55 protein-coding genes and 2 pseudogenes (1 of these 57 only partly in view) are annotated in these 57,671 nt (G+C 32.3%); 46 read left to right on the top strand and 11 right to left on the bottom strand.

Annotated features, from left to right (window positions below; genetic code table 11):
- From ABJ955_RS13095 to ABJ955_RS13085, 3 genes are all read left to right on the top strand, one after another.
- Window positions 1-97, top strand: the final stretch of a protein-coding gene (locus tag ABJ955_RS13095; RefSeq protein ID WP_347375083.1) for an MFS transporter. The gene continues 893 nt to the left of window position 1, outside the view; the window shows 97 of its 990 coding nt (coding positions 894-990); its start codon lies off the left edge, out of view; the stop codon is at window positions 95-97.
- Between the two features lie 162 nt (window positions 98-259).
- Window positions 260-1,012 carry a DUF4405 domain-containing protein gene (locus ABJ955_RS13090; protein WP_347375082.1) on the top strand — a complete coding sequence of 251 codons (753 nt, stop codon included), beginning with the start codon at window positions 260-262 and terminating at the stop codon, window positions 1,010-1,012.
- Between the two features lie 4 nt (window positions 1,013-1,016).
- Window positions 1,017-1,742 (top strand): SIP domain-containing protein, encoded by a 726-nt coding sequence (locus ABJ955_RS13085; RefSeq protein WP_347375081.1) that lies wholly within the window; start codon window positions 1,017-1,019, stop codon window positions 1,740-1,742.
- Between the two features lie 256 nt (window positions 1,743-1,998).
- Here ABJ955_RS13085 and ABJ955_RS13080 read toward each other — a convergent pair whose 3' ends face one another.
- Both ABJ955_RS13080 and ABJ955_RS13075 read right to left on the bottom strand, forming a co-directional pair.
- Window positions 1,999-2,784 (bottom strand): ABC transporter permease, encoded by a 786-nt coding sequence (locus ABJ955_RS13080; protein ID WP_347375080.1) that lies wholly within the window; start codon window positions 2,782-2,784, stop codon window positions 1,999-2,001.
- A gap of 4 nt (window positions 2,785-2,788) precedes the next feature.
- A complete protein-coding gene (locus ABJ955_RS13075; protein ID WP_347375079.1) occupies window positions 2,789-3,706 on the bottom strand; it encodes an ABC transporter ATP-binding protein in 918 nt (305 codons plus the stop codon).
- 315 nt (window positions 3,707-4,021) lie between these two features.
- Here ABJ955_RS13075 and ABJ955_RS13070 point away from each other — a divergent pair, with 315 nt between their 5' ends.
- The 3 genes from ABJ955_RS13070 (at window position 4,022) to ABJ955_RS13060 (ending at window position 7,333) form a co-directional block, all read left to right on the top strand.
- Entirely contained in the window at window positions 4,022-5,026 is a 1,005-nt protein-coding gene (locus ABJ955_RS13070; RefSeq protein WP_347375078.1) for a hypothetical protein, read from the top strand.
- 185 nt (window positions 5,027-5,211) lie between these two features.
- The gene (locus tag ABJ955_RS13065) at window positions 5,212-6,093 is read left to right on the top strand and encodes a hypothetical protein (RefSeq protein WP_347375077.1); all 882 of its coding nucleotides are present in this window, start codon (window positions 5,212-5,214) and stop codon (window positions 6,091-6,093) included.
- Window positions 6,094-6,289: 196 nt separating this feature from the next.
- Window positions 6,290-7,333 (top strand): DUF4932 domain-containing protein, encoded by a 1,044-nt coding sequence (locus ABJ955_RS13060; RefSeq protein WP_347375076.1) that lies wholly within the window; start codon window positions 6,290-6,292, stop codon window positions 7,331-7,333.
- A 388-nt stretch (window positions 7,334-7,721) separates the two neighbouring features.
- On the opposite strand, the gene ABJ955_RS13055 is transcribed toward ABJ955_RS13060, so the two are convergent.
- Window positions 7,722-8,459, bottom strand: coding sequence for a transposase (locus ABJ955_RS13055; protein ID WP_347375075.1), 738 nt, complete (start codon window positions 8,457-8,459; stop codon window positions 7,722-7,724).
- Between the two features lie 48 nt (window positions 8,460-8,507).
- Between ABJ955_RS13055 and ABJ955_RS13050 the strand changes: the two genes are divergently transcribed.
- The 12 genes from ABJ955_RS13050 (at window position 8,508) to ABJ955_RS12995 (ending at window position 20,628) form a co-directional block, all read left to right on the top strand.
- Window positions 8,508-9,089 carry a Crp/Fnr family transcriptional regulator gene (locus ABJ955_RS13050; protein WP_347375074.1) on the top strand — a complete coding sequence of 194 codons (582 nt, stop codon included), beginning with the start codon at window positions 8,508-8,510 and terminating at the stop codon, window positions 9,087-9,089.
- Between the two features lie 55 nt (window positions 9,090-9,144).
- Window positions 9,145-9,483, top strand: coding sequence for a hypothetical protein (locus ABJ955_RS13045; RefSeq protein ID WP_347375073.1), 339 nt, complete (start codon window positions 9,145-9,147; stop codon window positions 9,481-9,483).
- A gap of 4 nt (window positions 9,484-9,487) precedes the next feature.
- On the top strand, window positions 9,488-10,066 hold the full coding sequence (locus ABJ955_RS13040; protein ID WP_347375072.1) for an NAD(P)H-dependent oxidoreductase: 579 nt from the start codon (window positions 9,488-9,490) through the stop codon (window positions 10,064-10,066).
- Window positions 10,067-10,611: 545 nt separating this feature from the next.
- Window positions 10,612-11,385 (top strand): AraC family transcriptional regulator, encoded by a 774-nt coding sequence (locus ABJ955_RS13035; protein WP_347375071.1) that lies wholly within the window; start codon window positions 10,612-10,614, stop codon window positions 11,383-11,385.
- 63 nt (window positions 11,386-11,448) lie between these two features.
- Complete coding sequence (locus ABJ955_RS13030) at window positions 11,449-12,885, top strand: S41 family peptidase (RefSeq protein WP_347375070.1); 1,437 nt, start codon at window positions 11,449-11,451, stop codon at window positions 12,883-12,885.
- Window positions 12,886-13,065: 180 nt separating this feature from the next.
- The gene (map, locus tag ABJ955_RS13025) at window positions 13,066-13,830 is read left to right on the top strand and encodes a type I methionyl aminopeptidase (RefSeq protein ID WP_347375069.1); all 765 of its coding nucleotides are present in this window, start codon (window positions 13,066-13,068) and stop codon (window positions 13,828-13,830) included.
- A gap of 465 nt (window positions 13,831-14,295) precedes the next feature.
- Window positions 14,296-14,877, top strand: coding sequence for a cyclic nucleotide-binding domain-containing protein (locus ABJ955_RS13020; protein WP_347375068.1), 582 nt, complete (start codon window positions 14,296-14,298; stop codon window positions 14,875-14,877).
- A gap of 205 nt (window positions 14,878-15,082) precedes the next feature.
- On the top strand, window positions 15,083-15,475 hold the full coding sequence (locus ABJ955_RS13015; RefSeq protein ID WP_347375067.1) for a DUF6326 family protein: 393 nt from the start codon (window positions 15,083-15,085) through the stop codon (window positions 15,473-15,475).
- Window positions 15,476-15,757: 282 nt separating this feature from the next.
- Complete coding sequence (locus tag ABJ955_RS13010; protein WP_347375066.1) at window positions 15,758-16,855, top strand: serine hydrolase; 1,098 nt, start codon at window positions 15,758-15,760, stop codon at window positions 16,853-16,855.
- A gap of 83 nt (window positions 16,856-16,938) precedes the next feature.
- Window positions 16,939-18,258, top strand: coding sequence for a S41 family peptidase (locus tag ABJ955_RS13005; RefSeq protein WP_347375065.1), 1,320 nt, complete (start codon window positions 16,939-16,941; stop codon window positions 18,256-18,258).
- A 174-nt stretch (window positions 18,259-18,432) separates the two neighbouring features.
- Window positions 18,433-19,272 carry a hypothetical protein gene (locus ABJ955_RS13000; protein ID WP_347375064.1) on the top strand — a complete coding sequence of 280 codons (840 nt, stop codon included), beginning with the start codon at window positions 18,433-18,435 and terminating at the stop codon, window positions 19,270-19,272.
- Window positions 19,273-19,428: 156 nt separating this feature from the next.
- On the top strand, window positions 19,429-20,628 hold the full coding sequence (locus tag ABJ955_RS12995; RefSeq protein ID WP_347375063.1) for a M23 family metallopeptidase: 1,200 nt from the start codon (window positions 19,429-19,431) through the stop codon (window positions 20,626-20,628).
- 816 nt (window positions 20,629-21,444) lie between these two features.
- On the opposite strand, the gene ABJ955_RS12990 is transcribed toward ABJ955_RS12995, so the two are convergent.
- Entirely contained in the window at window positions 21,445-22,125 is a 681-nt protein-coding gene (locus ABJ955_RS12990) for a Crp/Fnr family transcriptional regulator (protein ID WP_347375062.1), read from the bottom strand.
- A gap of 135 nt (window positions 22,126-22,260) precedes the next feature.
- Here ABJ955_RS12990 and pckA point away from each other — a divergent pair, with 135 nt between their 5' ends.
- The 3 genes from pckA to ABJ955_RS12975 all read left to right on the top strand — a co-directional run bounded on the left by pckA (window position 22,261) and on the right by ABJ955_RS12975 (window position 24,866).
- Window positions 22,261-23,862, top strand: coding sequence for a phosphoenolpyruvate carboxykinase (ATP) (gene pckA, locus ABJ955_RS12985; RefSeq protein WP_347375061.1), 1,602 nt, complete (start codon window positions 22,261-22,263; stop codon window positions 23,860-23,862).
- Between the two features lie 223 nt (window positions 23,863-24,085).
- Entirely contained in the window at window positions 24,086-24,466 is a 381-nt protein-coding gene (gene gcvH, locus ABJ955_RS12980; protein WP_347375060.1) for a glycine cleavage system protein GcvH, read from the top strand.
- Between the two features lie 28 nt (window positions 24,467-24,494).
- A complete protein-coding gene (locus tag ABJ955_RS12975) occupies window positions 24,495-24,866 on the top strand; it encodes a glycine cleavage system protein H (protein ID WP_347375059.1) in 372 nt (123 codons plus the stop codon).
- Between the two features lie 121 nt (window positions 24,867-24,987).
- Here ABJ955_RS12975 and ABJ955_RS12970 read toward each other — a convergent pair whose 3' ends face one another.
- Window positions 24,988-26,637: a SulP family inorganic anion transporter gene (locus tag ABJ955_RS12970; protein ID WP_347375058.1), complete on the bottom strand. Its 1,650-nt coding sequence runs from the start codon at window positions 26,635-26,637 to the stop codon at window positions 24,988-24,990.
- A 51-nt stretch (window positions 26,638-26,688) separates the two neighbouring features.
- The gene (locus ABJ955_RS12965) at window positions 26,689-27,066 is read right to left on the bottom strand and encodes a DUF983 domain-containing protein (RefSeq protein ID WP_347375057.1); all 378 of its coding nucleotides are present in this window, start codon (window positions 27,064-27,066) and stop codon (window positions 26,689-26,691) included.
- Between the two features lie 154 nt (window positions 27,067-27,220).
- Between ABJ955_RS12965 and ABJ955_RS12960 the strand changes: the two genes are divergently transcribed.
- Window positions 27,221-27,913: a Crp/Fnr family transcriptional regulator gene (locus ABJ955_RS12960; protein ID WP_347375056.1), complete on the top strand. Its 693-nt coding sequence runs from the start codon at window positions 27,221-27,223 to the stop codon at window positions 27,911-27,913.
- Window positions 27,914-28,972: 1,059 nt separating this feature from the next.
- Window positions 28,973-29,506 carry a thioesterase family protein gene (locus ABJ955_RS12955; RefSeq protein ID WP_347375055.1) on the top strand — a complete coding sequence of 178 codons (534 nt, stop codon included), beginning with the start codon at window positions 28,973-28,975 and terminating at the stop codon, window positions 29,504-29,506.
- A gap of 324 nt (window positions 29,507-29,830) precedes the next feature.
- Here ABJ955_RS12955 and ABJ955_RS12950 read toward each other — a convergent pair whose 3' ends face one another.
- On the bottom strand, window positions 29,831-30,796 hold the full coding sequence (locus ABJ955_RS12950; RefSeq protein WP_347375054.1) for a helix-turn-helix domain-containing protein: 966 nt from the start codon (window positions 30,794-30,796) through the stop codon (window positions 29,831-29,833).
- A 119-nt stretch (window positions 30,797-30,915) separates the two neighbouring features.
- Between ABJ955_RS12950 and ABJ955_RS12945 the strand changes: the two genes are divergently transcribed.
- The 23 genes and pseudogenes from ABJ955_RS12945 to ABJ955_RS12835 all read left to right on the top strand — a co-directional run bounded on the left by ABJ955_RS12945 (window position 30,916) and on the right by ABJ955_RS12835 (window position 52,181).
- Complete coding sequence (locus tag ABJ955_RS12945) at window positions 30,916-31,500, top strand: hypothetical protein (RefSeq protein ID WP_347375053.1); 585 nt, start codon at window positions 30,916-30,918, stop codon at window positions 31,498-31,500.
- A 48-nt stretch (window positions 31,501-31,548) separates the two neighbouring features.
- On the top strand, window positions 31,549-31,959 hold the full coding sequence (locus ABJ955_RS12940) for a hypothetical protein (RefSeq protein ID WP_347375052.1): 411 nt from the start codon (window positions 31,549-31,551) through the stop codon (window positions 31,957-31,959).
- Between the two features lie 302 nt (window positions 31,960-32,261).
- Window positions 32,262-33,299 carry a dienelactone hydrolase family protein gene (locus ABJ955_RS12935; RefSeq protein WP_347375051.1) on the top strand — a complete coding sequence of 346 codons (1,038 nt, stop codon included), beginning with the start codon at window positions 32,262-32,264 and terminating at the stop codon, window positions 33,297-33,299.
- A 337-nt stretch (window positions 33,300-33,636) separates the two neighbouring features.
- The gene (locus ABJ955_RS12930; protein WP_347375050.1) at window positions 33,637-34,257 is read left to right on the top strand and encodes a class I SAM-dependent methyltransferase; all 621 of its coding nucleotides are present in this window, start codon (window positions 33,637-33,639) and stop codon (window positions 34,255-34,257) included.
- 1,023 nt (window positions 34,258-35,280) lie between these two features.
- Window positions 35,281-35,817, top strand: coding sequence for a sigma-70 family RNA polymerase sigma factor (locus tag ABJ955_RS12925; RefSeq protein ID WP_347375049.1), 537 nt, complete (start codon window positions 35,281-35,283; stop codon window positions 35,815-35,817).
- A 94-nt stretch (window positions 35,818-35,911) separates the two neighbouring features.
- A complete protein-coding gene (locus tag ABJ955_RS12920) occupies window positions 35,912-36,514 on the top strand; it encodes a YceI family protein (RefSeq protein ID WP_347375048.1) in 603 nt (200 codons plus the stop codon).
- Window positions 36,515-36,541: 27 nt separating this feature from the next.
- Window positions 36,542-36,997, top strand: coding sequence for a DUF6789 family protein (locus ABJ955_RS12915; RefSeq protein ID WP_347375047.1), 456 nt, complete (start codon window positions 36,542-36,544; stop codon window positions 36,995-36,997).
- Window positions 36,998-37,477: 480 nt separating this feature from the next.
- Window positions 37,478-38,041 (top strand): Crp/Fnr family transcriptional regulator, encoded by a 564-nt coding sequence (locus ABJ955_RS12910; RefSeq protein WP_347375046.1) that lies wholly within the window; start codon window positions 37,478-37,480, stop codon window positions 38,039-38,041.
- Between the two features lie 146 nt (window positions 38,042-38,187).
- On the top strand, window positions 38,188-39,009 hold the full coding sequence (locus ABJ955_RS12905) for a type 1 glutamine amidotransferase domain-containing protein (RefSeq protein ID WP_347375045.1): 822 nt from the start codon (window positions 38,188-38,190) through the stop codon (window positions 39,007-39,009).
- Entirely contained in the window at window positions 39,010-39,402 is a 393-nt protein-coding gene (locus ABJ955_RS12900; protein WP_347375044.1) for an ACT domain-containing protein, read from the top strand. It begins immediately after the preceding gene.
- Between the two features lie 359 nt (window positions 39,403-39,761).
- Complete coding sequence (locus tag ABJ955_RS12895; RefSeq protein ID WP_347375043.1) at window positions 39,762-41,225, top strand: DKNYY domain-containing protein; 1,464 nt, start codon at window positions 39,762-39,764, stop codon at window positions 41,223-41,225.
- A 146-nt stretch (window positions 41,226-41,371) separates the two neighbouring features.
- On the top strand, window positions 41,372-42,130 hold the full coding sequence (locus ABJ955_RS12890; protein WP_347375042.1) for a hypothetical protein: 759 nt from the start codon (window positions 41,372-41,374) through the stop codon (window positions 42,128-42,130).
- A 174-nt stretch (window positions 42,131-42,304) separates the two neighbouring features.
- Window positions 42,305-43,189 (top strand): LysR family transcriptional regulator, encoded by an 885-nt coding sequence (locus tag ABJ955_RS12885; RefSeq protein WP_347375041.1) that lies wholly within the window; start codon window positions 42,305-42,307, stop codon window positions 43,187-43,189.
- Between the two features lie 76 nt (window positions 43,190-43,265).
- A complete protein-coding gene (locus ABJ955_RS12880; protein ID WP_347375040.1) occupies window positions 43,266-44,186 on the top strand; it encodes a putative sulfate exporter family transporter in 921 nt (306 codons plus the stop codon).
- Window positions 44,187-44,518: 332 nt separating this feature from the next.
- Window positions 44,519-45,199, top strand: coding sequence for a M15 family metallopeptidase (locus tag ABJ955_RS12875; protein ID WP_347375039.1), 681 nt, complete (start codon window positions 44,519-44,521; stop codon window positions 45,197-45,199).
- Between the two features lie 130 nt (window positions 45,200-45,329).
- On the top strand, window positions 45,330-45,992 hold the full coding sequence (locus ABJ955_RS12870; RefSeq protein WP_347375038.1) for a hypothetical protein: 663 nt from the start codon (window positions 45,330-45,332) through the stop codon (window positions 45,990-45,992).
- 163 nt (window positions 45,993-46,155) lie between these two features.
- Entirely contained in the window at window positions 46,156-46,638 is a 483-nt protein-coding gene (locus tag ABJ955_RS12865; RefSeq protein ID WP_347375037.1) for a GNAT family N-acetyltransferase, read from the top strand.
- 641 nt (window positions 46,639-47,279) lie between these two features.
- Window positions 47,280-47,654 carry a GreA/GreB family elongation factor gene (locus ABJ955_RS12860; RefSeq protein WP_347375036.1) on the top strand — a complete coding sequence of 125 codons (375 nt, stop codon included), beginning with the start codon at window positions 47,280-47,282 and terminating at the stop codon, window positions 47,652-47,654.
- A gap of 763 nt (window positions 47,655-48,417) precedes the next feature.
- Window positions 48,418-49,692, top strand: coding sequence for a chloride channel protein (locus ABJ955_RS12855; protein WP_347375035.1), 1,275 nt, complete (start codon window positions 48,418-48,420; stop codon window positions 49,690-49,692).
- 250 nt (window positions 49,693-49,942) lie between these two features.
- Window positions 49,943-50,575, top strand: coding sequence for a T9SS type A sorting domain-containing protein (locus ABJ955_RS12850; protein ID WP_347375034.1), 633 nt, complete (start codon window positions 49,943-49,945; stop codon window positions 50,573-50,575).
- 290 nt (window positions 50,576-50,865) lie between these two features.
- Window positions 50,866-51,423: a DUF1572 family protein gene (locus ABJ955_RS12845; protein ID WP_347375033.1), complete on the top strand. Its 558-nt coding sequence runs from the start codon at window positions 50,866-50,868 to the stop codon at window positions 51,421-51,423.
- A gap of 152 nt (window positions 51,424-51,575) precedes the next feature.
- Window positions 51,576-51,823: pseudogene (locus tag ABJ955_RS12840) on the top strand (type II toxin-antitoxin system HigB family toxin).
- Between the two features lie 2 nt (window positions 51,824-51,825).
- A pseudogene (locus tag ABJ955_RS12835) lies at window positions 51,826-52,181 on the top strand (transcriptional regulator).
- 178 nt (window positions 52,182-52,359) lie between these two features.
- On the opposite strand, the gene ABJ955_RS12830 reads toward ABJ955_RS12835, so the two are convergent.
- The 4 genes from ABJ955_RS12830 to ABJ955_RS12815 all read right to left on the bottom strand — a co-directional run bounded on the left by ABJ955_RS12830 (window position 52,360) and on the right by ABJ955_RS12815 (window position 57,659).
- Window positions 52,360-53,733, bottom strand: a complete 1,374-nt coding sequence (locus ABJ955_RS12830; RefSeq protein ID WP_347375032.1) for an SUMF1/EgtB/PvdO family nonheme iron enzyme — start codon at window positions 53,731-53,733, stop codon at window positions 52,360-52,362.
- Window positions 53,734-53,882: 149 nt separating this feature from the next.
- Complete coding sequence (locus ABJ955_RS12825; protein WP_347375031.1) at window positions 53,883-54,632, bottom strand: hypothetical protein; 750 nt, start codon at window positions 54,630-54,632, stop codon at window positions 53,883-53,885.
- Between the two features lie 12 nt (window positions 54,633-54,644).
- Window positions 54,645-55,883, bottom strand: coding sequence for a formylglycine-generating enzyme family protein (locus tag ABJ955_RS12820; RefSeq protein ID WP_347375030.1), 1,239 nt, complete (start codon window positions 55,881-55,883; stop codon window positions 54,645-54,647).
- Between the two features lie 39 nt (window positions 55,884-55,922).
- Window positions 55,923-57,659 (bottom strand): hypothetical protein, encoded by a 1,737-nt coding sequence (locus ABJ955_RS12815; protein WP_347375029.1) that lies wholly within the window; start codon window positions 57,657-57,659, stop codon window positions 55,923-55,925.
- Between the last annotated feature and the right edge of the window lie 12 nt (window positions 57,660-57,671).

The raw sequence follows: 57,671 nt of genomic DNA, 5'->3' as shown, positions 1-57,671 counted from the left end.
GATTGTAGTTGGTTTTGGTATTGGTTCGCTTATCCCTAATGCTAATGTGGATTATGTCTTTAGTGCCTCCAAAACAGCGAGGAAAATACATTGGTAAATTAACAAGATTCAATTTTTTAGGAATGTTTATGTCTCCCATAGCTATTCAACCTATACAAAATGCTTTAGGGCTTCAGTATAGTTTTATAGCCGTTAGTGGTATTTTATTGATGTTTTCCATTATCTATTTTGTAACAACAAAAACGATGTCTAAAACACGATGAAAAAGTCAAAACGAAATATAGAAAACACCTCAAAAACACGTGGCTTTTTAGACTTGTTTTTCTTTGTCTTAATGATTCTTGTACTGATTCCACAAAGTACAGGAATTGCTATACATGAATGGTTAAGTTTTATCATCTTATTACCTTTCTTCTTGCATCTAATTATTAATTGGAATTGGATTATTACCCATTCTAAAAAGCTAATCAGAAGAAAAATAAAATTTGATTACATATTTAATTGGGTTTTATATATAATAATGTTGATAGTAACAGTTTCTGGAATTGTTATTTCAGAATCGGCCTTACCTTCAATAGGTATCCATTTTAAAATCACTCCTTTTTGGACTATGATACACAATGCTTCGGCAACTTTATTCATCGTTTTTTTAGGTATCCATTTAGCTTTACATTGGAAATGGATTGTAAATACCAAAAAAAAACTACACTTCATATCGGATTTTCATCATATAAAACAATTCATAAACATTCTTAAAAAACACAAAACATCACTTTTATTACTAGTTTCTATCAGTGTTATTCTTTCATTAAGTATTTGGCTTATTGAATTTACATCTTGGGCAGAAAATATAAATTTAAATAGTATTCAAAACAAAACCACAGATTCTGAAAAACTACCCAAACAATGGTTAATATATGTATTGCCATTGGTTAAAGTAAGCGTATTGCTTTGCATTCCGGCTGTTTTGACCAGACTCATTATTAAAATAAAAACAAAATTTAAAAATTAACAGTATGGCACTATTAGAAAACATAATGAAAACAATAATGGATAAAGGAGTAATAACATCCAAAGAAATACTCTCCGAAAGCGTTTATAAAATTCAAATACAAAGTGACGCTGTAAAAACGATGGACTTTGTGCCTGGTTGCTTTATACGATTAGGTGTGGGCATTGGTAAAAAAGCAAACTCAAAAAATGATATGGTCAGAAGCTATTCTATTTGGGATATCGACAAAGATTTAAACACCTTTAGTCTTGCCATAGCTACGCACAGCAATGGAATTGGTGCACTATGGGCGAAAGACTGTATGGTAGGCGACACCGTTTATTACAAAACCAAAACAGGCAAATTTACCGTAGACACTACTGCAAATAGCTATTTAATGATTGGCGACCTATCTGCATTATCGCATTTATACATTATTAACAGATATTTATCTGAAGATAAAAAAATAGAAAGCATTATTTACAACAAAAACGTTTCAGAATTATATCCTGATATAAACAATAGCACACCGTTTAATTTTTACGATATTGAAGAGAATAATCCGAAAGAAATAATAGCTCAAATAGAAAATTTAATACCAAAACTTAAAGGTGAAAAAATGGCTTATATTGCTGGAGACAGTAGGCTCTGCATTGCTATAAACAAATACTTAAGAAATGAGCTAAAATGGAATACCAAACAAATTAAAACGAAACCTTTCTGGAATCCTGCCAAAAAAGGCTTGGAGTAAAAGCCCATACCGCTAACAATGTATATAAAAAATAGGGCTTTTGTGCTAACTCCAAAGTTCTGTGTTTATCTACAAAGTCCGCCAAATATAAAATTTTGCATTTAAACGAAAATTAAAAACAAAATATTTATATTTAGCTAAGTGTTAAATCCGAAATGTAGTACTTATCAACCGCCCTACTTTTCATATACTAACCGTTGCCCACAATTGCACCCGCAAACAAAGTGAATAATCATTAAAATTATTTACTTTTTGCTTATTTAATATTTAACTTCTTTATATTTAAATAACCAAAAACACTTGTTATTAAAAAGCACACAATACTGAATATAGTAACAGAGGAAATACCAAAAATTAAAGGCATTTTTTCACCCAAAGAAACTGATAAAACACTAAACGAGTATGGAAAATAAATGGATTGTTGTGGAGCTTGTGAAACGATGATACCTATAATAGCTAAAAACATTCCAAAGCCTAAAGGAATAACAAAGTTCTTAAATCTGAAACTTAACCAAAATTGAATTCCAATAATACCAAAAGAAGCCACAAAAGATGTAATTAACATTTTAATGTATCTCAAATGTTCAGGCGAAAAATTTAAAAACCCTAAATCTTGATAAACAAAACCTAATAAAACACCTGATAAGAGAATTGCTATATAGTAGTATAAATAAGTAACCATTATAGCTAGAATAACAATGCTTAATTTTCCAAAATATATACTCGATTTGGGTACAGGCAATGTAAATAGATGTTTTATTCCTAAATATTTATGCTCTATTTGCATAATCAAACTCGTTATTAAAACAATAAACATTGGTATAAAAAAGGGAGTAGAATTTTCAATTTGAGTAACCATAAATTTTTCCCAAGGATTTATTCCTGCTGCCGGAACTAAAGTTTCACGCTCAAAAATGTAAGCTACAATAAATAATATAGGAAAAAGGACTGCACTAATAATTGTAAGCCAAAAAGCAAATGTTCGTTTTAACTTAATAAGTTCATTTTTTAAGCTTGCGGTATAATATAATATTGTTGACATACTATTAATTTTCGGTTAATGATAAAAAGAGTTCTTCTAAATTATTCTTAATAGATACCTGATAAATATTAATTCTCTCAGTTCTTAAAACATCTATCACATTTGTTATTTCATTTTTACTTTTCACTTCAATTTGTATAAAACCATCAAGCAACGAAATGTTTTCCATTTTCAAATTCTTAAGTGCAGACATTCCTTCAATAGGCTTATCCACTTCTATTTCTAATTTGATATTTGTTCCTTTAGATTCTTTTAAACTTGCCACAGTATCTTGATATAACATTTTACCATTTCTAATAATACCAACGTGTGTACAGGTTTTCTCAATTTCACTTAACAAGTGACTTGAAATAAAAATTGTTGTCCCAAACTTTTTGTTTAAGTCTTTAATAAGGGTACGCATTTCTATAATCCCTTTCGGGTCTAATCCATTTGTTGGCTCGTCTAAAATGATTAGTTCAGGATTACTTAATAAAGAAATTGCTAATCCTAAACGTTGTTTCATTCCTAGTGAATATTCTTTAACTCTTTTGTTTTTAGCGTTAGTTAGGTTTACAATCTCTAATACTTCAAAAATTCTACTTGACGATATATTCTGTCTGTAGTTGGCAGATATTTTCAAATTATCAATCGCATTTAAATGCTCGTATAAAGACGGATTTTCTATTAAGCCACCTACTTTATTCAAAACTTTAAGTCTTGATTGTCCATTAAAGAGTTCCCCAAAAAGAGCAACAGTTCCAGAGTTTTTCTTTAAAAGACCAAGAATTAGTCGAATGGTGGTACTTTTCCCTGAGCCATTTGGACCTAAAAAACCATAAATACTTCCCTTGGGAACTTTAAGCTCTAAATCTTCAATATCTTTCTTATTTTTGGAATATGAAAAATTGAGATTTTTGGTTTGTACAACAAGTTGATTCATTTTTAAAGTTTAATAGGTTGGTATATTATCATAACGATTAAAGAGGGAAAATGTAACAAACTATTAGATAAAGCAAGAATGATTTTATACATTACGTGGGAATAATACGTTGCACAACAACGTATATAAAAAATAGCGCGAGTCTTTGATAACACAGAGGTTCGGGCATTTTTGGAAAGTCGCCAAATTTTTAAATTTGACAAATTCCCAAAAATAAAATAATTAGTAAAATTTAAAAATTCGGCTTACCATTAATCTGAAAAATATCGCTTATTAACAGCGCTATTTTTCATATATAAGACCGTTAGGCAACATATGAAAAAAACATTCGGAATTTTAATAATAATTTGTTTTTCAATTTTAAGTTGTTCTAAATCCACGAGCATATCAGCCGAAAAAAATGATATATCTAAATATGGATTGAAAGGAAAGGTGAAATCTATCGAAACAAACCTATACAATTTTGAAATAAAAAATGATTCTACTATTATAGGTCAGGGAATAAACAACTTTGACTTTGATAGCTACTCTTTAAAAGAGTTCAACAGTATTGGATTCTTAACCTACGAGAAAACTTATGAAAGTGAATTAAATTACTTTTATGATTCATCTAAAAAACTTACCAAACTAACTGAAAAATATAATAATGAAGATTCACCATCTGTGATTTATGAGTATGATTACAATCAAAAAGACAGTCTGACAAAAGTCATTTATAAAAATGATGATTTGGAAAGAAAAATGATATTTAAAAGAGACGAAAAAAACAGAAGAGTTAAACGAACTGATTATGTAAGTGATACAATTCAAATGACTTATAAAGTTGACTACGATAAATCAGGAAATATAATCAACGAAAATACTTACATACAAAAATCAAAACCATCTAAATTAATATCACGAAGTTATAGTGAACAAAATTTACTGTTAACTGAAAAAATCACAGAATTTCGTTCTTATGACACTTTGAATTACAAAAACATCTATTTATATGACAACGACTCAAAAGTTATCGAAATCAAGAATAACTTTTTTGATGAAACAGACTATACACAAGTTCTTAAAAAGTACGATTCTGATGGCTGTTTAATTGAAGAACAATGGATTCCGAAAGGTAGTAACTCTTTTGTTGTGATTACTCAAAAATTTGATAAATATGGAAATACTATTGAATTCTCAAGGTCACCAAATAACGATACAGAAAGTGATGTTTGGATTAGCAAATACAAATTTGATAAAAAAGAAAATTGGATAGAAAAACAGAAATTTAAGAACGACAAACCAGTCGTTTTAGTAAAAAGAAAAATCGAATATTATTAATAAAAAAACGAACGCACAACAACGTGTATAATTAATGGCTAGTTCTCGCTTACTTACGAACCCCGAAGCTTCGGGGCTCGCGTTCCGAGACTTCGGATTTTCTATTTGGTTTGTATTTGCTAAATTATGTGCGTCAATCCCGCTACTGCGCTTATACCAAACGTTGGCAATAATTTTGACAAATAATGAGTGAATTAATTAACAAAATAAATGAAAGTGTAGTAAATCTCTCAAAATCTGAGCAAAAGGAAATTTTGAAATTTTCAAAACGGCTAGAATCTTATATCCACGTTCCAACAAACAAAAAAGAATTTGAGCGAATGATATCTTTTGCATCTAATGATTTTTTAGTAAACTTTGTTCTAAAGGTATTGGATGGTTACAAATATCCTGAAGAAAGTAAATATCCGTTTGATATAGTTTCTTATTGGTATAGCATATGTTTATTGGCGTTATCTAATATAGAAGAGGCAAGGAAATTCCCTATAAATTTAGGAAATCAATTTCTTAAAACAGAACACAATGATTTATTTCTATTTAGGCGAATACTGGAGTTTATTAAAGATCCAGCCTACGAACCATTGACTAAAGATATTGAAAACTACTTCTTATCTAAGCAAAATGAGTTAGAATCATACAAATGGGCAAAGGAAATAGGGCTAGAATTACCAAGCGACAATAATTGGGCTTTGTTTTTTGAAATATCTACAGATGGAAAATTCCGATTTGGTAATGATTTGACAGATAAAGAAAAAGAAAATCGTTTAAGAATAACCATCTCAGTTTATCCACTCCGAGACAAAAAATGTTGGGAGATTGAACTAAAAAATTGGAATAAAACTATTTTTGCTTGGTGGCCAACACTTTCAAAAAATGAAATCAAACTTGAAAAAAAACGAAAGAATTATACTTTAAAAACAGAACCCTCTTTGAGAGGTTTAAAAGAAGTTATTCAGGAAATAGAAACCGCATTAGATATTAAACTTGACAGAACTATATATAGTAAACGGTTTAAAGGTAAAATTAAAAATAAAAATGCTGTTCAGAAATGGTTTATGGAGAAATAAACTATTGCTAACAATGTATAAACGCAATTACGGTGGATTCGACTATGTCCAAATCCAGCCATAATTGCTAAAGCCTGTGCTTAATCAAAAATTTCAGTATATTTAATCCGTAACTGACACTTATACCGAACCGTTGGCAGTAATTTGAACTGTACCAATTTGAAACAAAATTAGTCCTTATTTGAAAACTCAATTAATGAAAAAAACTATTTTGCTAATTCTACTTTTAGCGTCATTAAAAAGTGTCGGACAGAAATCGGAATTAAACATTACGATTGACGAAAGAATAGAAACCATCTATTCAATAGCATTTTTAGATGATTACTTTCTAGTCAATAATCACGAAAATCATTACAAATCAAAGCTGAAAAATAATTTTAAAGCTCTGAAGAACCATAAGGCAGTAGCTTTATTTGACACATTATCTAAAAAGCACGGTTTTAATTTTAATAACGTTACAGATTGGGTTCTACAGTTCGGAGAATTTCCTGAATTGAATAAAGTAAGAGAAGTCATAAATCCTGATTCTTTTGATGAAAGTAAAGGGGATTATCTAATTAAAAAATTCAAAAAAGAATTTATTTCCTTCAATAAAGATTCTTTATTTCAAGCCTATTTAACCGAAGTAAAAGAATTGAATGAGAAAGTACTTAATCAAGTTAAACAATCTAAATCTATTCAACATCTTCCAGCGTATTTAGAAAAATATTACGGAAGTGAATTGGGTTCCTATAATTTAATTCTCTCACCATTAGTTCATTCAGGAGGATTTAATTCAAAATTCATAGCAGATGGAAAAAAAGAAGTTTATGCTATAATTGGACCAAATGGTGAAATTGAACATATTCCATATTTTGAAAAAGAATTTCTTGAAATGGATTTAATTTTACACGAATTCGGTCATTCCTTCGTAAACCCTTTAACGGAAAAATTTCAAAATGAAGTCGAAAATATTAAAGAAAAATATTATACTGAAAGTTTAAAAAAAAATGGAAAAACCCAAGGTTACAGCGAATGGAAATATGTTTTTAATGAACTTATAATAAGAGCAATAACAATCAGAATAGCAAATGAAAATTTTGGAACAGAAAAAGCTAAAGAACTTTTAGACTACGAAAAATCTATTGGATTTTTTTTAGTAAATAATATTGTAAAAATTTTAAAAGAATATGAAAATAAGAGAGAAAAATACTCTGAATTTAGTGAGTTTTACCCAATATTAATTGAACGAATGAAATAAAAACTACCGGGAACACCGTGTCCTATGAAAAGCACTAATCCCGTTCTTCAAAAATAATATTTTAATTATCTCATAATGTGTTTTTGGGGTGTTGGAATGTTGATAATTCCCAAGGATTATCTATATTTCAATACCATATAACTTGCTCCGCATCCTATATGTGATCCATCGTCAAGCGCGGTCACTAGCATCTGTATGATTATAAGTTATAATAAACCTGGCCACTTGCTATAAATGTGTGATCCAACTCTGGAGCTGCCACCTACATTGTTTTGTGATACAGGTTTTTAATACTTCTTTGTGAGCTTTGTTATCTATTTATTATTCTATGACCCCTATTGCATATGGAGTTTCTGTTTTTATGACTGCCAAAGTCCTGGTCAATAATTTACGAGCGACCTTGATTATAATTGACTTGACGTTTTTTCCTAAATACTTGCGGTAATAGGCGCATGTTTGTGGAGACATCGCGCAGTTCCTGATCTATAAACCTAAAGCTTCGCATTCTGCTATCCAGAGTCTCACGTGCCGAAGGATATGCAAAAGTTATCTCGTCAACCCAATAGCGGAACTTGTAGCTCCAGTGGTCGTTGTCAAATTCTTCGGGAATAGCAATGCCAAAATACAACAGCTGCATTTTTATAAAACTCTTTACGCGCCTGTAATCCTTGACCAGATCGTTTCCCCTTCTGAAAAGACTGCGCAATTGCGCCCGCTCCACATCTGGAACGTGGATGCCCTCAAGCCTGCCATCTTTAAGCTCCCTGCTTATGAGTTGGGCATCTATTTTATCTGTCTTGGTAAAACGTTCCTTTCCCTTGCGGTGAATATCGGCTGGGTTCACTACTAGGGAAGTCCAACCATAGGTTTCAAAACTTCGATGGGCGTAATAGCCGCAACAGCCAGCTTCATAAGCTGTAGTGACCTCGTGGCCCGGAAAATGTTTGGTCACATACGCTTGCAGCACTTCAGGCTTAGGGGGCATCGCGAAGGACTTTCCGCCGAACAGATCGGAAGCACAGAGAACTTTCCAGCTCCGCTTGTGAATGTCGATGCCAATGTATAACTTTGGTTGGGTTAGGTGCTTAAAACACGCAACTAATCTTATACAACAACGTTGTAGCACATTATGACGAACATTCAACAAACCGAAAAACAGTAGTCACTTAAACAAATGGATATTGAAAAAATCTTAAATAAAATTGGAGAAACATATCATCCTATTACCAATGAATGTCAACAAGAGTTAATTGCGAATTCAAAAATTGTAAGTTATAAAAAGGGCGAGATTGTAGTTCGTGAAGGACAATTTTCCAAAAAAGCCTACTTAATTGTAAAAGGTTGCTCAAGAGCATATTATTTAAAAGACGGAAAGGACATTTCTGACTGGTTCACTTTTGAAAATGAAATAATGGCTGCAATTATCAGTTTTTTCAGCGAAGAGCCAAGTCCTCATTATGTTGAATTTATTGAAGATTCCGTTGTCCTTGAATTTTCAAAAGATACAGTTGATTGCCTTTCAGAGAAGCACCACGATTTTGAACGTTTTATTAGTAAAGTTGTTACTCAAACTATGTTAGGTCTATGTGAAAGATTATATACCATTCAGTTCAACAAGGCAGAAGACCGATACAAGCACCTTTTAAATATTTATTCAAATATAACCCAAAGAATACCTCTTACGCACATTGCTTCTTATTTAGGCATTACGCTTGAAACTTTGAGTAGAATAAGGAATCCCAAAAACCGAATTTGATCTATATCAAATGATACATCTTCCATTAAAATGACCTTTGTAAAAAGGTTTAAAAATGGAAGAAAACAACAAACAACTGAAATCAATTTGGGGAAAATGGTGGGAACCTATTAGAAAATGGTTTTATCCCACTTGGTTATTATATGAACTTACCGTTCGTTTTTACGAATACGCAATAGCCGTTTACAACTATTTTATCGAAAAGCAAGATTATTTCGATTCATATTTGGGAGAAATCGGCACACAAATATTAGCTATTTTTTGTAGTGTTACCAGCTTCATAATTTGCACATTCTTCTTAACGGTATCAACTTGTTTTATTCTTTATAAGTTCTTCAGAATTGAGAATTTAACAAACACGAAATTTGAAAGAAAATTGAAAACTTATTTTTAGGTTTATGAAAAACATACTAATCATAAATGGACATCCAGATAAAGAAAGTTTCAATTTTGCACTTTCAAAATCCTATAAAAAAGGGGCTGAAAAATCGAATGCTGAAATAATGGAAATTAACATCAGAGAATTGAACTTCAACCCAAACCTACAATTTGGATATAGAAAGCGAACAGAATTAGAACCAGACCTGTTAGATGCTCAAGCCAAATTAAAATGGGCTGACCATTTAGTTTGGGTTTATCCAGTTTGGTGGAGTTCAGTTCCCGCAATTATGAAAGGTTTTTTAGACCGAGTTTTACTTCCAGGATTTGCATTTAACAAAAGAGAGAATTCTTTATTAAGTGACAAACGTTTTACAGGGAAAACGGCACGAATAATTTGTACTTTAGACCAACCAGATTGGTATTATAAATGGGTTTACGGAAACCCAAGTCATAATGCAATTAAAAAGGGAACATTGCATTTTATAGGAGTGAAAAAAGTCAGAATTACGACTGTTGGACCTATAAGATTATCAAAAGAAGCGTATAGAATAAAATGGTTGAAAAAAGTTGAAAAATTAGGACAACTGAACAAATAGTAATTTGTGATTTAAACATACGGAGAAATAACGTTTGCCAACAACGTATAAAATTAATTGCTAGTTATAGCTAATTTACGAAAGTCCTTGCGGACTTACTATCTGTGATTTATTTGCTAACTTTAGTGCTTAAAACACGCAACTAATCTTATGCAAACACGTTGTAGCCAATTTGAGAAATGAACTTTCCTGAAATAGGTTGACTAAAAATTAAGCAATTAATTACAGTCACTTATGAAAACACAAAATGAACATTGGCAAAAAAAATAACAGATCAAGCTGTGTATATTTATAACAATCTTAGAACACATTTTAGCCTAAACTTAAGAAAACCCGCAGAAGTACATTTAAACCCTAATATCAAATATAAATCCTATCGAAAAAATTATGTAAATTTATCTGAACTAACGATTTAAAAACATCGTTTTGAATAGTCAAAAAACAACCATAAAAAGGTCAACCTATTTCAGTATAATACACTTAATCAATAATCTGTAGCCATATTTCAGGACGAGACATTTGAAAAAAAGATTGAGAAAACAAGAATGATTTTAGATGATTTAGAATATATCACTATTGAAAATCAAACAACTGAATTTCCAAAGCACTTTCACGAAACCTTTTGCATTTCGTTAATACATACAGGAATTGAACAAATTGATTTTGAACATCAAAGTCTTTTCAGTGAAGCAGGTTCTATTTCAATAACTAATCCTTACGAAATACATTCTAACCCACTATTTGACAAAACAGCTCAATTAAAATTTGATACAATTTACGTTCCTAATCAATTGATGAAAGACATACTAAATGGAAAGAATATTAAATTTACCAACAGAAAAATAAATAACAAAAACGCTAACAAATTGTTTGTGGAACTTAAAAATGCTATTGATAAACAAGAAACTGAAAATATCGAATTTAATCTACATCAATTTATTAATACCATCAAATCGTACTCGCAAGAAAAAGACAAAGAGTATTCTGAATTAAATCTAAATAGTTTTAAGGAGGTTAATAGCTACATTGAAAAACACATTTGCGAAAAGTTTAGTCTAGATGAACTATCGAAAATTGCGAATATTAATAAATATGGATTTACGAAAAAATTCAAAGCATCAACCGGTATGACACCAATTAATTACATATTGATGAAAAAAGTATTTTCAAGTAAAATGTTAATTAAACCCAATACAGAACTTACAACATTAGCGTATCAATACAACTTTACAGACTTGGCACATTTTTCAAAAACATTTAAGCGGTTTGTTGGAATTTCTCCTAAAAATTACCAACAAAGCATCATTGAAAAACTATAATTGCCAACATTATACAAGTGGCAATATTATGACTGCATTACATTTGGAAAAATTTAAACCCAAATGAAAAAAATAGTATATCTCTCAATTATCTTTTTTATAATATCAAATTCAATTTTTGCTCAAGCAACAGATGATTCTTATTCACAAAAAAAATTCGTTGAAGATTTTGATTATTTAATCACAGAACTAAAATTACAACATCAGGGACTTTATGAATATGTTGAAAAAAATGAAACAAATGCGAAAATTGACAGTATTCGGAACACATTAGAAACATGTCAAACAAAATTAGAGTTCTACGAAAAGTTAAGGTATGTTATTGGATTAACAAATGAAGGACATACTTCTATTGACCTTCCAAGGTGGTCAATGATAAAATTTGGACTCTCAAAATCTTTTATACCATTAACAGTCAAACTATGCAACGAAAATCTCATTGTTACACAAAATTATGGCAATGAGGTTACAGATCTTAAAAAAGGTGTAAAAATACTTTCTATCAATGGCAGGAAAGTAAGTGAAATACTTAAAAAAGTTTATCCTTTAATTCCTACAGACGGTTTTAATGAAACTTCTAAAAGCGAATGGGTTGGTGGTTTAAATTTTTCACTACTTTATAGATTGGTTTACGGTAAAGAGAAAAAATTTAAAATTGAAGTTCAAGAATTTAATAAAAATAAAACACAAACTTTAACCATTCCTGCAATTCGATTTACGAAATTTAAAACCAAAAAGGCCAAATTTGCTTCACAAGATTTTGACTATAATCATTTTAAATTTGAGCAGATTAACGATTCTATTGCCTATTTGAGCATACCAAGTTTTGGCGATGATCATATTAATTACGAAAAATTTTATCAATCCAACTTTAAAAAAATAGACTCGTTACATATTAAACATTTAATGATAGACATTCAAGCCAATGGGGGAGGAACAGAAGGAAATGAAAACTTACTTTTCAGCTATTTGTCAAACAAAATCACACAAAAATATAAACAAGTAACAATGCTTCCAAGACCATATCGTAAAAATAAAAATAAAGAAGGATATATAGAAGACGCGTGGAAACTTGAAGACACAATTGCAAAAAGAGGAAGCTTCACATTGTTCAGCGATTACTATTCCGATTTAGGATATGAAAAACCACAAAAGGAACTAATTTACAGTGGAAAATTGTACGTTTTGATAAGTGGCAAGACATTTTCGGGCGGTGCAGAATTTACCAGTTTGGTAAAAATGACCAACAGAGGAATAGTAATCGGAGAAGAAACTGGTGGAACTTACGAAGGAAATGTTAGCGGGTATTCGGAATATGTGAAATTGCCAAATTCAAAAATTGAGGTAAAAATCCCGACTGTTCATTTTCAAATTAATGTAGAACCGAAAATAAAAGGACGAGGTGTAATTCCTGACTATGAAGTACCTCAAACTTGGAAAGATTATTTGAATGGAAGAAATACAAAAAAAAATTTTACAATTAAAAAAATAATGGAATAAAAACGTTTGGTAACACCATATATTATTTATTGCTAGTGCTAGCCTACTTACGAACCCCGAAGCTTCGGGGCTCGCGTTCCGAGACTTCGGAATTCTATTCGGTTTTTATTTGCTAACTTTAATGCTTAAAACACACAACAAAGCATATACAACAACATTAAGTCCAATATTATATACGAAATGTCAATAACAAAAGAATCTGAGTTAATCGGAATGAAAAAAATTAGTGAAGTTGTTGGAACTACACTAAAATTAATGAGAGAATATGCTAAAGTTGGTATGTCAACTAAAGAGCTTGATGAATATGGTGGTGAAATTTTAAAGAGTTATGGAGCTAAATCTGCACCTTATGAAACTTATGGATTTCCTGGTTATTCTTGTATAAGTATAAACAAAGAAGCTGCACACGGAATACCTTCAGAGAAAAAAATATTAAAAGAAGGAGATTTAATTAATATTGATGTATCGGCAGAACTAAACGGATTTTGGTCTGATAATGGCGGTTCTTTTGTTCTTGGAAAAGACATTCATAACCACCAACCTCTTGTTGATGCTTCTAAAAATATATTACGTAAAGTTATAAACAATATAAAAGGCGGAGTGAAAATTTCTGAAATTGGATATTTAATAGAAACTGAAGCAAAAAAATCAGGATTTAAAGTTATTAAAAACTTGGCTGGTCACGGAGTCGGTAGAAGTTTACACGAAGAGCCTGAAAATATTTTAAACTACAGAGTTAAAAGTAACAGGGAAAGATTCAAAAAAAACACAACAGTAGCAATAGAAACTTTTATTTCAACAAATTCAACTGTTGCAGTCGAACTGAATGATGGTTGGACTTTAGTCGGAAACAAAGGTGGATATGTAACCCAACACGAGCAAACAATACTTGTAACTGATAACTATCCAATCATTTTAACCGAATCAAATGAAATTTGGAATTAAATAACTGGCTACAATACCGTGTATAAAAAATGCTTATTTTAGTGCTTAACCAAAGGGTAGGAGTGTGTTTGGTTTTTTTCGGGTTTAACACGAACAATCACAGAAATTAATCCCGCACATTTCATACACAAAACCGTTGTGTGTCATACTGACCGTGAACTTTCCTGAAATAGGTTGACTAAAAATTAAGCAATTAATTACAGTCACTTATGAAAACACAAAATGAACATTGGCAAAAAAAATAACAGATCAAGCTGTGTATATTTATAACAATCTTAGAACACATTTTAGCCTAAACTTAAGAAAACCCGCAGAAGTACATTTAAACCCTAATATCAAATATAAATCCTATCGAAAAAATTATGTAAATTTATCTGAACTAACGATTTAAAAAAATCGTTTTTAATAGTCAAAAAACAACCATAAAAAGGTCAACCTATTTCAGTATAAAACACTAATTAAAATATGCAGAACCTATTATTTGAATTTATCTCAAAATACATTTCACTTTCTGAAAAAGAAAAAGAGGTTTTAACTTCACTAGATATTTTTCGCACTGTAAAAAAAAATACTGTTTTACTAAAAGAAGGCGAGCATTCTAATAATGGGTATTTTGTTTTAAAAGGTTGTATTAGAACGTACTATATTATTGATGGAGAAGAAAAAACTACTGCTTTTTATACAGAAATGGAAGGCATAACACCAAATTGTGTACTAAACAAAAAAGCCTCTGAATATTACCTAGATTGTATTGAAGATTCTATAGTAACCGTTTCTAATCCTGATATGGAAAGCGAGATGTTCCAGAAATTTCCAAAATTTGAATCTTTATGTCGCATAATCTCAGAAGAACATTTAATGAAACAAAAATTAGACTTAGACGAGTTTAAAACAACTTCACCAGAACAACGCTATTTGAGTTTATTACAAAACAGACCAGATCTTGTTCAGCGTGTTCCACAACATCAACTAGCAAGTTTAATAGGAATTAAACCTCAATCTTTAAGTAGGATAAAATCGAGAATTCTAAAAAATATAAAAAACTAATTTTCTTTTCTTAACTTAAGTGAACGTTTTCTGCTATTAAATAAATTTAGTTTTGCATTATAATTCAAAAACGTATTAGATGCAAAACTGTATTCCTTTATTATTATCCTGCTCATTAAATTTTAATACACTCTCTAAAATAGGGAGTTACAGCTTTGAAACCTTTAATGCTTTTAAAGCAAAATAAAATATCAAAATGTAGCTAATGGATACACGAACTAAATTATCCACCTTATGGATTGTGGTAATACTTAATATAATATTTGCCGATATTCTATCGATTATAATAGAACTTGTAAATAGAAATACACTCAATATTTTTGGAGAAATAATTACAACAATGGCCATTGCCGCAGGTATAACCAATATACCGATACTTATGATTTATTTTTCTAAATCATTATCTTTTCGAATAAATCGTATCCTTAATATTGTCGCTAGTGTTTTAACTATTATATATGTTATTGGAGGTGGAAGCTTAATGCCTCATTATATAATTTGTGCAAGCATTGAAGTCATTGCACTTCTAATTATAATTATCACGGCTTTGAAATGGGTAGATACTAAAAAAATACTAATTGAGAATGAAAAGGCTTAAAAAATTAGTGCTGACAGAAATACATATGTAGTATTATTAATACAATTCATCATCAATAATATACAACTCAGTAAATAAAAATTCTAAATCAAAAATTATTGGTTGAGTTTTACATCCGCATCATACAATAGGAAGAATATGGTTGGCGCGGGTACTATTGGGTTTGAGTATGTTATAAAAAACAACAGGAGTTTGGTTGGGGAAATTTCAATTTTAACGCCTATATATACTTCACGAACATATATATTATTTTGAAATCATTAAATCTTTAAAATCAATAAAATGATAAAACAACAACAAATTGTAATTATTATTATAAGCATGACCATATTCTTGAGTTGCGGTTCTCATAAACCTCAATTTGAAGGTGTTCCTTTTGAAAAACATGAAACATTAGATAATACAGGATTTACCCAACAAAGATTAGACTCTTTAACAAATTATTTAAAAAATAATCTTGAAACAACAGGAATGGTGATATTAAAAGATGGTAAAATTCTTTATGAATATGGAGATATTAACGAAGTAGGGTATATAGCTTCATGCCGTAAAAGTGTTTTAAGCATGTTGTACGGAAAATATGTTGAAAATGGAGTTATAAATTTAAATCAAAAAATAGGCGAAATTGGTATTGATGAAGATAAAGGATTATTAGAAATAGAGAAAACTGCAACTATTAACAATATAATTACATCTCGTTCTGGAGTGTTTTATGAGCCTGCAAATGGAGGGTATGACGAAAATAACATTTTAGAAAGAGGTAGCGTAAAACCAGGATCGTATTTTGTTTATAATAATTGGGACTTTAATGTGGCTGGGGCTATTCTCGAAATGAAATCTGGAAAAACTGTGTATCAAGAAATTGAAGAGCAACTTGCAATTCCCTTAGGGTTTCAAGACTGGAATATTAAAAATCAAAAAGAAAAATACAATAAAAGTAAATCGAGATACCCTGCCCACCATATGTATTTATCAACTAGAGATATGGCTAAAATTGGACAACTTATGCTTAATAAAGGGGAATGGAACGGAAAACAAATAATATCTAAAAACTGGATTGATAAAATTACAACTACAGTAACACCAACTGAAATTGTAAATAAACGATATGGACTAAACGAATCAAGTCCATTTCAATTTTCTTATGGCTATATGTGGTGGTTAGCAGATAATTTCAAGCAACACCCTGATTTTGAAGGAGCTTATACTGCACATGGATGGGGAGGTCAATTCATAACCGTTATTCCAAAACTTAAAATTGTAGTAACCCATAAATATAAAGTGCCAACATTAGTTAATTGGGGACTAAAACCGGGTGGTGTAAGCAATGATGCTTTTTGGCAATTATTATATGTTTTTGTTACAACAAATAACAATTGAAGTTTCTGTCTTTAAAAACATAATAGTAACTCAAACTAAAAAAATCATAGAACAGAATAACTAGATACTAATTAATAAAAAGTATGATTAATAAAACAATAGCTTTTCTAATTATAGGGCTAGCTATCCTATCGTGTAAGAATGATCAAAAAAAGTCTGACGAGAACAAAAGAGAACCATTAAATAAACACGCTCAAAATTATTTAGCAGATTATAATGAATTAATAGATACCTTGTCTACATATCATCCTGCGCTCTATGAATTCACGTCAAAAGCTGATTTCGATAAAAAAGCTAAACAGTTACGGAGTGAAATTGATAATACAACTACCAAAAAAGATTTTATTTGGAAGTTGAGCGAGATTATTGCAATAGTTGGTTGCGGCCATACTTCATTAGGGTTTTTTAATCAACAAAGAGATTTACTAAAACCCAAAGACTACTTTCCGCTTCTCACAAGACTTATCAATAATAAACTTTATGTTATAGACAATTTAACTAATAAAGATACTGTACAAATCGGTCAAGAGATAACCCACATTAATGGCAAATCTATTAGTGAAATGATGGCTGTTATTTATTCACATATCAACACTCAAGCAGATATTGAAAGTTCAAAAAGAAAACTTTTTAATGGGTATAATACCTCTATAATTCCGTACGCCTTAAATTTTCCCGATGTTTACAATGTAAAAATTGCAGGTAAAAGTGGAACAATTAATTTAAAATCTCTAAATGAAAATCCACCCTATGCGCCACTTTTTAGTACTGAGCACCCGTGTCAAAGTGATTTTTGTTTAACAGAAATTAATGCTGAAACTACTTTATTGACCCTACGGAACTTCGCATATTATGGCGATAAAACAAAAGTTTTTTTGAATTTCCTACATGATTCTTTTAAAGAAATTAAAACCAAAGGTTATAGAAACTTAATAATAGACGTTCGTCAAAATTTGGGAGGACCAGGAGAAGCATCAATCAATCTCTTAAAATATACGCTACAAAAACCTTTTCAATACTTTGAAATTAGTGATTATGGAAGAAAAGAGATGCAGCAACCTTTTGAAAACAATTTTAAAGGGAAAATTATTTTTGTAATGAATGGAGATGGTTATTCTACCGTTGGTCATTTAGCATCTGTATACAAAGATAAAAATAGAGTAGTTTTTGTTGGAGAGACTTTAGGCTCAAATCAATTCTGTACTGCAAATCAAAAACAGTTCGAACTAACAAACACAAAATTCACTTATACTGTGGCTCGAAACATATTTATTACAGATGTTCAAGAAAAAAACCCAAAGGCTACTATTGAGCCAGATATTGAAATTGAGCAATCAATTGATGATTTTTTATCAGACAAAGATGTAGTTTTAGAAAAAGCGATAGAATTAACTAAAAAATAAAAACTACAGCCAACAGCGTGTGTAATTAATTGCTTAGTTTTAGCCTACTTACAAATCCTGAAGCATCGGGGCTCGCTCCTGATGCTTCGGGATTCTATTCAGTTTTTATTTGCTAAATTAGGAGCTTAAACAGGCCACTAACCCTACACAAAACCGTTGTGTATAATGTCTAAAATGAAGAAATTTATAGGAATATTATTGATTTTAGTGATCTCTATTTCTTGCAAAAGTAAACTATATAGGAAAAATCAAAATATTGCTAAAACGGAATACAAAAAAATAGTTGAAGATAAATATGAATTAAATAAGCCTGTAAATAAAGCAAATGCAGTCTTAATACTTTTTGGAAATTATGCGGAAAATGCAGAAACTATTGAACGTGAATTTAATATACTTAAAGATGCTAAAAATAATGATGTAGCAATTCTGTATTTAAATTTTAACCAAAGTTTTTGGCTCACTAAAAATGATAAAATCGAGTTGACAGAGACTCTTGAAAACATATTTAAGGATACTAAATTGCCAAAAGATAATATTTTTATTGGTGGGTTTTCAACTGGTGGTAATATATCCTTGTTACTTTCTAATCACTTAATCAAAACAGATAATAAGATCCAACCGAAAGGAGTTTTCATAGTGGATTCACCGATTGACTTACTAGCTTTTTATAAAAAATGTGAAAGAAATGTTCAGAGAAATTTTTCTGAAATTTCTGTTCAAGAAGGAACTTGGATAATAAACCTTTTTAACACCAATTTTGGTAACCCTAAAGATAACCTTAATAATTTTGAAAAGAATTCACCATTTACTTCACAGACTAACTTCATTGAAAATATTGCTAATTTAAATAATACTAAATTAAGGTTCTACACAGAGCCTGACCTCAATTATTGGAAAATAAATAGGCAATTTGAACCAGAAGATTTAAATGCTTACTCTATAGAAAAAATGAACACAGTGCTACAAAATAAATTTAATAATAACAAAATTGAATTGATAAAAAACAGAGAATAAAGGCTATCGTTCAGATGGAGAAAGAAATCCACATTCTTGGTCTATAGTAGATAAAGAAAAGCTAATAGAATGGATGCTAAAAGATTAAAACTAAACACAACCTTTGTAAGGTTGATTGCTAAAAACTGTTACTCTTAAAATATTGAAATAAAACTTATGAAGTATCTTTTCCTATTAAGCTTTCTCCCATTACTTACAAGTTGCGAAAATATAAAAGCATCAAAAGATTTTAATGAAAAACCTATTGAAGAGGTTCTAGTTAAACTGAAAGAATCTAATTTCCCTCTTGAGACCAACGTATCTTTTTTAAGCAGTTTAATTAATGCGAATAATAAAAACTATCTCGCTTACGAATTAAATATTCTCAATAATTACAAAGCATCTATAGCATTAAAAAAAGTTGAAATATTTGATTTAGCTTCAACCGAATTACCTATTGCTATTTTTGATTCTATTTACATTAATGAGAATCTCGAACGACCAAAATTAAGATCCGAAAATGACTTAAAAATAATTTCTGCAAATCAATTCGGAGTACTTAATTTAAACATAGAATTTAACGACATTAAAAATATTCCTGAAAAAATATTTCACAGACTTCATTTTAATATAAATAAAGGAAATGGAGAATCTATAGCATATACGTTTGAATCAACAATTTTAGATATTCCAAATAAAACAAAACTCACATTAGGGCTACCATTTAACAAAAAAGGAAAATGGCTATATGAAGCAGAAGGTCATAAAAACAGTAGGTTTTTTTCAAATGGAAAAGTTATTTATCCGCAACGTTTTGCTCTCGATTGGATTTTTGTAAATGATGATGGAAAACTTGCAAAAAACAATATTAAACAAAATAAAAACTGGTCTGGATATGGTCTTGAAATTGTATCAGTTGCTGATGGAGTTGTTGTAGATATAAAGGATAATATGATAGAAAATGAACCACTATCAGAAAAAATGGCTGTACGTATTACTAACAAAACAATTTCTGGTAATTATGTCATTATTGATATTGGGAATGACTTATATGCACTTTATGGGCATTTAATACCAAATAGTCTTAAAGTAAAAATAGGAGATAAAATCAAAAAAGGACAAATAATTGGCTTACTGGGCAACAGCGGAAATTCTGACTTACCGCATTTACATTTTCATATAGAATCTAAAAGTAATGTTCCTATGGGTGGAGAAGGAATACCATATCATCTTAAAGAATTTATACAATTAAAAAACTATTCCCAAGAAGAAGTGTCGGGATTATTTCATAGCAACCACGTTCCTTTAGATTCTTTAAGTCCAGTAAAGAAAAATAATGAATTTCCTATTGGATTTGGATTAATTGAAATAAAATAACTATTGCCAGCACCATATACAATTAATTACATTGTTTTGGATTTATTACGAATCCCAAAGCATTGGGAATCGCTCCCGATACCTAGTGAGGTTCTATTCGGTTTGTATTTACTACAATTGTGGCTGAAACACCCAACGAAATCATACACAAATACCTTGCAGTCACAATGGTAGGTAGATACAGGTATTGTACGCTCTTTTATGGCCAATAATCTGAACGTTACCCTGAGAGCCACCGATAATTTAAGAGTTTAGAAATGAATGTAGATGCCACTTAGGGCGGAAACTATTTAAACCTTAAACAATATTTCTGGCTAGAAGAATAAGCCTAAACCTTCGTTATAATTTTAGCAAGAGTAACAAAACGGAAAGAAAACAACGGGATAATAGCTTGGAAGCAATAGACAGAACAGGTGGCACTAATAGTATTTGTTTTTATGATGGCTAACAAATAGTAGCAGCCTGTTTTAATTATGTTGAATCTGCCAACACGTCCCATCGTTTATAATGATGCGCCTTTTTATAGTAAATACCCAATCTAAGTAGAGAAGGAATCCATAGCGACCTATACTCCTTGTTTATTTTTTATTGTTTTTTTGAACTAAAGATAGAGGTTGTTAGATCTTTGGTAGGGTATGTAATTTTAAATCAATCCTTGGAGATTTAAAAAATACACTTTTATATTTTCAATTTACCAAAAGTCCTTTTCGAAATTCGAATATCAAATTGCGGCATTTAAAAAGATTTGAGAACAAGAATGTTAAGTCTCTTAAGATTTCTATATCTAAATACTTAACTATTGTGAATGCCATTTTTTCAATAAAAATTGGCAACTTTAGTAAGGCGTTCAATATTTAGTAATTGGATTTTACGGCCATCTGTAGCAATAAGTTTATCATGCTTAAAATCATAAAGTACGCGAGCCAAAGTTTCGACTACTGTTCCTGCCATATTTGCTAAATCAGAACGTGAAAGCATGATATATGTTTTTGAAGTATCATCACCCTTATATTTGTCATGTAGAATTAATAAATTAAGTGCTACGCGTTCCCGTACCGTACGTTGTGATAGCACCGCCATCAGGTTTGCTAAAACACTAAATTCGTGGCTTAGACTTTTTAATAATAAACGTGAAAAGGTTGAAGAGTCTTTTAGTATTTGATTAAAAGCTTCTATGGTAATAAATGAAATGATAGAGTTTTCTATGGCAACTGTTGTGTCTCCATAGGTGCTTTCACTTAAAACGGATGAATATCCAAAAAACTCCCCTTCATTATAGATATAGATTATTTGCTCTCTTCCATCATTGTCCATTTTATATTTTTTCACTTTCCCGCTTTGTAAATAAAAAATACCTGAGGGCAGAGTTCCTTCTGTAAATATGGGCTGGTTTTTACGAAATTTTTTATCAACCATTATTTTTTCAAGAAAATCCCTATCCTTCGAAGGTAATTCGCTTAAAATATATTGGCTATTAAATGTGAATTTCGTAATCATATTGGTATTACAAAGCTACACCTTATTTTTTTTTATCTAAGACTTGATTTAAATCAAGTTTTACCAAGATTCCCGTCAACGGTTAGTGTGTCTTAATAGGGTAGTTTTGATACCAAATATAAAGCTATCATTTCTATGAAAACTATTGAACAATTAAATACGCTCGGTATTCATCCCACAAAAAAATGCTTCTGGAATTTACCTGTTTCTAAATTAGTAGAGCAGACTCTTCAAAAAAAGCAAGGAGTTTTGACAAGTACAGGTGCTTTAGCTTGTGATACGGGGGAATATACAGGACGCTCACCAAAGGATAAATATATAGTTAAAGATGCTCTTACGGAAGATGCTGTTTGGTGGGGAGATGTTAACCATCCGTTTTCATCAGAAGATTTTGAGAACCTATACAATCAAGTTGCAGTGCACCTTTCTAACAGAGAACTCTATATAAAAGACGTACAAGCAGGAAGTAAAAAAGAGTATCAATTAAATGTTCGTGTTATTACAGAAACACCTTGGCAAAGCTTATTTGCGAATAACCTTTTTTTAAGACCTTCAAAAAAGGAATTAGAAACTTTTGAACACGAATGGCTCATTTTGGCTGCTCCAGAATTTAAAGCAGATCCTAAAAAAGATAAAACAAGACAACATAACTTTACAATTATCAATTTTACTAAAAAAGTAATCCTTATAGGTGGTAGTGCATATACGGGTGAAATTAAAAAAGGAATATTTACTATTCTAAATTATATTTTACCACACGATAAAAGGGTACTGTCCATGCATTGTTCTGCCAACATTGGTGAGGATGGGAACACAGCTGTCTTTTTTGGATTATCGGGCACTGGAAAAACAACCTTGTCTGCTGATCCATCCAGAGCACTAATAGGTGATGATGAACATGGCTGGGATTCAGAAAGTGTCTTTAATTTTGAAGGAGGCTGTTATGCAAAATGCGTAAATTTAAGTAGCGAAAAAGAACCCCAAATATTTTCAGCAGTGCGTTTTGGAACCTTACTTGAAAATGTTCGCTTTTATGAGGGCTCAGATGTAGTAGATTATGATAATATAGAAGTTACTGAAAATACTAGAGCGGCTTATCCCATTAATTTCATTGATAATGCAAAGAACCCATCTATTGGAGGTACGCCTAAAAATATTTTCTTTTTAACCTGTGATGCTTTTGGGGTGTTACCTCCAATTTCTAAATTAACAGTCGGGCAAGCAATGTATCATTTTATTTCAGGATACACCGCAAAAGTAGCGGGAACTGAAGCTGGTATTACCGAGCCTCAAACCACCTTTTCTGCTTGTTTTGGAGAACCATTTTTACCACTCCACCCTACAAAATACGCTGAATTATTAGGAAAAAAACTAAAAAGCGATACTGTAAATGTATGGCTTGTTAATACTGGTTGGTCTGGTGGTGCGTATGGAACTGGAGAGCGTATAAAATTAAATTATACAAGAGCAATGATTACTGCTGCTCTTAATGGAAAACTAGATGAGGTAGCTTATTTGAAACATACTGTTTTTGGATTGCAGATGCCAACAGAATGTGACGGGGTACCTTCTAATTTATTAAATCCCAAAAACACCTGGGAGAATAAAGAAGCGTACGATAAAACCACTGATAATCTTGCATCACAATTTAATGAAAACTTCAAATTGTATGAATCATTTGCAAACGATGAAATACGTTCCGGAGCACCTAAAATTGCAAATTTAGAAAAAGCCTAGTACATGTTGAATATTAATACCGATGCTATAGTACGCTGTCCTATTTGTGGTTCTACCTATAAAAAAAAGATGCCGCAAATAGGAAAGCATATTAATAGCAAGTGTGTTTCTTGTCATACTATTTTTGGAATAAACGATGCAAAGGATTGTTGCGTTTATTGTAAATACAGCGATGCCACATGTCCTAAAGCACAGAAAAAAATAAATAAAATAAATAAATAAAATGAAAATACCCTCAAACCTCTTATACACAAAAGACCACGAATGGTTGCGAATAGAAAATGATATCGCGTATATAGGAATTACGGATTTTGCACAAAGTGAATTAGGAGATATTGTATATGTTGAAATTGAAACTGTAGCTGAGGCATTAGCACAAAATGATGTTTTTGGCACAGTAGAAGCAGTAAAAACAGTGTCAGATCTTTTTCTACCCATAAATGGGACCGTTTTAGAAGCTAATCCAAAATTAGAGGCTAATCCAGAATTAGTAAATGAAGATCCCTATGGAGAAGGCTGGATGATTAAACTAAAAATAGAAAATGATGTCGATGTAAGTAGTTTATTAAAACCAGACGCTTACGCAATAGTCGTTGGTTCTTAAATATGAGTTTTACCTATATAGCAAGAGAATGCAGATTCCAAAAAATTTTTATTATACACGACAACATTTATGGTTGCAGCAAATAGGGATGTATGATTTTTATGTAGGAATCACCGATTTTTGTCAAAAAGAAATTGGCACTATTGATTTGATAGAACTTACCAACAAAAGAAGTTTGCTTAAAAAAGGATCTAATTGGGGCACTGTTTATGGTATTAACGATACATTTCAGTTAATAGCCCCATTTGATTGTGTAATTGTAGCGGAAAATAGCGTGTTACAGGAATTTACAGCTTATGTGAATACGGCTCCATATAAATATTGGTTCGCTATTATAACAACAAAAATAGAGACAGCTTCTTTATTAAGCTGTCAAGACTATACACAATTTACACAATGATTCTTATTAACTTGAAACTACATCATCGCAATACAAAGAATAAGCTTTTTAGTAGGAGGGAGGGTTGTTTATAGGGGTCACACTAAAGTAATAACAAATATATAGCAATATTAGGCATCTCCTATAAATTTTCTTTAGCTTTTTCTATAGCGGTATGAATATCTTTAACCACAAAATCCCTTTCTATAAATAAAAATAGTTCATTCTTTTTAAAATCTTTTCGCAAGGGCTTTCCGATCCCTGAAATTAACACTTTTATATTTCTACTCCTATAGGTCTTTAATATTTCTTTAATGCTCTGATAGCCAGTAGCATCAATTAAAGGGACATATCGCATTCTAATAATAATAACTTTGGGTTGTAAGGCAGTATTGGTAATGGTTTCTTGAAATTGTCTGGCCGCTCCAAAAAATAGGGGACCATTAATTTCATATAAAATAATTCCTTTAGGAATGTCTCGTAATTCGTCATCAAAAAGAGGCTCACTTTTAGTATCTTCAGAAGAAAACCCTTGTATATTAACAGATTCACTCATACGCTTCATAAAGATAAAACTAGAAAGTACGATTCCAATTTCTATAGCAATAACTAAGTCAAAAATAACCGTTAAAAAAAACGTTGTAAGCAGAATAATGATATCCATTCTATTCCCTTTTAAAATAGATCGGAATTGTTTCCATTCACTCATATGGTAGGCCACGACCATTAAAATTCCCGCTAGGCATGACATAGGAATTAATTTTGCGTAGGGCGCAAACAAAAGCATAATAGCCAATAAGGCCAGCGCATGAACGATACCAGCAATTGGTGTTCTTCCTCCATTTTTAACATTAGTGGCAGTTCTAGCAATGGCGCCGGTAGCAGGAATACCGCCAAAGAGCGAGGACATGATGTTTGCTGCTCCCTGCGCAACTAATTCCATATTAGAACGGTGTTTTCCACCAATCATTGAATCTGAAACCACAGCAGAAAGTAAAGATTCAATGCTTCCCAATATAGCAATTGCAAATGCAGGTTGAAGAAGCGCTTTAATGGTGTCAAAATTAACCGTTGGCATGTGCGGAAGTCCAATCTTATTTGGAATGGCCCCAAAGTTACTTTCAATAGTATCTACAGGGATGTCAAAGAGCATTACAACACTGGTTGATAGTACGATCGCAATAATTGATCCTGGAATTTTTTTTACTAATTTTTGAAAATAAAGAGTGATGCCTATCGTACTCAAGGCAATACCAATTGCATACCAATTAACCTTGTGAAAATTTGCAAAGTACACTGCCCATTTAGCTGTAAAATCTGCGGGAACATTGGTAATATGAAGCCCAAAAAAATCATTTATTTGTGAAGAAAAAATAATTAGCGCAATGCCACTAGTAAAACCTACAATGAGAGAATAGGGAATAAATTTTAATAAATTTCCTAACCGAGCCAAGCCAAATCCAATAATAATAAAGCCAGCCATAAACGTGGCAATAGTTAACCCATCGGTCCCGTATTGCTGTACAATACCATAGACAATAACAATAAAAGCTCCTGTAGGTCCTCCTATTTGTACCCGACTTCCTCCAAAAGTAGCAATAATTATACCTGCGATAATGGCTGTTAGTATTCCTTTTTCAGGAGAAACCCCCGAGGCAATAGCAAACGCAATGGCTAAAGGTAAAGCGACAATTCCTACTATTAATCCCGAAAGAACATCTTTTGTTATTGCTTCTTTTGAAATTCCTTCTTTTAAAAGTGAAAATAATTTAGGTATAAATTCCTTACCCATTAGTTTAGTGATTAATAATTTAAAATAATGCGTTTAATTCTATAGTATATGTTACCCCTTTGGTGAATAATCGATGCTCATATGCAGTAAAATAGCTCTTGCAATGCGCATTAATGGAATCTGAAACATAAAACTAAAGAGTATGATAAGTGGATACATATATTTGAAAAATCTATTCATGCTATCTAATGAAAAACCTACTAGTAATACAGGGATAAATACAATAAGAACGATAGGGTAGCTAATCCATAATGCTGCGGTATAAAATCCAGGTTCTAACTTATAACTTTGCTTGCAATGAGAACATCTATCGGGCATTTTCAAGATGTCTTTAAACACAATCAACCCTGGAGTGCTGAATAAATTTCCAATATGACAACGGGGGCACTTTAATTTTAAAATACCGTACCATTTGCTTGCCCTTTTCATTTTCTGCCTTTTAATTGGTGCTAATTAACATTTTATACAAATAGAATTTTATAGCCTAATAATAGCTTGATGAAGCATCAAAAATACGATAAATGTTATATAAAAACATAACAAATGTTATATTTTTATTTGTTATTTATTATATATTTGAACAATGAAAAACTTCTATTCGCAATTTGATTTTCAGAGTGAACTGCTATTTGAACAATTAACTTCTGAAGAAAAAAAAATAGTATATAATGCTATGGAGCCTTTAATTATAAAGAAAGGGAGTCTTTTATTTTATGAAGAAGGAATACCCACAGGCATTTTTCAGATTAAAAAAGGGAAAGCGAAAAAATTTAAACGTGGTTTCTCTGAAACGGAACAAATATTTTATATCTATACAACGGGTGATGTATTAGGATATCATGCTTTATTTGGAGAAGAGCGTTATCAAGATTCTTGTGAAGCCTTAGAAGACCTAGAGGTAAATTTTATAGCTAAAGATGTTTTTTTTAAATTATTAGAAGATATTCCCTCATTGCAACGGGTTTTTATAAAAAATATAGGGCATGAATTTGGAGTTTTAGCTAATATTATTGCTGTGCTAGCTCAAAAAAACTTAAATGCACGATTGGCTATTAATTTACTCATTTTAGAAAACCGATTCCAAAAGCATGATGAAGAAAATGGGATTGATTTATCTCGAGAAGATTTGGCAAATATTATTGGTACTTCATCCGAAAGCTTGGGTAGAAGCTTAAAACGATTTAAAGACGATGGTATTATTGAAGTAGATAAAAGGATTATTTATATAAAAGATAAAGACGTACTATTTAAATTATTAAATATTGAGTTTTGCTGATAAATTTCTTACGGCTCCTATAGTCTATAAAGAGTAAAACATATAATATTTAAATTGTCAAGTGAATTTTTAAATAAAAAATCAACCCTCTACGCCATGCATAATGGCAATTTACACAAACCAAAAGTGTAAAATAGTAGGTTTTATCAATTGTAAAAACAAATACAAGAATACAAAACCATTGCTATTTGTGTATTGATTGCCAGGGGAAGCACTAACAACTTATTCCACCTTTTATATGTGACTAACTCGCTGTGGCTTACCATCCTCAAATTTCGGAATTCTTTTTAAGGTTACTCTGTTAAATAAGGTTCTGAATCATGTAATTAACCATACACCTGCCCGTGAACATGATAAATATAGGCAGTTTTTTTTAGAAGTAGAGGTCTTTACTATCTTACAAAACTATGTTCTTTATCGGGATCTTATTCTTATGGTATTCCAAATAGCATTTTGCAATCTTAATAGAAAGAAGCGGACTCTTACATGTCATGGACCTGTAATTCTAAAAAAAAAATAAAGAGGTAGCTTGTCATTTATTGATAAAAAATCATCGTAGTACTAAAAATAAAAAAAGGGAATTATGATTAAGTTTTAGTTACTAGCAATATTGATTTTTATGGCACCATTACAATCAAGGAAATAAAAGAAGTTAAAGTGCTGGAGGCCAGACTTGATGATGAGGACAAAAACAAAGCACCAAATAAAGCAATTGTCCAAGAAAAATCGGATAAAAAAATAAAAGAATGATGGGAATAATGCCTCCTATTAAAAAGAACGAATCCCTGTCATTAAAATCAGCAACCAACCCTTAAAACTTACTAAAGCAGATAGCATCGCAGCTCCCTTAATATCAAAGAAACCTATAAACTACACGCAGTTAACATGCTTCCTCCATTAACCATAGGCTAGTAGTGTCCCAAAGTAGCAATTAGTAATACTATCTATATAAAATATTATATTTGTTTGTATCACTTGTTAAAAAGTGATGACACTATACCTTGTATAATTCTAATACCCAGATAATTAAAAAATCCTCCAAAACTAAATTTTAGAAAAATGTTTTATTATTGGTTGCACATGATTTATACTTACCTTGGATCAAGAATATTTTGGAAGAACATCAAACTAACTGCCAATTTAACTAGAACAAGAAGGGTGAATATATTGGATTGTGAATCTTTTAGGTTCATGGCAAATTCAAAATATTTTTATTACATGGACTTAATAAGATACGAAGTTGTTTTTCGATCAAAATTATATGATAATACTATAAAAAAAGGAATGTTTGGTGTGCTAGCATCTCAAAAAATAATATATAAAAAACCATTAAAAATATTTAAGAAATTTGATATTACTCTTAAGCTAGAAGGTTCAGATGAAAAATGGGTTTACCATCGACAAACTTTTGAGCAGAATGGACAAATATGTGCAATTGGGTTTACAAAATCTGGATTTTGGAAACATAAGCAGGTACAAAATATGAGAGAAATAATAATTAATTGTGATTCCGAATATGAAATCAGACCTCCTGCTGCGGAAGTTTTAAGCATGTTTGAAAACGATTATAAAACTTTAAAAATCAACAATTAAATTCATTTAAAGAAAATGAATTTACTGTGGGGGGCGCCAGAAAACGGAGGTTAAAAACAACTAGTTTCTACATTTTTTTTTTGATATTATCATGCTAGGCAAACAGCGGTAGCAAGCTGCTCTTCCTCAATACATGAAAAACCAACGCGCTACACGCAGCTAGTATTTTTTTAAATAAACAATAGAGTAATAGTTTCCCAAACCAATAGCCACCAACAGTTATCTGTGTAAAACACTATAATAGTGTGTAGTACCGATTAAAAACTGCTTATAAAGCATCTAGGGGGCATTAAAAAAAATCCGTACAACTTTACGAACCAATTTTTAAACTGCAAATTTCTTTTTGTATTCTATAGGCGACAATCCGACATATTTTTTGAAAATTTTCCTAAAAGCATTTACATCATTATAACCAACATTAAAAACTATTTCGTTTATTGTGTTACAACCATTTTCAAGTTCTTTCTTTACAACTTCAACTTTAACTCTTTGAATGTACTCTAATACCGAATTACCGGTTGATTCTTTAAACCTTCTTTCAAATGTCCTGCGTTGTACTGAATATTTTAAACATAACTCGCCAACGGAAATTTTTTTATCGGTGTGCTTTTCTATATAATCTTGTGCTTGTAATACATCTTTATCATTATGCCTTTTTTGTCCAATGAAAATAGCAAATTGATTTTGAGTTTTCCTATCAATATCAATTTCAAACATTTTTGCTGCCAATAGTGAAACCTCTCTTCCTAAATGCTTTTCAAAAATATACAGCAGCAAATTTAAATAAGAGTAGTTGCCGCCGCTAGTATAAATTCCATTTTCATCAGTAATAATTGTTTCTTTGACAACCTTGACTTTAGGAAACATAATTTGGAAATCATTTTGGCACGCCCAATGGGTTGCGCAATTTTTACCATTCAAAATGCCAGTAGCAGCAAGAAAAAATGAACCGACGCAAAGACTTGCAATTTCAGAACCATTGGTATATTGCTCCTTTATCCATTCTACAAAACCGCTGTTTTCTTTTATCATCTGTGCAAAATCACCACAAATTATTGGAACGACAATCAAATCGGTTTTAGCTATTTCATCAATTTTTCTTGTTGCCTTTATAGTATACAAACCCTTGTTAAGGGAAACGTGCTCTTTTGTTGAAACCAAATCAACTTCATAGAATTTTGTTTTTCCTTGGTATTTTAAAAAATCGTTAACTCTATTAAACAACTGATGGGTGCCATCTAAACTTGTAAGCGTTGTGCCTTCCAACACCAAAATGGAAATGTGTTTCATAATACAAAAATAATCAATTATATATGTCGTAATCAACATACAAGAATGTCGTATTTGCCAAGCTTTTAATAGATTATTTATCTAGACCTTTATTTTATTAAAAAAAATAATTCCTGGTAATGAAGAAAATAACATTCAAAAAATATTTAAAAGCTATGCTATTAGGAAGTATAACGATGTTTGTTTGGGGCGCATTTTCGCATTTAGTTGTTATTATAGGTATTGGATATAAACCATTGCCTAATGCAGAAAATATAACAAAAACACTTCAAAACTCAATTAGCCAAAAAGGCTTATATTTTTTTCCGAGTAAAGATTTTAAAAACACTTCATCAGAAGCAGAAAAACAATGGTTGACAAAATTTGAAAATGGTCCAGTAGGTCTTCTGGTGTACAGGCCAGTTGGAGGAAATCCATTTTCTCTTAAAAAATTGTTTATCCAGTTTTTAAGTTATCTATTTGTCACAATACTTTCAATTTTAATCTTATCAAGTGTTTATGCCTCTTTTTGGAAAAAAGTGTTAATTATTTCTTTAATTGGTATTGTTGGATGTACGTCTGTTAGCGTAATATATTGGAATTGGTACGAGTTTCCAAATAGTTTTATTCTAGCTCAATTTGCAGACATATCTATTGGATTTGTATTCCTCGGGATTGTTTTGGCAAAGTTTTCACCATCATCTAATTCCGTTGTTAAATTATGATAATAAAGAATAATGTTCTAAAAATTCAAATCAAATAAAATAAATAAAATGGAACATATAAAAATAGACAAAGACATCAAAGTGTTTTATATTCAAGCTAAATCATTTCCTGATGGTGTTATCGAAGCATTTCAAAAGATGCATTCATTAATAGAATTTCCACCAAAAAGGCGAAGCTTTGGAATTTCAAGACCAGAGAAAGGAAAGGTAATTTATAGAGTAGCTGCTGAAGAATTAATAAAAGGAGATTTAGAAAAACATAATTTGACAGAGTTTATTATTCCAAGTGGAGACTATATTGGAATAGAAATTAAAAATTTCAGAAAAGATTTGAGTTTAATTAAAAAGGTTTTTGACCAACTTCTTACTAATTCAGACATTGATAAAAATGGGTATTGTATAGAAGAGTATAAAGGAATAAACGATGTGTTTTGTATGGTCAGAATCAAAAATGAATAAATAATGACGACTAATCGAGTGTCCTATAAAAGGACTAATCCCTTCAGAATTTATGAAGACAATGACTTTAGGTTTGTCACTATTAGCTTCATCAAGGCTTTTAATACAATACTGGACAATATTCGGAAAATGGGAAAATGAAACCGTCTTAGATGATTATTTAAAAGAAGTATACCTTCGAAAAAACCTTAGCAATACTATTTTTTTCATTTGTTTAACCCTTAGCGCCCACGAAAATATCTTTCTCAAGGTGTAACATTTAATTTTTTCGCTATCTTTATATTGCCTCTAAAAACCACTAAATGAAAAATATAGCGCTATTTATTCTTTCAATATGCCTATTCTTTTCTTGTTCGCAGCAGAAAGAAAAACCATATAAAATAGGTCAGAAATCAATACACTTTGTAGACGACTCAAGAAATCGCCCCTTGGCAACGGAAATATGGTATCCTACTTTAGATAACATCATAAGTAAAAAACAAAAAGGAAGCCCTAATGAACTTTTTAAAGCCATCGAAACAATTCCAAATGCAGCGATTGCGAATGAAAAATTCCCATTACTAATAATTTCACACGGCACAGGAGGCAACAGATTTTCTATGACTTGGTTTATAGAAAAAATGGTAATGGAAGGTTATATCGTTGTTTCGCTTGACCACTATGGAAACTCCACATTTAATAAAATACCCAGAGAATTTGTAAAATGGTGGGAGAGGGCAATAGACGTGCAATATGTTCTTACGGAAACTCTAAAAAATAATGAATTTGCTTCGAAAATAGATACCTCTAAAATCGGTGGAGTTGGGTTTTCTTTAGGTGGTTATACAAATATTGCATTAGCTGGTGGTTATGTAGATAGAACAGTTAGAGAAAATGAAAATGCAGCGGAGAGGAAAATGCCTGTTGAATTTCCTAAAACAGAAGAAACCATAAACTTTCAAAATGACAGTCTTATTGTTGCATCATATAACAAGTATAAAAATCGTGTAAAAGACAATAGAATAAAAGCATTTTTTGTGATGGCACCAGCAATCGGATTTGGATTTCACTCCAAAGAGCAGACCAACCGTATTACCGCTCCAGTTTTTATAGTTGCTGGCAAAGGAGATAAGGTAGCACCTATTAAAACCAATGCTGAAAAATATCATAGTTTAATCAACACCAGCAAAATCTATCTTTTTAATGAGAATGTTGAACATTATGTGTTCTTAAACGAGGCTACAGATTTTGGGAAAGAGATAGCGCCAGCAATAACTATTGATAAGCCGACTGTAGCTAGAAGAAAAATTCACGAAGAAACAGTAAATTTGGCATTAGGGTTTTTCGAAAGTACATTATAATAACGATTACAAAAACCCATTAAAATCAACAAGTGGTTCCATTCTACCTCGATACCATAAAGTTTCTTATTTGGTTTGTATTTGTTAAATTCGTTGTTTAAAGCTGTACCAAAGGCATATTCGCTAACCAGAATAAAAATTATTAAAAAAAATATTACCCCTATTATTCTTTCTGTAAGAGTAATAGGCATTGTTTAAGAAAGAAAGAGTGCGCGATATATAGAACAAATACCTACTCACACCTTAGCTAAAGAATAAAATTTTAGGTGTTTAATGTGAAAATAAACCATTCAATAGAAACTGTAAAAAGCCGAACACGATAAAAAAAACAGTAATCATGCCTGAATTCTGGGAAACAGCTTTTAAAAACAATAAAAAAATGTGGGGAGAAAACCCTGCCGATAATGCCTTTACGGTTCTTAATTTACTTCAAAAACACGGTGTGCAAAAGATCCTCATTCCAGGCTTTGGGTATGGTAGAAATGCAAAAGTATTTTACGATAAAGGAATTGCTATAACAGGAATTGAAATTTCTAAAACGGCAATTGATCGTGCGCATAAGTATTTTGGAGACAACCTGACAATTCACTACGGTTCAGTTACTAATATGCCTTATAGCAAAATACGATACGACGCTATATACTGCTACTCACTTATTCACCTTTTAAATAAAACTGAAAGAATAAACCTGATTGATGCCTGTTACCAGCAACTTCAACCCAATGGGCTGATGGTTTTTATTGCGCTATCGGTAAACGATAAACGTTTTGGCATGGGAAAAGAAATTGAAAACAATACCTTTTGTTCACCCCAGGGTTTAAACCTCTATTTTTATGATGAAACAGCTGTCTGTAAAGAGTTTGGCGCTTATAATCTCATAGAAATGACAGAAATTAACGAGCCTATAGAAAATCCAAATGAAAAATTTTGGATGGTAATTTGTAAGAAAAAATTATAATCAACACGCCCACTGCAAATTAAAACCTTGGTACTATTTTGAACGTACTAAATCTTGTAAGAAAATCTTACTCTAGAGTTAATGGATGGCACTTTAAATTGTATTAAAAAGAAATAAAATTGGTTTTAGTAGAATATTCCTGAGGCTTTAGAACTCATATCTCCACACTTTGAGCTTCTATTTAATCGCGTAATGAAACCAAACAAGAACGCTTCCACAAAAAACACAAACACCGTATATACAAAACTAACACTTCTATATTTTCACAAAGAAAGATACAACCGATAGAAAAACAAAATAGAGAGGCATACGTTTACTAATTAGCCTTCATTTTTTAGTTATTTGTAAAAAAAAAATCTGTGTTCTGGCTACAAAATGAATTTCCAATTGGATGCGGGTTAATAGAACTAAAAATAGCCCGACAGTCTCCTTTTTACCTTTAGCTATAATACGTATTTGTATTATAAATTAAAAAGCACCCTTATCACCCGGTTGCCACCCATTTGAGAAAAAATCAATGAGAGAATTAAAACAAGAGTTGTATACACTATTTAAACAACACAAAGAAAAATACAAATATGTGCATACTAATGGGGGTAAATTTATAATCTCACATTGAAAATAGAAATAATTTTAGTCCAATGGCTTTTCCCAAGAATATAAATTAGAGGATGCACAGAAGGCCACGACTCAATTATTGCAGGCCTTGAAAATTTTGGATTTACCAACGCCAGTTTTTATTTGGAGAGTTTCGTATCGAAACATGCCATAACTCGTTTAAAAAACCGTTGCCAATTAACTTAAAACAATATTGAAAAAATAATAAGACTGACCTAAATGTTTGAAACAGAAATTCTAACGTGTTTTGAATTTGGAAGCTCTTATTTAATGGAGGAATTAAACGAGGAGTATCATAAAATTCAAAGCAACTCAAAACGAATTAAAACTTGTTTGCATATAGTAAAGTAGCTGTTTTTAGCAAAGACGATGTATGAAATCTAAAAAAATCACGACAAATAGATTATGAATACTATTTTGACCGACTTAAAGGCTGAGAATAACTTTGCATATGAAAAACTGTATCAAGACAATTTCATTAAAATCTCAAAGTTTGTACAAAATAACAGCGGCAATCAAGCTGATGCGGATGACTTATTTCAGGATGCAATGCTGGTGCTTGTAGAAAAACTTCGACAGGACAATTTTCAACTCACAGCTTCAATAGATACGTATGTTTATGCGATTTGTAAAAACCTGTGGTTTAAAAAACTCCGCGATAAAAAAGTTATTTTGTCTGTAGCTGAAATACAATCTTTTGGTTTTCTGAACGCGATTAATGATTCCATTGAAAACGAAAAAACCTATTTAGAAAAGCTTAAAGGATATGTACTCAACATCTCTAATCACTGCAATAGACTTATCAACGACATTTTTTTTAAAGAAAAAGCTATTGCGCAAATTCAGAAAGAGTATGGGTATTCTTCCCGTCATAACGCTCAAAATCAAAAACATAAATGTGTAGAGCAAATCCGAAAAGTTAAAGAAAAAGAAAAAAATTAAAAAAAGTTCGTTGACTTGGGTGATTTTTTGAAACCATTGGTATAAAGGTATAGATAGTTCCTTTTGGCTATCACAACTTTAAAATTTTAATACAATGGTTTCAACAATTAAAACAATGGTTATCGCAGTAGCTATTACTGCAATGAGTACATTTTCTGTACAAGCACAAGATGCAGCAATGTGGAAAGTAGACAAATCTCACACTTCAGTCAATTTTTCTATAAACCACTTCTTCTCGGCAGTTACCGGCAAGTTTACAGATTTTGACGGAAAGCTACATTTCGACCCAAAAAATTTAAATGGGAGTAAAGCCGATTTCACGGTGACTATTAACAGTATAAATACTGATGATGCCAAACGTGATACGCACCTGCTATCCAACGATTTCTTTGAGGCAAAGACATATCCTAAAATGTTTTTTAAATCGACCAAATTCGAAAAAAAATCTGATACGGAATACTTGATTTACGGTAAATTAACTATTAAAGACAAAACAAAAGATGTTGTTTTTCCTATGAAAATTACAGGCGAGATGGAACATCCAATGATGAAGGGGACTGTTATTTTAGGGGTCGTTATTGATACAACAATTGATAGAACTGAGTACGGAGTTGGCACAGGAGATTGGGCAGCTACAATGGTTGTAGGAGACCAAGTGCGCATTCATATTCCTATGGAATTAAACCGAATGAAATAAGCAAACAAATAATTTAAAACTCAAGCGATGAACATTAATATTCAAAAATCGATTATAGCAGGAATTATAGGTACGGTCGTTATGACTGTTGTATTGATGGCAGCCCCAATGATGGGAATGCCAAAAATGGCACCCCCAGAGATGCTTTCAGCAATGGTAGGAGTGCCTGTATTTGTGGGTTGGCTAATGCACTTTATGATAGGAATACTGTTTGCCTTTGCTTATAGCTATGGGTGCATTTTTAAAAGTAAAATCAAAAATGTTTGGCTAAAAGGTGCTGTATTTGGTATTATAGCCTTTGTTTTTGCTCAAATAATGATGCGCGTAATGGGAATGATGATGCCTATGCCAAGCATGGAAGGATCGATGATGCTAACAGCTATTGGTAGTTTAATGGGGCATATAATCTTCGGAATAGTAGTTGCTAAAACCGTTGGGGAATCCTCTTGCACGAATAATTCATGCCAAACTAGAAAAATATAAAAAAGTAACGGCTGGCTACCACATGGTATAAACACAAAAGCGGTTGAAGTATAGGCTTGAATCGCTTTTGTGTTTATTTAAGTATATTGCTGTCTTAAAGTTAGTGCATATTAAACCACTAGCATTTGTATAAATACAAGTACCTTTTAATGTGAAAAAAATCAACTACAAAACGATAGTACTCGCTTTTATTCCTATCGGAATTATACTTTTTTTGGTGTTAAGAGAAGAACTAAAACCCGTAGGCACCTATAGAGGGTTTAATAGCCTCATTATATATATATGTTATTTAATTGCTGGAATTTTAATATTTATATATACTACAATCACTCAATTAAGAAAGATTATAAAAAAAAATGAAATCAAAGAAGCAAAAATTATTTTGATGCTACTTATCATTTCAACCTGTATCGTAATTAGTTTATTGTATTTTCCAATAGCTATATATTAACTAAACAAAAAAACCCTCCTTATAAGTATATGGAAATAGACCAAATTATTGATACTATACATCCGTTACCAGCCCCAGCAAAAAACCTAATTAAGGAGTCTATAATTGAAACCAGGTTTCCAAAAGGGCATATTTTATTTAAAGCAGATAAAATTGAAACACGTATTTATTTTATTAAAAAAGGAATAGCGAGAGCATATGCCTATTCAGGTGAGAATCAAATCACTTTTTGGTTTGGCAAAGAGGGAGATCCTATTGTATCCATGCAAAATTATGTCAATAAACAGAAAGGGTATGAAGATGTAGAGTTATTGGAAGATTCTGAGCTCTACGAATTAAAAACAGAAAAGCTTCAAAACCTCTTTTTAGAAAACATTCAAATTGCAAATTGGGGGCGTAAATTTTCAGAATTAGAACTTATTAGATCCGAAGAACGGCTTATTTCTCTACAATTCGATACCGCAACCCAAAGGTATTTAGCACTCCTTAAAAAATATCCTAGTATTATACAACGCGTACAATTAGCTCATATCGCATCCTATTTAGGCATTACTCAAGTTAGTTTAAGTAGAATTAGAGCGAACATAAAATAAATTTATTTTTTATCATTTGTTAAACAGTTTCTTTAAAATGTTTCAGAATTTTGTCTTGTAATATTATTCTTTAGTAAACAGCTAAATTTTTTTGAATCGTTTATATAGAAATACCCTAAAAATTCACTTTAATATAATAGTTACATATGTCACATACGATAAAAATTAAAACGACCCTTTTTCTCTTCTTATGCACCGCTTTTCTTATAAGTTGTAACAATAAAAAAAACTCAGGTAATTCTTCAGCAAAAGCAGACGCAAAAACAGAAACAAAAGCACAAAAAAAAATATTATTTGTAGTTACTAGCCACAGTGAAAAAGGAACTACTGGAGAAAAAACTGGATACTATCTAGGAGAAGTTTCACATCCTTGGGATGTATTGCATACTGCTGGCTACGAAATAGATTTTGTAAGCCCTAAAGGAGGAAAAGCACCGGTAGATGCCTTTGATATGGATGATGCTATCAATAAGAAATTTTGGGATAACGACAGCTATCGCAATAAAATTGAAAACACAAAAAAACCTGATGAGGTAAATCCAGATGAGTATGTAGCCATTCATTATGCGGGAGGCCATGGTGCTATGTGGGATTTTGCTGACAATACAGAAATAGCCGAAATTGCAAGACAAATCTATGAAAACAATGGGGTAGTAAGTGCTGTTTGTCATGGACCTGCAGGCCTTGTAAATATTAAATTAAGCAACGGAAGGTATCTTGTGGATGGTAAAAAAGTTAACGCGTTTACCAATGAAGAAGAGATTAAAGTAAACCTAGCGGATGTAGTTCCATTTTTACTGGAGGATACGTTATTGGAGCGTGGCGCTATTTTCGAAAAGTCTGCACCTTTTACGCAACACGTAGTTAGTGATCAAAGATTAGTAACGGGGCAAAACCCACAATCTGCTCATAGTGTAGGGGAGGCAACCTTAAAAGAGTTACAAATACTAACACAAAGTGCTAAGTAAATGCGTGGAGAAAAAAGATTAGATGTGCTTTTAAAAACAATGAAACCAAAACACAATGAAGGTGAATTTGTATTCTGTAAAACAGAAAACTTGGCGCACTTCAATTTAAGTCAAATTATAATGACTTTTAAAGAAGAAGAAAGCATTACCCTAATCACCAAAAAGGAAGTTGCAGACACGCACGGTTTGGATTATTCATTTGTTGCTTCTTGGATTACAATTACAGTGCATTCTTCGTTAGAAGCAGTTGGCTTAACAGCCGCATTTTCTAATGCCTTATCCGACAATGGAATCAGTTGCAATGTTGTTGCTGCCTATTATCACGATCATATTTTTGTGGCTAAAAAAGATACAGTTAAGGCAATGGAAATATTGAATGAATTTTCGAAATAATGAATTTACTCCTGGTTGCATAGCATTAAAACACTTTGATTATAGTGTATAAAAGTTCAAGACTGAATAGCCTAACGGGCAGAAAAAGAATTTATCACCAATACTGCTGGAGGTTATAAATTGAAATTCAAATCAAGCCCAGCTGAATTTATTGCCGTGAACTTCACAATTTACTGATAAAATACTGTTGCCAACTCCATGTATATTTTATTACTTGGTTCTATCATACTTACGAAACCCGAAGTATCGGGAGCGAGTCCCAATGCTTCGGGTTTCTATTCGGTTTGTATTTGCTAAATTAGTTGCTGAAACACACACAACGAAATCATATACAAACACACTAGCAACAACTAAAAACCATGACTGAAAATTTCACTTTTAAAAACAATAAAGTTTATTATAAAGATACTTTACTAAAAGGTATTTCGGCAGAAGGCTTTGGTGAAGTATTATTTACCGATAAAAAAGGGGAGCACTATAATATCTGCTTAAAAGACATTAAAGGGGTTTGGTGGTGGACTTGGCGAAAAAATAAACCAAGCGTAAAATTCTTAAGCTCTGATATAGATAACTTCACTTATATTAATGCAGATTTTGCAATAGACAGCCGATATGTTTATCTCATAGCAAAAGATGGTTTTTTAATTCCTAATTCGGATGCCAAAACTTTTAAGGTATTGGAGGATACACCTTATTTCGCAAAGGACAAAAATAATTTATATGCCTTAAGTAGTATTAGCGGCTTGTCTATCTATCGAGATGCAGATTGTGAATCAATAGTGTCAGTTGGGTGGAATCAATTTATAACTGACAAACATAATGTATATCACTATGCTGAGGTAATTGAGTTAAGTAATTCTTCAAAACATGTCGAATGTTTTGACCACAACACACCTCCTACAAGCGACTTAAGCATCTATGAACAGAACAAAAAATATTTACTGGAAAAATACCCCAATCTCATTGGTTGGTGGCATCCAGAATATGAGTTTAATGTTGCATTTCCAACAACAAACCAAGATGGCTATTTTAAGACAGAAACGCACATTTTTTATTTGCATAAGCACCCTTACGGAGATAAAGCTTATCCTACACTAATTGAAAAAGCGGATGTATCTTCTTTTGAAATTCTTTCTCACTATTATGCTAGAGATAAAAACCACTTGTATTGCGAACATCGTATTGTAGAAAACGTAGATTTAGATTCCTTTAAAGTAATAAAAGATAGCCTGGCAGAAGACGAACACTCTATTTTCTTTAATGGATATCTCGTAGATTGCGATAAGGCAAGTTTTAGGGTTATTCAAAAATCATCAAACTTACCGTGGTTAGTTGCCAAAGATAAAAATAGTGTTTTTATAGCTACATTAACTTTATTTGGACAAGCCAGTATGAGAACTGGAAAAGACCAGACGTTAAAACCAATTTTTAAATCCGACCCAAGTACATTTCAACTATTTTCTAGACTTTGGGCAAAAGATACTAATCAGGTTTACTTTGATTACAAACCATACCGAAAAGCAGATGCTAAAAGCTTCGAATTTCTATTTTCAGATGGCGATGATGAATGGGCAAAGGACAATCAATATGTATACAATGGAAATGGAAAAAGAATACTAAAAAATATTGATGGAGCACATTTCAAAATGCTTAATAATTTTTGGGGTAAAGACAAAAAAAGTGTCTTTAATTTTAAAACAGGAAGTATTCGACCCTCGATAGATGTAGCTAGTTTTCAAATTATAAACGATGCAGGTGACGCAGCAGATAAAAACTTTGTTTACAGCTACCGTAATGGAGAAATAATAAAAAAGAAGCAATAAACTCTTGCTAGTAAAGTATAAAAATAATAAGGGGTATGTGCTAAATCCAAAGGTTATAGATATTTACAATAGTATGTCAAAATCGAAAAATAAGGTTATTTTTAATCCCCTATTATTCTTATATAAACGCGAAATTTTCAAAAATTATGAGAAATAAAATACTAATACTTCTACTTTTAACAGCAACTGTTGTTTTTGCTCAAAAAACGAAAAAAGTAAAAGAAAATGCAGGTTTTGGAAAGGCTAAATTTTATGTTTTAAAATCTGATGGAGTTACAAAACACGGAGAATACAAAACAACTTCATATACACCTCCTTTTAGAAATGTAATAACAGGGACGTATAGTAACGGAAAACGAGAAGGTTTTTGGACTGAAAAGTATGACCAATCAGGCAGTCAAATTAGAATGCAAGGGAATTATCAAAGTGATAAAAAAATAGGGAAATGGGAATATTACGATTCAAGAGGAAACTTAATACAAGAATTTGACTTTGATACGAATGAATTTGTATCAAACTCTGAATGCGAAACAGACAAAGATTTTGAAGTTGAACTAAACGGAGTTTTAGAAATAAAAAAATTGAATTGCCCACCAACTCGGATAGGTGGACTAAAAATATTTACAAAAGACTTGTATCGTGAAATTACAAAAAAATCACCTTTTGAAATAAATTCAAGTGGTCGAACAAGCATTAACATAGATGAAGTTTTAAGTTTTTTTATTTCAAAAGAAGGAAATATTGAAAACATAGAATATTCTGGAAAAGAGGAAAATGAAGAACTTGCAAAAGTCATTAATAACTTCTTGAAAGAAAATAACGAAAATTGGGTGAGCGGGATATTAAACAATGAAAAAATTAAAGCAAAAATTTCGATTCCAATTCGAATTCGAATGATTTATTAAAAATGCGTTGCGGGACAAGACATATATTGTTACTAGTTTATTATACCTGCTTACAAAGCCTGAAGCGTTACGGATCGTACTTAATAGTTATTGGGATTCTAGTTGTTTTTTTTTGTTAAATTAGGTGCTTAATCTACGCAACAAAAACAATACAATCACGTTGTACACAAGCTAATGAAAACCAAGTTATACCTATTCAAAATTGTTGCTAAGCATTTAAGTTTTACAAAAGCTGCCGAGCAATTGTATATTTCACAACCTGCTATATCAAAAGCAATTAAAAATTTAGAAGAGGAATATGAAACAACATTTTTTGTTAGAAAAAGAAACTCTATTGAATTAACCACAGAAGGAAAATCATTTCTTATATATGTTAATAAAATATTGGCTATCTATTCTGAAATGGAAGAGCGGTTTCTATATAAAAATGAAAGCTTCCCAAAACTTATAAGCTTTGGAGTAAGTACAACCTTATCCAATTATGTGATTCCTAAAGTAATTGCAAGGTTTAGAATGCAATTTCCTCAAACAAAATTTAATATAGTTAGCAATAATTCTAAAAATATTGAAAACTTAATTTTAAATGAGGAAATCGATTTTGGAATTACGGAAGGGAATTTTTCTAACCCCAAATTACACTTCGAAAAATTTATTAAAGATGAAATTGTGCTCGTAACCAATATTACTAATACTTCCTTTAAAAAGGGAAGTATAGACATAAAAACACTACAGGAAATCCCGATGATTGAACGTGAAAAAGGTTCTGGAACTAGAGAAATTATTGATGCCTTTTTAGGTGACAATAAAATATCAAAACTAAACTGCGTCGTAACATTGAACAGTACCGAAGCTATTAAAAATTATCTGTACAACTCTACCGACTATGCACTTCTTTCAATCAATGCCATTACTAATGATTTGATAAACAATAAGCTCAAGATAATAGACATAAAAGGCTTGTGTATTGAAAGATGGTTTTATTTTGTGAAAAGAACTGGATACCTTTCAAGTTCAATGGCGAATTTTGAGCAATTTATTCGGCTTAACCATAACTTTTAGTTATCTATAATAGCGAATTAATTTGCTTGTAGGTTATTTTTACACGTTACTTTTGTATCAAATAGTTCTAAATGATATGAAAGATATATTTTCAAAAGCAGTTTTCTTACTTATAGGTATTATAGCACTTTTAGGTGTGATAAACAGTCCAGCCGCCTTGTTACTCGGTTTTGCATACACCCTTTTTTTAAATAATCCGTTTAAAGAATACAGTCATAAAGCAATTCATTATTTTTTAAAAATTTCGGTTGTTGGATTGGGATTTGGAATGTTTATTAAAGAAACTTTAGCAACAGGTAAAGAGGGCTTAAGTGTAACCATATACTCGATTTTTTTAACCCTAACACTAGGGTTGCTGTTATCAAAATTTTTGAAGTTAGATTTAAAACTAGGACATCTAATTACATCAGGAACAGCAATTTGTGGCGGAAGTGCTATTGCTGCAATTTCACCAGTAATCAAAGCTAAAAGTAAAATTATAAGTATTGCTTTAGGAATCGTATTTTTATTAAATTCAATTGCGTTGTTTGTGTTTCCAGCAGTGGGGAATTTTTTACATTTAACGCAAGAACAATTTGGTTTATGGTGTGCAATTGCTATACACGATACGAGTTCGGTGGTTGGCGCTACACTCGGTTATGGAGACGAAGCACTAAGAATTGCCACAACAGTAAAACTGTCTAGAACTTTATGGATTATCCCTTTATCTTTTTTTTCAATGTTATTATTCAAAACAAAAGGAGAAAGAATAAAAATCCCTTATTTTATTGTTCTATTTATTATTGCAATACTAATTAATAGCTCCCATATGTTACCTGAAACAGCTACTAGCTTTATTGTATTAATTGCTAAGCGCTTATTAATACTAACGCTATTTCTTGTAGGCTCAACCATTTCTATAAAAGATTTGAAATCCACCGGAGTGAAACCTATTGTTTTAGCGCTGGTTTTGTGGATTTTTATTTCAATTTTTTCATTAGTATATATATTAAATTAAAGCAAGGGATAAAACCGCAGGTATAACATAGCGTGAAGGGTTTCTAATACGAAGTTTCGGGAGTATTTTAAAAAGCGTAAAATTTTAAAAAACCAGGCTTGTGTTTATTCAAAACTTAACCATTTGGTTTCTGCACTACATAGCATGCACACATTGTTGTGCTTTGGCATAACAAGCCTGAGCAGTACAGCATTACATTTACATACTACTCAATATTCACAGCTCACATCCCATTCTTTTTAAAACACTATATTTGTGTGTAGTAGGAAATTAAGGGTACTGCTAATACGAATTGTGGGCATTAGAAAGAAAACAACTTCAAAACAATATTTATGAAAAAGAAATCAAATTATCGCAAAAAGACTCTTCTGCTGTCTTCAGTAATTGCTTTAGTATGTTTTTTATTAAGTTATAGCTGTGCAACTAAGCCGCCATATGAAAAAGGAAATTTTAAAAAATCTGATTTAGTAGAGTTGACAAAATTAGATTCAACTATTCAGTTGGATATACGCTACGCTACAAAAAATAATCTTGTTGGTAGCCCCGTTTATACAGAGGCAAGGGCATTTTTGCAAAGACCCGCAGCCGAAGCCTTAGTGAAAGTTAATGAAGAACTAAAACCACTTGGTTATGGGCTTCTCGTTTTTGATGGTTATCGCCCTTGGAGTGTGACTAAATTATTTTGGGACATTACCCCGGAGGAGGATAAAAAGTTCGTGGCGAACCCAAAGGACGGTTCCAGACATAACAGAGGTTGTGCAGTAGATTTAAGCCTGTATGAACTTAAATCGGGCAAAGAAATCCAAATGACAGGGGTATATGATGAGATGAGTGAACGCTCTTATAAAAATTATTCAGGCGGAACGGAGGAGCAGCGGAAAATGAGAGACTTACTAATACGTAAAATGGAAAGCAACGGGTTTGAGGTTTATGAATACGAATGGTGGCATTTCGATTATAATGGTTGGGAAACTTATCGAATTCAAAACATTCAATTTTCAGAAATAAAATAAGGACGAGCAATAACCTATATAATAATTCGGCTTGCACTTATCCCATATAAAACGGTCTATTTTCTGCACTAGGTGTCATTTACAAACCCGTTGTGGGCAATTTCAACCAACCGGGAGAAGTCAAAATCAAATGAATAATTTTTTTAAAATAGCATCCTTTCTTCTACTAACTATTCTTAATTGTAAAGCACAGCCCAATGAACCCTCACGTTTTATCCCAAATGGATATGTAGAATTTGAAAAATATTTTGGAGACTTAAACAAAGATGGTCAAGAAGACTGTGTGCTTATAATCAAAAAGGCCGATACAAATAATGTAATAATAAATAGATTTGATAAAAAGGCAGACAAAAATAGACGTGGAATTATTGTGTTGCTTAAAGGCAGACAGGGGTATCAGCTCGTAGCTAAAAATTACGATTGCTTTTCATCCGAAAATGAAGATGGAGGAGTTTATTACCCACTTGAATTAAGAATTGAGATTAAAAATGAAAAACTATATGTACACTATGAGCACGGTAGGTATGGATATTGGAAATACACTTTTAGATTTCAAAACTCGCATTTTGAATTAATTGGGTTTGACGCAAGTAGTAATTTTGGGCCTATTACAAACAGAGAAACAAGCATTAACTTCTTAACAAAAAAGAAATTAATAAGAGAAAGCACCAATGAAAATGCAGAAGGTGGAGATGAGACCTTTAGGGAAGATTTGCGTAAAATAACACTTAAAAGTCTAATCAAATTATCAGAAATAAAAGACTTTGATAAATTGGATATGTATAATTATTAAATCTCAAAATATCGTATAGATTAAGCTCTAGTGGTTAATACCGCAGAAACTATATATAACATCTTAAGGCTCACATCTCATATCCTATTTCAATCAAAACATTATATTTGTTTGTAACACTTGATAAAAGTTGTGATAATACCCGTTAGCAACAAGCTGAAAAATGAAAATCGAGAAAAGTACACGAACAGATTCGAAGAAGTTAACGGAATTAACAATTCGTTCTAAATCTCATTGGGATTATAGTATGCAACAAATTGAAAAATGGAGAGATGATTTAACGGTGTCAGAAGATTATATTATTGAAAAAGAAGTGTATAAATTAATTGATTCTAAAGATAAAATAATTGGATATTATTCATACTTCAAAATTGATGAAGTAAACGTAAAATTGGAGAACCTATTTGTTGAGCCGAAGTTTATTGGATATGGCTATGGAAAAATGCTAATGAATGATTTTATTGAGCGGATTAGAAAAACAAGAACCGAAAAAATCATATTAGATTCTGACCCAAATGCTGAAAATTTCTATGCGAAAAATGGTTTTAAAGTGGTTGGAAAGCTTAAAACCTCAATTGAGGGTAGATTTCTACCGATTATGGAACTAAAAATAAAGCCAGTTGCTAACAATGTATATAAAAAATAGGCGGAATAGTAATGAAATCAAGGCATTTGTCTTGAATCAAAGTTCATAGTTAACCGAAAGTTTGGCGTTCCATAATCGCCTACTTTTCATATACAAGACCGTTACCACACATTATGACCCTGAACTTTCCTGAAATAGGTTGACTAAAAATTAAGCAATTAATTACAGTCACTTATGAAAACACAAAATGAACACTGCCAAAACCATTAACAATAATTTAAAAAATTGGCGGAATTCAAAATCATGATACCTTGATGTAAAGCTATAAAGCAATTGTTCTACTATACCGTAGTGGCTTTAATATTGTAAATAATAATTATAATAATTAACTTTGTACTTCGTTAATTTTAAAACAAATGGCATCAGTTTATTTCATATATACTAAAAAAAAACCTTTAGGGTTAGTGCTGTCATTATCTTACTTGCATGACGATATTTTTTTAAAAAATTCAAAAGAGTTTATTGATTAATCCCTGTTACGACTCAAAACAGGGCTACTCTTTATTATTCTCAAATTTATAACCTTATTTTCTTCTTAACACTATTAGCTCTCAAAACAGGAGCTCAATACTCTGCGCACTATTTTGATTGATTGAGTCACAACTACATAGTTATTAGGAAGGAAATTCAAAAAAAATAATATGTCAGAAAATGTAATTTTAACAACCGGAATATACGATATGATTAAAGATCATATTCGAAGAAAAAAAGTAAGTAAACAAGAAGAAGAACTATTACTTTTAGAATTAAAAAATGCCAAACAAGTACTTAAGCGAGATTTACCAGATGATATTGTTACGGTAAACCGACGTGTGAAAATTAAAGACCATACGGAAAACAAAGAAAAAGAATATATGTTTGTGGCAACCACTAAAGCAAACAATAAAAAAGGAAAATTTTCTATTTTAAGCGATGTTGCTGTTGCCACAATTGGTAGACAGGTAGGCGATATAATAAATTGGCCTTTTAAGGACGGGGAAAGAAAACTAGAAATTTTAATGGTTGAAAATATTTAACCTTAAAAAAATGAAAAAGAGTCTTTGTTTTAAAAATGCAAAGGCTCTTTTTTATTTTTCTAAGTGCAATGTATATACTTGATGGCTTATGAAAAAGCTAACCTCACTTTAATCTGAAGACAAGCAATTAAATATATAGGATTCTATTCTAAATCGGAATTATATTCATCTAATCTGGAATAACAAAATGGCATATAACATCATAAATAATAACTGGACCTAAACATCACGGGACTAGTGGGGAAGACGAGAGCATTATATACACGAACAAATTGAAAAATACGACTGTTATAATACTAACCAAGAGAGAAAAAAACAATGTCCCTACTATAAAAGATAATATTCAGGAACTATTAGAATAAATTTTTTTTACCATCAAGCCTCCCAAAACACATTTCACGTACGCCATTAATTTTCTAAGTTTAATAGTTAGGCGTACATATTGACACACTAAAATGGCACCCTATTTATTTTTTGGATTCCAAGAATCACCCCCCTACATATAAAAACAATAGTAGCTCCAACCAAAAAATCTTCTCTTACAATAAAGAAACTTTCCCAAAAGAGTTTAGTAATTTTGACATAATTCAAATTGCTAAAAAATAGAAAAGTGTTTCTTCATAAGCCATCAAGTATTTACATTCAAAATAGGAGGGAACCTACACCACATTCAAACATAAACATACAATAGCTAAAGCTACAAGCTGCAAAACAACTGCATATCCCCCATATTGCAGAAACTAAATAAAATTGAACTAAAAAAGTGAAGTTAAAACGAAGAAGAAAATTAGTTACCTATCTAAATATCTTAGATCAACCTGTGCGTTTTAATCCTTTTGTTTTCAGTCGAACCTTTCTATTATGGGCATTGTTAGGTTTAGTAGGCGGCGTAATTGCAGGAGCTTATTGGATAGTACTTGAATTTCTAACCCATCAAATTGCCTTCTTCGAGGGCTGGCAAGTAATTCCGTTAATGGCTAGCTGTGGCTTGCTAGCAGGTTTAATAATTCATTTTATAGGAGACCCAGGTGAAATACACCTTATAGTAAACAACATTCGTTTTAACAACGGCAAGCTAGATGCTAAAAATAACCCTTCAATGATTCTCTCCTCTTTGCTGTGCGTTGCCTCAGGAGGAAGCCTTGGGCCAGAAGCACCGCTAGTGCAAATTACTGGCTCAACAGGCACCTGGATTGGGAAGCTTTTCCGTCTTAAAGGGGAGGCATTAAGGTCTCTTAGCATCGCAGGGATGGCATCAGGTTTTACAGCCCTCTTTGGCGCCCCGCTTGGCGGTACCCTGTTCTCACTAGAAATACTACATCACAAACATGCCGTCGAATATTATAAAGCAATTATCCCCGCTTTTGTAGCAAGTTCCTTTAGTTACCTAGTGTTTGCGCTAATCATTCACTTAGGCTTAGGCCCAATTTGGGATTTGTCTGCCTATGAATATTCAGGGATTTTCGACTTTGGGTATGCGGTGCTATTTGCTATCGTAGGCGCTGCTTTAGGTTGGGGCTTTATCTTCTGTACTAAATTTTTTAAAACCATATTCGAAAAAAAACCAATCCCTATCTATATTAAAACATTAATAGGAGGTATTTTACTCGGCACTATAGCATTTTACCTCCCCATAACCAGATATTTTGGTCATCATGAAATAAATGAACTGCTAATGGGGACATTCTCACTAGAGCTATTATTTGCAATTTTAATCTTTAAAATAATAGCCATCTCCATAACTGTAACATCAGGCTGGCGTGGAGGGTTTATAATCCCACTGTTTTTTGTAGGAGCAACCTTAGGATTAATAATTCACCAATTAATTCCATCAATAAATCCAACACTTGCTATAGTAAGCTGTATGGCTGCAATAAACGCATGTGTAACCAGAACCCCAATGAGTACAACAATATTATTGGCCACGTTAACAGGCTTTGGGCATTTTGTCCCTATATTATTTGCAAGCCTAACAGGCTATTTCCTTGCTCCAAGAATCCCTTTTATTAGTTCACAAATGGAGAAGTCAATCAAATAGACCACTTAGAAATTACTGTCAGACGAATACATAATAATTGCCACAGCCACTCCTGATAAAACCTTAATAAAGTACCTTTTTCTTTTTGTTTATACCACATCCTTCAATAAACAGTAGGGTAATAGCATAAAACGAGCAACTAACATAATTAAATCCTCACAAAATAATTCGCTCAAATCACTATATTTGTTAAAGCTCTAATTAAAAAGCACTTATAATACGGTGTTGCTCAACATATAAACAACAGATAATGAAAACAACTATTTTAACTTTTGCGAGTTTATTGACCCTTGTATTTCAATCAATCGGACAAATTAATCCAGTTCAAAACTTAAATTGGGAACATTGGTATGAAAATCCAAACAATTTTTTTGTTCTCAGTTGGGATGAGCCAGAACAACCTCACGATGAAATTATCGGCTACAATATTTATAGAGAAAATGACTTATTTTTATTTATAAGCGATGAAACTTCTATTTATAATATTGACGATCCAGTAAATGGAATAGTTAGTAATTGTGGAGGAGAGGATTTTCTAATTTATGGCAATGGAATGGGATTTTATGCTCATGTAACCGCTGTATACAATCCTGGGGAAGTGGAATCGGATTTTATTCAAACTGAATTTGTTAGAGGATCATTATTGGGAATTAAAGATTTTAATAATCAGAAAGCTATAATTTATCCTAACCCTTCTAAGGGAATCGTCAATATTAACAATAACAATATCGAAAAAATTATAATATATTCCATTACGGGAAAAATCATTAAAGAAATGAAACCTCAATCTCAAATCGATTTATCCGACATCAATAAAGGTGTTTATGTTATTAAATTAATTTCTGACACTAACACCTTTATAGAGAAAATCATACTTGAATAATAAAGCACTATAACACCACATCTTATAAAACCCACCAATCCCGTTCTTCCTAAATGATAGTTCTATTCTAATCGTTTATATTGTTTATCATGTGGTGTTATACCATTGAAAATCTCGAAGAGTTTCAATTTTTAAAATCTAACATCTTATGTTACATTTTTCATTTTAATCCCTAATCCCTCATCCCTCATTCCTAACTTTTTAGTTCGCTCAAAACACTATATTTGTTAAAGCACTAATTTGAATGCGTTATTCCCCACATTGTACAACATTTGACAAAAAAACCAAATATGGAATTAGAATATTTAGGTAGTATTAAAAAACAATTTGAATACTACAAATCTGTTGGAGAAAAAACATTTAACCAACTTGACGAAAAAGATTTTTTTTGGCAATTTAATGAGCAATCAAATTCCATTGCGATAATTGTTAACCATCTAGAAGGAAATATGAAATCACGTTGGACGGATTTCCTTATTTCTGATGGAGAAAAAGAATGGAGAAATCGTGATTTGGAATTTGAATCTGTAATTAAAACAAAAGAAGAAGTATTGGAAAAATGGAATGAGGGTTGGAAATGCTTATTTGCTGCATTGAATTCTATTAATAATGAAAATTTTAATTCAGAAATATTTATCAGAAATCAGTCCCATTCTATTTTAGAGGCGATAAACAGACAATTTGCTCACTATTCCTATCATATAGGACAAATTGTTTATGTTGGTCGAATGATTAAAGGAGACCAATGGAAAAGTTTAACAATCCCAAAAGGAAAATCATCGGACTTCAATAAGGCAAAATTCTCGAAAGGAAAACACGATGGACATTTTACAGATGATTTAAAATAATGATGCAAAAAATAGAGGTTACATACTAAAGCCTTACCTAAAAACAACGACCTGCTTCATTATTTTTTTTCTGTAGGACGCTAGGTTTACAGCTTTAAAAACTAAAGCTAAATTGACCCGTCCTGAAATATGTATACACTAAAATAAATGATATGTATAAAAATGACGGATATATAAGACGGTGTAGTGAAACCGAAAAATGCGAATGGAAAAACATTAATGAGTTAAAAAAATGATTATCCAAGTGCAAGTATTTTAAAAGACAATAGAATAGTTTACAACATTAAAGAAAATAATTACCGTATGATTGTAAAATTCAACTTTGAATACCAAATATGCTTGATATGGTTCGTCGGAACTCACGCTGAATACGATAAAAATTAACGCAAATAACATTTGAGTATGAAAATAGCACCGATTAGAAACGAAAAAGACTATCAAAAAGTTTTCGACAGACTCGAGGATATTTTTAACCAAAAAAAGGAACGGAAGAAGGTGACGAGCTGGATTTTTTTTCAATCTTAATTGACAGGTATGAAAACGAAAACCCTCCAATTGGAATGCCAGACCCAATTGAAGCAATCAAATTCCGAATGGAATAAATGGGAATAAAACAAAAGGTTTTAGCAGAAGTCGTTGAATTTAAAAGTAGAGTAAGCGAATTTTTAAGTAAAAAACCTAAACTGACTTTAGGAATAATAAGAAAACTAAACTCAACATTTCACATTCCGACTGAAGTTTTAGTTCAAGATTATTAAAAAAGCCAGTTGCCCACAATGGTTATAAGTAATCGCTTGTTCTCGTCTACCCACAAATCCCGAAGCTTCAGGGCTCGCTTCCCGATAGCTATCGCGTACGTGTTTTTTATAAAGTACAATAGTGTAGGGGAGATGCGTCCTTCCGCTATTTCAAACCACAACTATGGCACTCCTAAGCTTAATTAGCATCAAGCGCCAAACGGAAACCATACACAGGAGCTGGAACAGTAGACTGAGCATGATATCTATTATAAACCAAGCATTCATAATCCGAACTGCTATTAGAACCTCCGCGGAGCACATAATGTGTACCATAACCGGAAGCTTCAGGGCCCTGTGGGTTAGTAGCTTCACTATTCGCATAATAATCCGCATCATAAACATCACTACACCATTCCCATAGCCCTCCAGATAGATCATACAAGCCCAATTCATTTGGCTTTAAGCTTCCCTTGGTAGTTTCAGGCACCGTATTCTTCTTATAGTTCGCAACCTCATCAATAGTATTGCTCCCTGCATACGCATAGCCATTACTCATATTTCCGCCTCTAGCGGCATATTCCCATTCTGCCTCTGTTGGTAACCTGTATTTTAAACCCGTAAGTGTGTTAAGTTCTTCAATGAACTCCAATGCCCAGTCCCGCGATACGGATCGCTGTGCATAATCACTGCTACTATCGGTCGTCATGTTTTTTGTTATAGCTAACCACTGTGTTTTAGTTACCTCATACATGCCAATATAAAAATCATCCACAGTTACCGTATGTATAGGTAGGGGTTGCAAATCCTTCTTGGTGCGGGGCACTTCTCCTCCCATGTTAAAGCTTCCTCCTTTTACAAATACCATCTCACTGCGTAGCTTTTTCAAAACCGCAGCATGTTTACTGCTTTTCTCATAAATGAAATTCAAATCCTCATAACGCTCACAGGCTAGCGGATTTCCGAAACTGCAAATTGATTTTAAAATAGGAAGCGCTTCTCCTGTCTTACCAGCTTCCAGTAAGTTGTAGGCTGTTATAAAAGCATCAATATTAATCGCACTATCTTTTATTTTCTTATGAATGCTATAAACTTCCGTTAGTTTATCTAAGGGAACTTTGGTTTCAAAGGTCTTTAAGTAGGTATCTGTAAGTAAATTCAATACCGTTACGTTATCAAGATATTCCACATTCAGAGGATATGATTTTTTACCACTGCCAATATGTTCCTCCGTTTGTTTTTTAAGCTCCTCAAGTTCGGCAAGCTGTGCCTTTGAAGGATAACCCGTTTCCGAATCTTTAATTTTCTTCTGTATAAACGTAAGACGGTTTAACAATCTTTCGCCTTCCCTATAGGTGAAAGCATTACGGTTCAAAATTTCTAAATACATCACCTTAGCATTCGTGCTACCCAATAACTCCTTTACGGTTTCTAGATGTGCTAAACTCTCAGAATAATTCCCAGCTTGATAATCCGTTTCCGCCTCTGCGTATTCTATTTTAGCAAGCCCGCTTTGAGCTTCCATACCAAAACTAAAAACAATAAGTAAAAGGAATGTAAGTGTATATTTCATGGTAGTTTTAATTTTATCAGGTAGTAGCTTTAGTATGTTTAGTTTTTAAATTCCCTCAAGCACGCTAGTTGGTATCACCCTAGGTTATGTACAGCTCCTTAATAGGCACAAAGAACCCTAAGGTGGATAAGGCTTAGCACAAAAGTGCTTTAGCCTCCATTTTCTATAGTAGTTATTAGATTTTTTAAGGCAGTGCATGCCATTGTGTTGCCAGCGTCACATGCTTTCTGGTAATAAGGTCGCGCTTCTTTATATTTTTTTGCTTCATAAAGTTTTCCCCCAAGCGTAAAGTCGTCCATTCCTACATTAAGTGCTTTATGCTCCTTATTAATCATATAAACTTCTTTCAACTTTGCTAAAGGCACACTTGCTTCAAAGCTTGCAATATAAGTGTCAGAGAGGTTTTCAATACGTTTACTGGCTTCAATAAGCGTAATTTCTTTTGTTACATCCTTATAGCCGTTAGCATCTATATCTTTTAGTCGTTGTTCTACCTCCAGTATCTTTTTCGCATAACTTTCTTTGGACTCCAACCCAATATTCTTTATATTCTTATAAGTATCGTAGTCTGCAACTAATGAGTTTAGGTTAATAAGTGTATTTTCTAGATATGTCTTAGGATCCAAACCGTAGGTTTCAGCAAAATCCTTACTCACATTAAACTGCTTGTCGAATAGATACACCTGATGCCTGCTTAAAATTTCCAAATACATAACTTTTGCATTCGTACTTCCTAAAAGCGCTTTCACAGTTTCAAGATGCGCTAGCGTTTTCTTGTATTTCTGCTCCTGAAAAGCGGTCTCCGCTTCTCCATATTCAATTTTTGCTAGTTCATTTTGAGCCCCGCATACACCTACAAAGCCAATCATAACCACCAAGCAAATAACAATTCTTTTCATAATAATACATCTTTATAAGGAAGCGTCAAGTACAAGACGAACGCCCATACCTTGAGGACTTATTTCATTTTTAAGTTGCTCACCTTCTCTTGAAAGCTCACATTCAGACCTAGAGGAAAAAATACTCCCTCCCTTAAGTACAGTATAGTTGCCCTCCGTACTACATAACTCAGCAACGTTACCAGACATATCGTATAAGCCTAGTTCATTTGGTTTTAAAGTACCGCGATACCCGTAACTACTTGTATTTTTCTTGTAATGCGCTACCTCATCAATGGCATCGCTCCCCGCATACTTATATCCCTTACTTGCAGCCCCGCCACTTGCAGCATAATCCCATTCTGTTTCAGTAGGTAATCGGTATGTCAAGCCTGTAAGTGTGTTTAATGCCTTAATAAACTCCGCAATATTAATAATTGAAACGTTTTTTATAGGCGCAGTGCCGCCACCAGAGCTATAATAGTTTTTATAGTCTTTCCCAAAACCTGCATGCCACTGTTCTATAGATAATTCATAAGGAGCAATATAAAATGGGGTAGGACCTGCTACTAATATCATCTCATCTTTAATACTTTGTACAAGCGCTTTTAAATTTTTCTTCAGTGTAACCGCTGCATCAAGGTGCGCTAAAAGGGTACACCCCAACGCACCTCCGCTTTCGCATACACTTTTTGCGATAGTAAGTGCCGTTTCTTTGGCATCTTGTTTCATCAACTCTTTTACCTTCAGTATAGCGTCTATACCAATAGCAAGTTCTTTCTTTTCCTTACTAATAGTATAAACAGCCTTTAGCTTCTCTAAAGGAACCGTAGTCTCAAAGCTAGCTATATACACCTCCGTTAAGCCAACCAATTCCTGTAGGTTGATTAAATACTCCATACTCGGTATTATCCCTGCTTGGTCCTTGTCTTCAAAGGCTTCTACTTGCTTTTTAAGCATCAGATAGTCGCTTCTGTTTTTATGGGTGTCGGGTGAATCTCCAACCGTTTGCATTTTTTCTTTCAAACTAGCTAATGCTAGCTCCGCAAGTAGTTTATTTCGGCCCAATATCTCTAAATACATCACCTTGGCATTGGTACTTCCTAGCATTTCCTTTACAAGGGCTAGATGTTCTAAACTAGCTGCATACTTACCTTCCTGAAAAGCAGTTTCAGCTTCGGCATACTCAATCTTAGCTAATGCATTTTGGGAAATAATAGGAGTTAGAGAAATAATACTTACAAATAAAACTAAAAAAACTTTGGGGAACATAAAATGGTTTTTAATAATAATGGAATTAGTTGAAATTTGCTACTCAGTTTTGTCCTCTTTTATCTCTACGGAAGTGCCCCAGAAATCATCATCTGAAGTAGTTGCATCCTGTACGGGGGTAGTTGCTTTCGTAGGTGCAGTTTCGCTTGGCACTTGTTCGGTTTTTATAGGAACAGTCTCGCCCCAAAAGTCAATGGGCTGGCTACTCGCTTCCTTTTTTGAATGGGTCTCTGGTTCTTTTAAAGCTTTTGGTTTCGCAACCGTATTTCCCCAAAAATCTTGTTGAGGTGTAGCTCCCGATGTGCCATCATATAGTACAGTTAGGGTGTCAAACTCCTCCGCAACTGGTAAAAAAGTTATTTGCACCGCATTTGCTGCTAATGAAGTTGTTAAGGTAGTCATAGAGTTATATGCAGCATCATAACTTTCAAAGTAACCAATAAGCGTAGGCGCGTTAGTAGCAAACTCAGCTAGTTTTTCTTGTGTCCTATTTATAAAAGGCCATGTAGCATCCGAGTATTGGTTTATCGCAAAAATATCGGTCACCTGCATCGAAGCGCTTCCAACCTGCAAGCTATCGGCATTGTAATAAAGGCTATAAAAATAAGCGGTTTTTAAACTGCTAGATGTGGTTGCATTCGGATAGTTAGGTGCTGGCAGTTCACCTAATGCTACTTCTCTTGCGGTAACAAGCTTCGTAATATAGGCTCTCTTTTCTTCGCGTAAGCGTTCTTGCTCCCGCCAAAGGGCTTCTTCCTGCGCACGTTCTTCACGGCGACGCTCTCCATCTGCTATAAGCCCTCCAAGTAGGTTTGCCGCGGCAGTACCCATGGCATTATAATCATTAAACCCGGCAATTGCTGACCCAAGTACTTGTGCGCTTTGTGCAAGCCCCATGGACAACTGATCTCCTTGAAATGCCTGCTCATACTTTGCTAATGCCTGCTGATTTTGAGCAGCTAAGCTTTGTTCAAAAGCGTGTTGTTGCTGTTGCCTCGCCTCATACGATTGTTGTAGCCGTACTTGCTCAGCCCGAGCATTGGTGTTATTTTCTGGAGTACGGCCATTATTTACATATTTAGGCACATACTTTTGGCCGTCGTAAGCTTTTGTATAATCAGCTTGTTGTGGGTTTGTATTTGGTTGATTTATAGAATCATTCCAGTCGCTACCAGCATCTGTATTTACAGCAACCCCTAGATTCTCGTTGCTAGTTTGGCCCTGCTTGTTGAGGTACGTATCAATTCTGCTCTCTAAAGCTCGATCCGTTAATCGAATTGGTTGCACAGCTTTGGCAGCACTCATCGTAAATGAATTACGGTCTACACATTTTGTCTTTTTTCCATCCGCATCAAATTCTGGCAAATCTTCTTGTATAATATGGTGTTGTAATCCTCCATTAGCGTATCCCGTTACCTCAAAAACAACCCCTGTATTCATAAATACTTCAATAGAAAACTTGGCACCATCTTTATAATCTCCAACACCATTTACAACAAGCTCGTTTTTTGAATCAACTAAATTCCCATTCTTAAAAAAATACTTAACACCCTTATATTGATACGCGTGAGCAGAATACGTATAGCTAGTAATTGCACTAACTTTTCCAGTACACGGACGATGGTTTTGCATAATAGCTACTTTCACCCGAACTGCAGAAGTATACAAGCCGTCACTAATACCACCCCCTGGAGTAATTGATAATGAAGCTGATGATACCTGTGCATAACTTAGTGTAGCAACGAGGAGGGAGAGTAAAAGAAGTAGTGGTTTCATTTCTTAAAATAT

Origin of the sequence: Aequorivita sp. Q41 (genome assembly GCF_039831855.1) — a bacterium.
Classification (GTDB): domain Bacteria; phylum Bacteroidota; class Bacteroidia; order Flavobacteriales; family Flavobacteriaceae; genus Aequorivita.
Note: the sequence above shows the minus strand (reverse complement) of the source record. Positions and strands in the feature narration are given on the sequence as shown.

Coding starts and splice junctions, on each gene's coding strand:
- ABJ955_RS13090 (WP_347375082.1), top strand. CDS start 260: ATGAAAAAGTCAAAACGAAATATAGAAAACACCTCAAAAACACGTGGC.
- ABJ955_RS13085 (WP_347375081.1), top strand. CDS start 1,017: ATGGCACTATTAGAAAACATAATGAAAACAATAATGGATAAAGGAGTA.
- ABJ955_RS13080 (WP_347375080.1), bottom strand. CDS start 2,784: ATGTCAACAATATTATATTATACCGCAAGCTTAAAAAATGAACTTATT.
- ABJ955_RS13075 (WP_347375079.1), bottom strand. CDS start 3,706: ATGAATCAACTTGTTGTACAAACCAAAAATCTCAATTTTTCATATTCC.
- ABJ955_RS13070 (WP_347375078.1), top strand. CDS start 4,022: ATGAAAAAAACATTCGGAATTTTAATAATAATTTGTTTTTCAATTTTA.
- ABJ955_RS13065 (WP_347375077.1), top strand. CDS start 5,212: ATGAGTGAATTAATTAACAAAATAAATGAAAGTGTAGTAAATCTCTCA.
- ABJ955_RS13060 (WP_347375076.1), top strand. CDS start 6,290: ATGAAAAAAACTATTTTGCTAATTCTACTTTTAGCGTCATTAAAAAGT.
- ABJ955_RS13050 (WP_347375074.1), top strand. CDS start 8,508: ATGGATATTGAAAAAATCTTAAATAAAATTGGAGAAACATATCATCCT.
- ABJ955_RS13045 (WP_347375073.1), top strand. CDS start 9,145: ATGGAAGAAAACAACAAACAACTGAAATCAATTTGGGGAAAATGGTGG.
- ABJ955_RS13040 (WP_347375072.1), top strand. CDS start 9,488: ATGAAAAACATACTAATCATAAATGGACATCCAGATAAAGAAAGTTTC.
- ABJ955_RS13035 (WP_347375071.1), top strand. CDS start 10,612: ATGATTTTAGATGATTTAGAATATATCACTATTGAAAATCAAACAACT.
- ABJ955_RS13030 (WP_347375070.1), top strand. CDS start 11,449: ATGAAAAAAATAGTATATCTCTCAATTATCTTTTTTATAATATCAAAT.
- map (WP_347375069.1), top strand. CDS start 13,066: ATGTCAATAACAAAAGAATCTGAGTTAATCGGAATGAAAAAAATTAGT.
- ABJ955_RS13020 (WP_347375068.1), top strand. CDS start 14,296: ATGCAGAACCTATTATTTGAATTTATCTCAAAATACATTTCACTTTCT.
- ABJ955_RS13015 (WP_347375067.1), top strand. CDS start 15,083: ATGGATACACGAACTAAATTATCCACCTTATGGATTGTGGTAATACTT.
- ABJ955_RS13010 (WP_347375066.1), top strand. CDS start 15,758: ATGATAAAACAACAACAAATTGTAATTATTATTATAAGCATGACCATA.
- ABJ955_RS13005 (WP_347375065.1), top strand. CDS start 16,939: ATGATTAATAAAACAATAGCTTTTCTAATTATAGGGCTAGCTATCCTA.
- ABJ955_RS13000 (WP_347375064.1), top strand. CDS start 18,433: ATGAAGAAATTTATAGGAATATTATTGATTTTAGTGATCTCTATTTCT.
- ABJ955_RS12995 (WP_347375063.1), top strand. CDS start 19,429: ATGAAGTATCTTTTCCTATTAAGCTTTCTCCCATTACTTACAAGTTGC.
- ABJ955_RS12990 (WP_347375062.1), bottom strand. CDS start 22,125: ATGATTACGAAATTCACATTTAATAGCCAATATATTTTAAGCGAATTA.
- pckA (WP_347375061.1), top strand. CDS start 22,261: ATGAAAACTATTGAACAATTAAATACGCTCGGTATTCATCCCACAAAA.
- gcvH (WP_347375060.1), top strand. CDS start 24,086: ATGAAAATACCCTCAAACCTCTTATACACAAAAGACCACGAATGGTTG.
- ABJ955_RS12975 (WP_347375059.1), top strand. CDS start 24,495: ATGCAGATTCCAAAAAATTTTTATTATACACGACAACATTTATGGTTG.
- ABJ955_RS12970 (WP_347375058.1), bottom strand. CDS start 26,637: ATGGGTAAGGAATTTATACCTAAATTATTTTCACTTTTAAAAGAAGGA.
- ABJ955_RS12965 (WP_347375057.1), bottom strand. CDS start 27,066: ATGAAAAGGGCAAGCAAATGGTACGGTATTTTAAAATTAAAGTGCCCC.
- ABJ955_RS12960 (WP_347375056.1), top strand. CDS start 27,221: ATGAAAAACTTCTATTCGCAATTTGATTTTCAGAGTGAACTGCTATTT.
- ABJ955_RS12955 (WP_347375055.1), top strand. CDS start 28,973: ATGTTTTATTATTGGTTGCACATGATTTATACTTACCTTGGATCAAGA.
- ABJ955_RS12950 (WP_347375054.1), bottom strand. CDS start 30,796: ATGAAACACATTTCCATTTTGGTGTTGGAAGGCACAACGCTTACAAGT.
- ABJ955_RS12945 (WP_347375053.1), top strand. CDS start 30,916: ATGAAGAAAATAACATTCAAAAAATATTTAAAAGCTATGCTATTAGGA.
- ABJ955_RS12940 (WP_347375052.1), top strand. CDS start 31,549: ATGGAACATATAAAAATAGACAAAGACATCAAAGTGTTTTATATTCAA.
- ABJ955_RS12935 (WP_347375051.1), top strand. CDS start 32,262: ATGAAAAATATAGCGCTATTTATTCTTTCAATATGCCTATTCTTTTCT.
- ABJ955_RS12930 (WP_347375050.1), top strand. CDS start 33,637: ATGCCTGAATTCTGGGAAACAGCTTTTAAAAACAATAAAAAAATGTGG.
- ABJ955_RS12925 (WP_347375049.1), top strand. CDS start 35,281: ATGAATACTATTTTGACCGACTTAAAGGCTGAGAATAACTTTGCATAT.
- ABJ955_RS12920 (WP_347375048.1), top strand. CDS start 35,912: ATGGTTTCAACAATTAAAACAATGGTTATCGCAGTAGCTATTACTGCA.
- ABJ955_RS12915 (WP_347375047.1), top strand. CDS start 36,542: ATGAACATTAATATTCAAAAATCGATTATAGCAGGAATTATAGGTACG.
- ABJ955_RS12910 (WP_347375046.1), top strand. CDS start 37,478: ATGGAAATAGACCAAATTATTGATACTATACATCCGTTACCAGCCCCA.
- ABJ955_RS12905 (WP_347375045.1), top strand. CDS start 38,188: ATGTCACATACGATAAAAATTAAAACGACCCTTTTTCTCTTCTTATGC.
- ABJ955_RS12900 (WP_347375044.1), top strand. CDS start 39,010: ATGCGTGGAGAAAAAAGATTAGATGTGCTTTTAAAAACAATGAAACCA.
- ABJ955_RS12895 (WP_347375043.1), top strand. CDS start 39,762: ATGACTGAAAATTTCACTTTTAAAAACAATAAAGTTTATTATAAAGAT.
- ABJ955_RS12890 (WP_347375042.1), top strand. CDS start 41,372: ATGAGAAATAAAATACTAATACTTCTACTTTTAACAGCAACTGTTGTT.
- ABJ955_RS12885 (WP_347375041.1), top strand. CDS start 42,305: ATGAAAACCAAGTTATACCTATTCAAAATTGTTGCTAAGCATTTAAGT.
- ABJ955_RS12880 (WP_347375040.1), top strand. CDS start 43,266: ATGAAAGATATATTTTCAAAAGCAGTTTTCTTACTTATAGGTATTATA.
- ABJ955_RS12875 (WP_347375039.1), top strand. CDS start 44,519: ATGAAAAAGAAATCAAATTATCGCAAAAAGACTCTTCTGCTGTCTTCA.
- ABJ955_RS12870 (WP_347375038.1), top strand. CDS start 45,330: ATGAATAATTTTTTTAAAATAGCATCCTTTCTTCTACTAACTATTCTT.
- ABJ955_RS12865 (WP_347375037.1), top strand. CDS start 46,156: ATGAAAATCGAGAAAAGTACACGAACAGATTCGAAGAAGTTAACGGAA.
- ABJ955_RS12860 (WP_347375036.1), top strand. CDS start 47,280: ATGTCAGAAAATGTAATTTTAACAACCGGAATATACGATATGATTAAA.
- ABJ955_RS12850 (WP_347375034.1), top strand. CDS start 49,943: ATGAAAACAACTATTTTAACTTTTGCGAGTTTATTGACCCTTGTATTT.
- ABJ955_RS12845 (WP_347375033.1), top strand. CDS start 50,866: ATGGAATTAGAATATTTAGGTAGTATTAAAAAACAATTTGAATACTAC.
- ABJ955_RS12830 (WP_347375032.1), bottom strand. CDS start 53,733: ATGAAATATACACTTACATTCCTTTTACTTATTGTTTTTAGTTTTGGT.
- ABJ955_RS12825 (WP_347375031.1), bottom strand. CDS start 54,632: ATGAAAAGAATTGTTATTTGCTTGGTGGTTATGATTGGCTTTGTAGGT.
- ABJ955_RS12820 (WP_347375030.1), bottom strand. CDS start 55,883: ATGTTCCCCAAAGTTTTTTTAGTTTTATTTGTAAGTATTATTTCTCTA.
- ABJ955_RS12815 (WP_347375029.1), bottom strand. CDS start 57,659: ATGAAACCACTACTTCTTTTACTCTCCCTCCTCGTTGCTACACTAAGT.